This window comes from Salinispora cortesiana (assembly GCF_000484695.1).
GTDB lineage: Bacteria > Actinomycetota > Actinomycetes > Mycobacteriales > Micromonosporaceae > Micromonospora > Micromonospora cortesiana.
Window position 1 is genome coordinate 1 of record NZ_AXVR01000021.1, and the last position, 56,210, is coordinate 56,210.

Here is a 56,210-nt window from a genome sequence, read left to right on the forward strand (position 1 = left end):
CGTGCTACACACCGACCGCGGGTCGCAATTCCGAAGCCGGAAATTCGTCCACGCCCTCCACCAGCACCACATGACCGGATCGATGGGCAGAGTCGGCGCCGCCGGCGACAACGCCGCCATGGAATCCTTCTTCGGCCTGCTACAGAACAACGTCCTCGACCGCCGAACCTGGACCACCCGCCAACAGCTCAGGACCGCGATCGTGACCTGGATCGAACGGACCTACCACCGCCGCCGACGCCAACGAACCCTGTCCCGGTTGACCCCTATCGAGTACGAGACCACCATGACCCCACCGGCCAGTCAGGCCGCGTAACTGGAACTGTCACCCATCGGTGCAGCAGACCCTCGCCTTTGCGGAACAGTGGTGTTAGTTGGTTCTGTTGGTTGGCATTCTTGGGGGAATGCCAACAGTAGTAGCTAAAGCTATGGTTTGTTACTGTAGGCAGCCCTTGAGGGCTGCCACTGTAGTTAGTTGTTACTACTAGGCAGCCCTTGAGGGCTGCCCTGTGACTATTGGTTGTAGTTGCTGTGAGTGGGCAGCCTAGGGGCTGCCCTGTTGCTGTTAGCAGTAGTGACTGTTGGGCAGCCGAGGGGCTGCCCTCACTGGTAGGTCACTGTTGGGTCGGTCGGGTCGGTCGCCTTCGCTCCCTCCCCTCCCTCCCGTAAAACCCCCTCACCCTTAATAACCACGTTCAAACCCGTATGCCTGAACGAGTGACTTGCGTCACTCTACGGGTGAGGGGGAGTCAACCAGCACAGGGAACACGCACTAATTTATAGTGAGAGCGGTTTGTGTTTGCGCAGGTCACACCGTACATCGCTTAGCGCTCACGGCTAAAGGCTTTAGCCGCAGCGGCTAAGCAGCCTCGATCCGGGCCTTGCGAACATTGTGGAAGCTACACGACATGGTGCCCCTCCCGGCCTTCTGGAAAAGGTACGACGACAGCACCAGGCACCGAGCGCACGAATCGACGTGCAGCATCCCTAGCCGCTTCGCCTTCGCGATAGCGTCGCTGACCGTAACAGCAGAGCTGGGCATGACACGCCCGGTCGCCCGGTCTGGTCGGCCGAGGAATTCCCGTAGCGCCCCGGCGCGGAACTCAGCGTGCCCAATCTGGTTAGCCTCAGCCATAGCCAGCATGAACAGCCGTACGTGCGCCGGTCCGACCTCGGGGTTACGGCTGATCCTCCGCAGCTCAGTTTGATGCACGGCCCCGTACGGGCCAGCAAACAAAAAGTCATGCAAACCCTTCCCTTTCCCTATCGCTATATCCACGTTTTAACTCGCTGTGGCTGACGCGGATTGCATCAGATCTTAGCGAGGGGTGTTGCAGTGGCTGCTATGGTTGTCGCTCCAAGGTCGGGCTACACGTGGACCCTTGATCGATCCTGAAGTTGGGCTGGAAGTGTCCATCAGGCTGCCTGAGTAAGTGCCTCACTGGCTTTAAGCCTCAAGCGGAGCCACAAACTTGTCTTCCCAACGGAAGGAGATGTATGTCCAAAGACGGCACCAACGAGCCCTGGACGATTGAGTCTGTTCGTGCACTCGGCGTGACAACGGATGTCGCCACGGCCGGATCAATCCTCGGCATCGGCCGCAGCAAAGCCTACACACTCGCCCAGCAAGGGCAGTTTCCTGTGCAGGTCATCCGGGTTGGGCGTAGCTACGTTGTTCCGATCCCGGCCATCCTTGAACTATTGGGGGTCAGTGTCGTCCGATCGGAGCATCCATGAAGGATTGTGGCGACCCTCTAGGACGTCATCAACCAACAGGGAGACAATGCCCGCAACCGTAAGGTCTGGCCGCCGGTCCTCTAGGGCCTTGGCCTCTCGCTCTGAGAGCCGGATCTTTACTTGTCGATCGCGCTTATCCTCGCTGCCGGGCGGTAGGGGTGGCAACTCCCGCGCGCTGTCTGTGTGTCGCCGCCGCTGTTGCATCCTTGCCCTTTCACGTCTCCATGATGGTTGGTACCGTGCTTGGTACCAACTTTGGTACCGAGCGCACGCTAGGAGGAACCTTGAGAGGATCAACATTCCGTCGCTGTGCCTGCCGTGATCCACAGACAGGCAAACAGTACGGGCAGTCCTGCCCGAAGCTCAACCAACGCCGTCACGGCACCTGGGGCGTCCGTCAGGAGCTACCGCCAACAGCGGACGGCGAACGGCGCACGTTCCGCCGGTCCGGCTACACGATCGGCACGGAAGCACAGGCGGACCTTGACGCCCTACGGGCGTTGCTGGCGCTGCCTGACAGTGACGACGCGGACGGACGGCAGCGCATCGGGGACCTACTGGCGGATGTCGCATCCAGCGGAGGGCCACTGCCCGACCTCGACGAGACAAAGCGCAAGCTCCACAGCGGGCAGTCACTTACCGCGAAGATCACGGTCGGGGAGTGGCTGGACGAGTGGATCTCGGGCCGCAAAATCCGCCCCAGCACGAAGAACAGGTACGTCGGAGACATCCAGAATCACCTAAAGCCTCGCATCGGGGAGATACGGCTAGACCGGCTTAGGGTGTCTCACCTAAAAGAGATGTTCGCTGGGATCACTGAGCAAAACATCGAGATTAAAGAATCGAACGCGCTACGGCACGCCGCTATCGATGAGCTAAAGGCGCTCAAGGGGCGGCAGCATCGCCGTATAGCGCGTGCCGCTATTGCGGAGATGCCCCCATTCCGGCGGGTAGCTGGACCGGCAACGCAGCGACACATCAGGGCAACGCTCCGCGCAGCACTCAACGATGCGATAGCCCAGGAGCTAATCACGTTCAACCCTGCCACACATGTCGAACTGGATTCCGTAAAGCGCCCGAAGGCGCTTGTATGGACTGATGACCGGGTGGCGCAATGGCAAGCTACCGGCGTGAAGCCGTCACCGGTCATGGTGTGGACACCAGAGCAAACCGGCGCGTTCCTGGATTCGATCGGTGATGACGACCTGTACGCGCTTTTTCACCTGATCGTGTTCCGGGGGCTGCGACGGGGCGAAGCGTGCGGCCTGCGGCCAGAAGACCTGAGCCTCAAAGCGCAAACCCTCACCGTCGGCACTCAGCTAGTGGCGTTCGGAGGACAGACGCTGGAAGGCACACCGAAGAGCGACGCGGGGGATCGCGTCGTTGCGCTGGATCGGGAGAGCGTGAGGGCGCTCAAGCGGCACCTCACGCGGCAACGCAAGGCGCGTGAGAGGGCCGGAGCGGCATGGGTGGACAGCGGTCGACTGTTCACCCAGCCAACAGGGGGGTGGATCGAACCAGACCGGCTGACAGCCCGCTTCGAGCGGCTGACCCGGAGGGCTGGCCTTCCGCCGATCCGGCTGCATGACCTCCGTCATGGTGCGGCAACGATCGCGCTCGCGGCCGGGGTCGACCGGAAGGTGGTACAGGAGATGCTGGGCCACTCGTCCATCGGACTCACGTCGGACACGTACACGTCGGTTCTGCCGGAGGTGGCGCACGATGCGGCGGAGGCTGCCGCGCGTCTGGTGCCCAGGCAGAAGCGCTCCCGGGCTCACCCGGGCTCACAGCCCGGTAAGTCGGCGGACATCGATGAACAGGCGCCCTGAGGCGGTGGCGGCTTCCACCGCCTGATGGCATGGCAATACACTCCCGGGCTCACCTCGGGCTCACGGCAGCGCTAGATATCGACAGACACCGACGAAAAAGGCCCCGACTGGCACAGAAGTACCAGGTCAGGGCCTTGCTCGCTGGTGCGCCGCCAGGGACTCGAACCCCGAACCCGCGGATTAAGAGTCCGCTGCTCTGCCAGTTGAGCTAGCGGCGCTCGTTGGCAACGGGGAGAACCCTAGCACGCCAGTTCAGCCGGCTTGTAATCCGATCCCCGCTCCCCTCTTTCGGTCGAGATATCCGTACAGATAGCACCAAAACCACCAGGATGGCTCTGGGCGGGCCGGTGCGGCGGGGCATGGTTGCGGCACGATGTGCGCCAGGTGCGTGCGAACTGTGTTGGAGACAGGGCCAAGAGCCGGTTGATCACCGGCTCGGGTCCAGCTCTTCGACGGCGAGGAGTAAGGAAGAGCACATGCGAGCCGTTAAGGACCCGCCGCTCCAGCGCGGGCAACACCGTCCCGGTCGACGCCGACATGCCTTCACGGCCGGGCTGCTCACTACCGCCCTGGCGCTCACCGCCGCCTGCTCCTCCGGAGACAAACAGCCCGACAAGAAGACTGACGACGCGCCACCTCCCCCACTGGCCTCCGTCAGCATCGTCGAGCCGGCCGCCGACGCCCGGGACGTACCCGCCCTCCACGGGCATCGCCTTCACCGCGGAGCAGTCCCAGGAGACCACTGTCGCCCTGGTTGACTCGGCGGGCGGGGCCGTCGAAGGCGCGCTCGGCGACGACGGCGCGAGCTGGCTGCCCACCGGTGCGCTCGAGTACGGCGAGACGTACACAGCAACCGTCACCGCCACCGGGGACGACGGCCGTCCCGCCACCACGACCAGCACCTTCACCACGATGGCCAAGCCCGATCAGCAGGTTCGGGTGAGCAGCTTCCTCGGTGACGGGCAGGTGGTCGGGGTCGGGATGCCGCTCATCGTCAAGTTCGGACGGGACATCCCGGAGGAGTACCGGGACGACGTGCAGCGGCGAATGACGGTGACAGCTACCCCCGCGCAGGAGGGGGTGTGGCACTGGGTCAGCCCGACCGAGGTGCGGTACCGCCCGCGGGAGTTCTGGCAGGCGAACAGCACCGTTTCCTACCGGGTGCAGGCTGGTGGCCTGCCGCTCGGTGACGGTTGGTACGGCCGGGCCGACCTCACCGTCGACATCAAGATCGGCCCAGCGCTGATCATGACGGTGGAGAACAAGACGAAGCAGATGGTGGTCACGAAGGACGGCGAGAAGGTGCGCACCATCCCGGTGAGCCTCGGCAAGAAGTCCACGCCCTCGTCGAGCGGCACCATGGTGGTGATGGAGAAGCTACGCGAGACGGTCTTCGACACATTTGAGGAGCTGGGGCCGGACGAGGGCTACCGCACGGACATCGAGTACGCGCAGCGGCTTACCTGGGGTGGCGAGTTCATCCACGCGGCGCCCTGGTCGGAGGGGCAGCAGGGCTCGGTGAACGTCTCCCACGGCTGCGTCAACGTATCGATGGCCAACGGCGCCTGGCTCTTCGAGAACACCCGGATCGGTGACCCAATCCAGGTGTTGGGCACCGAACGGAAGCTGCAGAACGGCAACGGCTGGACGGACTGGAACCTGAGCTGGGAGGAGTACGTCAAGGGCAGCGCAGTGCCGGCGGAGTCGGGGACATCTCCCTCCGCTGACTACTAACCGGTCAGCCCGGGCAGCCGGGAACGTTGACGCAGTTGTTGGGCCGGTTCTTGACCACGATGGTGCCGGTGGCGGTGTTCAACTCGACCGTGCCGTCGTTGAGGATGCCCCCACCCTCGGTGCCGGCGATGTTCTTGACGACCTTGGTGGCGTCGAGGGTAAGCGTGCCGGTGCCGGTGTTAAAGATCCCGCCGCCGCCCAGCCCGGCTTGGTTGTCGGTGATCTTTGTGCGCCGCGTTACCATCTGGCCCCCGTTGAAGACGCCACCAGCAATGCTGTCCGTGGAGGCGTTCTTCTCGATGACGCTGTCCACAACGACGGCGCTACTGCCGACAACGGCACCTCCTTGGACGAACAGTCCGCCGACGACGTTGGCCGTGTTATCCGCGAGCTTGACGTGCTGCAACGTCAGCTCACCGTTGACGGTCACAGCGGCGCCGCCCACGATGATGGCGGTGTTCCCGGCGATCCGGGTGCCAATGACTGTGCTGACGCCGCCCTGGACGAACAGCCCGCCGACTGCGGAAGTTGCATGATTTCCAGAGATACTTCCCGCTCGGATCGTGACGTCCGGGGCGAAAACGCCACCGGCGAGGACGGCCAAGTTGTTGTCGACCTGCGACTTGACGATCTCCAACTGGCCGGTGCTCTCGATTCCGCCACCGGTTTGGTTGGCGGTGTTACGGCTGACGTTGGAGCGGGTGACGACAGTGGTTCCCGCGTTCTGGATTCCGCCGCCGTTGCCGCCGGAGAGGTTGCGGGTGACGGTGCTGTCGTTGATGGCCAGGATTCCGCCGGCGTTGACGAGAATTCCCCCTCCCCCCGCACTGTTGGTGTGACCGCCGGTGATGGTCAGGTGGTTGAGGGTGAGGTCGCCACCAACGTTGACGGTGAGGATGCGGAACTGGTCGGCGGCGGCGGAGCGTTCGATGGCGGTGTTCTTGCCGCCGTTGAGCGTGATCGGGGTGGTGATGGCGGGCAGCCCGCTGCCGTCGAGGTCGGCGGTGAGCAGGTAGGTGCAGTCTCTTGCCAGGTCGAGCACGGCACCACCGCGGGCGTTCGCCCGAGTGATCTCGGCGACCAGCCGGTCTGCGTCACAGGGGACCGGCGTACCCACCGGCTTGCCCTTGGCCCGGTCACTCTTGCCGTCCTGGCCAGTAGCGCGTTCATCAGCACGCAGCTCCCAACTCGGAGGCCGGTCGTTGGCGGGTCTGCTGGACCGGTCGCCGCCGGGCACGGCGACCGGCGTGGCAGCAGTGGTGAGGGCCAGGCCGGTCATCCCGGCCACCCCGATGGCCCACCACCGCCGCCGTGGCCTTGCCCGGCTCTCCCCCCGGTCGTCCAGTTCGGGTCCGTGGGCGTGGTCCTTCTGGTTCATCGCGGCGTCGGCGTCCTTCCCCGTGAGCGGCAAGGCGGCACCAGTCCAGGCAACGGCCGGGTTGGTGTTCCTCGGCTACCAAGCCAGGCGGTAGCAGCCACCAGCAACGCTAAGCCGGCATAAGCAACTAAAGGGCATTAATCCGAATAAGTTCCCTAAACCAGACAAACGGCGCTGGTCGGCTACCGGTGCAGAGGCACCTCGGTCAAGGCAGATCACGTCCCCCGCCCGCAACCCGCGCGGCCGGGCACTTCCGGCCGGGCTGCGGCCTGGCCCCTGGCCGGCATCACGGCCGGCTCCCCGTGCGCCCCGGAGGTGCCCACCCGCCCTGGCCGACCGAGGTCAGGTAGTCGTAGGCGGTCTCGGTGGGCGGGCACGGCCACCCGCATCCGCAGATCGGGCACCGGTCCACCCGCGGCCAGTGCTCGGTGATGATCCGCCGGGCGGACAGGATCATCCGGTTCCGTAGCTGGACCGTCGACAGGCCGGGGCGGGGCCGGGCGTGGGTGGCCATCACCGGCCGCAGGCCCGCTGCCGGGCCAACGGGGTCAGCAGCGGCCGGCTGTCGAAGATGACCGTCGGCTGGTTGTGCAGCGGGGAGTAGGCGCCGGCCCGTGCCGCGTACCGGGTGGCGGGGCCGACCGCGTCCAGCCGTGCGGACCGGCGGGAACGCCCTGGCACGCGCGAAACGTAACTTGGACAACCACGTGCGCATGCGCTGTCTCCCAAAGGGATGTCACGGCGCGGCACTGATCCCGCGCTGTTGCCCGGTTACGTTGCCGCCGTTTCCACCCTTTCCGTATTGCGCAGTCGCGGTCGAGAGAAGAGTTGTCCGCTGCTTGTCCGTGCTGTCCGCGGACACTTTGCGGCTAGGGTGTGCCAGGTGAGCGACTACGTGCAGGTATCGACGGCCGCGCCGTCCCGAGATGTCGCGGTGGAACTCGCCCAACAGGCCGTAGGGCGACGCCTCGCGGCTGGTGCCCAGATTGTCGGGCCGGTGACATCGGTGTTCTGGCACCTTGGCGAGCAAGGTGTGGGTGAGGAGTGGCAGGTGCTGCTGTATACCACCCTGGCCCGTTATCCCGATTTGGAGGCGTGTCTACATCAGGCGCACCCGTGGACAGACCCGCAGGTGACAGCGGTGCCATTGGTGGCGGGGGCTACCGGCTATCTGAATTGGGTGTCGAGGACAGTCGATGATGCGTAGGCATCTCGGAAGACATTCAAAACGTCACTGGGACGGCCAAAATCATTCATCGATATCAGTTGTCGACTATGGATACGCTACTAAACTCGTTCCGGCTGATCAGTGATCACGAGCAACGGTGACGGGGCTTCCGTACGGGGGTCGTGGCCCTCGGCCGCGCACCATCGCCGCCCTTAGCCGGGCGGATTCATCGACACACCTACGAGATTCGGCTTTCGCGGCTATGCGGCTGCCTGCGCCCAGGCCAGGCGGACGGCGTGGATTTCCTCCGGGGTCGGCTGGCTGGGCACTTCGGCTTGATATTGGGCGGCGATCAGGACGCGTCGCAGTTTGACGATCATGTCGAGGTACGAGGGGTGGCGCTTGGTGGTGTACCAGGGCGCGCGGTCGCGGCGGTCACGGACGACGTTGGGGTGGTGGCCGGCGAGGTGGTACCAGACGATCACGACGCTCTGGGTGTAGAGCCCGAACGGCACGGTGCGTTCCACCGCTCGTTGGGTGCGGTTGCGGGCTTCGCCGACGCCGGTGATCTGTTTGGCGTCCTCGAACGTGACCTCGATTGACCAGCGTGCGGCGTAGCGTTCCACGATCCCGGAGATCGGGGTGGTCAGGTCGGTGGTGACCAGCGCGATGGTGGGTTGGCCGGGCTCGGTGACGACCAGGACGCGCACCGGGCGGCCGGCGAACACGCCCCGCCACAGGCAGCGTTGATGATGCAGCTGCACGGTGGTGGCGCGGCCGTAGCGGGTCACGGTCACCGGCGTTGCCGGTGTCGCGGCGGCCAGTTCGGCGGGGGTGCCGATACGTGCGCCGTAGACGCGGGGCCGGCCACGTCGCCGCATCCGTGGTGGCTGGTCGAGGTCGGAGTGAACGTGCCAGAGGCTGGCGTGGCTGGGCAGCGGCCCGGTCAGGGTCACGTTGGGCGGCAGGTGGCGTAGCTCGGTGCAGACGTAGCCGCCGTCGCCAACCACGTGCACGATCCGGCCGGCCGCCGCCGCAATCAGCTCGATCAGTTCGCGGGCAAGCATGGTCTTGGTTGGCCCGCCGCGCCGCCACAGCCTGGCCAGCACCGGCAACGCGACCGGCCGGTCCAGGAACGGCAGCTCGACCACGACGGCCGCGACGACAAAGGTGTTGCCGCGGGACAGTTTCTGGTTGCCCTTGGCGACCTTCAGCGACCCGTCGTAGCCCCAGTGTGCGGCAAAGATTTTCCGGCCGCAGCGACGAAACAGGGTGTCGTCAACGGCGATCAGCAGCGGTGCTCCGACCGGCGTCAAATGTCCGACGATCAACCGCAGCACGGTCAGGCCCACCGCGTCGGGCCGCCATCGAGCGGCGGCGAAGAACCGGTGCGCCCGGCTGTGATGCCACACGCCGGCCAGCCCTGCACCGGCCAGCATGCCGCAGACGGTGCGCTGCCCGGGCCGGACGATCATGCCGGCCAGCAGGGTCACGAAAGTGGTGAACGTCGGGGTGGTGAAGCACGGCCGGAACGGTTCCAGCACGCGCCTCAGCGACCCCGGTAGGGTGGACACCCGGATCATCGGCGGTGACTCTCTCGCGAGTTGTGGGCAACCGCGGATGCTCCTTCTTCTACTTCGGAAGGTCACCTCGACACGCCGCAGGCATCGACCAACTCGCGCGCTCGCACACCGTTTCGCGCCGATAGCGGTGCCGATCTCAGGTTGGACGGATCTTGCCGAGTCGCGCTCTACGCTCGGTCGGGCGACCAGTCGGTGTTCGCGCCGCAGATGACCACGCAGGGCAGTTGTCCGGGGACACGGCCGGCGAGCCAGGCCGCGAACGGGACCGCTGCGGCGGGCTCGGCGGCGATGCGAAACTGTTCCCACAGCAGATCACGGGCGGCCAGCAGCTCGGCGTCGCTCACCAGCACCGACTGGACGTGGCTGCGCCGGAGGATCGCGAACGGCAGCTCGCCGATCCGGCTGGCGCCCAGCGCCGAGGCGGCCACGGAGTCGACCGGGCCGTCGACGGGCCGGCCCGCCGCAAGCGCGTTGGCCAGACACTGACAGTCATACGGTTCGACGGCCACCGTGGTACGAGGCCCGATCGCCAGCGCGGTGCCGGCGGCGAGGCCGCCCCCACCAACCGCCACCGCCACCGCGTCGACGTCAGGCGCTTCGGCGATGATCTCGGCAGCGACAGTGCCTTGGCCGGCGATCACGGCTGGGTCATCGAACGCGGGCAGGTAGCGGTGGCCGGGACGGTGGGCCAGTTCCGCCGCAGCGGCAGCCGCCTCGGCATACGTCGCTCCGTGGCGCACCAGCCGCACGCCGGTCGCCTCGATACGTCGCACCTTGCCCGCCGGGGCCGTGGTCGGCACGAAAACGGTGGCCGGCAAGCCAAGCAGCGCGGCGGCGGTGCCCACGCCCAGGCCGTGGTTACCACCGGACGCGGTGACCACATGCTCTGCACGAGGCCCGGTGAGCATCGCGTTGAGCGCGCCGCGCAGCTTGAACGAGCCACTGCGCTGCAAGTGCTCCAGCTTGAGCAACAGCCGCCGCCCGTCGATCTCGGCGTCCAGCAACGGCGTCCGACGATTGTACGGCCCGATCGTCTCGGCGGCAGCGGCCACCTCGGCGGTGCCGACGCCCAGTGCGGCGTGGGTAGTCACGGTCATGCCCTCATCATCGGCAGCACAGGGGTTAAGCACCAGCGAATCCTGCTCACTGCCCGTTAGCATCACTTAATGGCCCTCGACGTCGGTCGGTTACGAGTGCTGGTCGAAGTCGCCCGCGCCGGCTCCATCGCCGCGGCTGCCCGCAGGCTGTCGTACACCCCGTCGGCCGTGTCACAGCAATTGAGCAAGCTGGAATCCGAACTCGGCGCCCGACTGGCCGAACGCAGCGGGGCCGGGATACGCCTCACCGAGGTCGGTGCGGTCCTCGTCCGGCACAGCGAACGTGTCCTTGGAGAGCTACGGGAGGCCGAGACGGCGGCAGCCGCTGCGGTGAGCGCCGAGCAGCGCCGGATCGCCATCGGCACCTTCGCCACCGCCGGCGCGACCCTGGTGCCGGCCGCTCTCGCCGCGCTCCGCGAACGACACCCGCAGGTCCAGCTATCACTGCTGGACCTCGAACCACCCGACGGCTACGGGCTGGTCACCTCCGGCGACCTCGACCTGCTCATCACCCACCGGTACCCCAGCGTCGCGTCCGTACCCGCGCAAGGGCTCGCCCGGCGGCCCCTGCTGGCCGACACGCTGCGAATCGTGCTGCCAGCCGCGCATCCACTGGCCACCACCGCAACCGGCAAACTCAAGCTCGCTGACCTCAACACCGAACACTGGATCTCCGGCAGCCACGGCGCACCCAACCGCGTCTGCCTGGACACCCTCGCCGCACGCGCCGGATTCACACCCCAGATCAGCTACGAAACCGCCGACTACGGCCTCACCCTCGCGCTCGTCCGGGTCGGGCTCGGAATCTCCCTCGTCCCGGCCATGGTCCTCAACGACGAACCCGGAATCCACATACTCGACGTGGCAGACCGCCATCCGGCCCGCCAAATCAGCATCGTTCACCGCAAACAGCCGACCGCACTCGTCGCCGAACTGATCAACCTGCTCCGCCAGACCGCCCATCGATACATCGAAGGATCACCGCCGGCCGATCAAGACCGGCCTCGTACACACGTCCAGCATTAGCGCGAAAGGCGAGTACGAGAAGTCTTCCCATCTGTTCGTACGTGTGTTCGGCTAACTCGCTCCTCATCGGCACTCACCCGGAGGCCATCAACACGCCATGAACTATCCCTCCCACCCCCACCGTCGCCCGCCCGTACCACTGGTCGCCCGCGTGGCCAACGCCGCCACCGCCGCCTACCAGCGCGCAATGACCAATAAGCGCGAACGCCTGTACCAGCAGGAGATCGAGCGGCTCCGAAAGGAGAACGCGTGGCTCCGGAACGAGGTCCGGCATTGTCGGGATGCCATCGACGTGATGGGCCACGACCTGGAGTCGCGGCGCCGGGAATTCGTCCTGGGCGAGCTGCTTGCCCGGGCGGACACCCGCAGGCAGACGGCGGTCGTCGATCAACGGCGCCTGCTGGAGGTTCACCTTCGCGAACAGCTTGCCGCCGAGGCCGAGGAAACCGTCCGGGCCACCTACGCGGAGGGCTACGCCGACGGGATCATGCGCCGCAGGGCCGACGGCCAGGGTTGAGTTCCCCTATATTGCCCCTACAACGACTCAGGCCCCCTCCGTGGAGGGGGCCTGAGCTGCGGTGGGGTAGCTCCACCTGCTGGGTGACTGATGGGAATTGAACCCACGACAACCGGGACCACAACCCGGTGCTCTGCCAACTGAGCTACAGCCACCATCCGCCGCACCAGGGATCACCCTGGCGGCGCGACCAATAATAGCCGCAACCGGCCCCGCCGCGTCCAGCGGGTTCGGCCCTACGGGCTACAGCTTCGCGGCGACCGCCTTGGCGCTCTCCACGTCCGGCCCCGGCAGCGGCACGAAGAGCGTCCGTCGGTAGTACTCCAGCTCCCGGATGCTCTCGCGAACGTCGGCCAACGCCCGGTGCGCCAGGCCCTTCTGCGGCTGGCTGAAGTACACCCGGGGGTACCAGCGCCGGCAGAGCTCCTTGATCGAGGAGACGTCGATCATCCGGTAGTGCAGGTGGTTGTCCAGCCGGGGCATGTCCCGGGCGATGAAGCCACGGTCGGTGGCGATCGAGTTGCCGCAGAGCGGGGCGGTACGCGGGTCCTTCACGTGACTGGTGATGTAGTCGAGGACCATCTCCTCCGCCTCGGCGAGCCCGATCGTGGAGCGGCGGACCTCCTCGGTGAGCCCGGACTTGGCGTGCATCGTCGCCACGATCTCGGGCATCTTCTCCAGCGCCGCCTCGTCGGCGTGCATCACCACGTCGACGCCCTCGCCGAGCACGTTGAGATCGGGGTCGGTAACGAGCGCAGCGACTTCGATCAGCTTGTCGCCGCCGAGGTCCAGGCCGGTCATTTCACAGTCGATCCAGACAAGTAGATCTGCCACCGGCACAGCCTACGCGCAGCCCAGCGGCCCGCGCGCCGCGCATCTGTCGGCACCGCGACCGTTAGGGTTCTCTCGTGCCAGCCGAACCCGTCTCCCCTCCCGTCGTCATCGAGGACGACACCAGCGGGCGGACGGCGCGTCGGATCGTCACTGTTCTGGCTATCGCCGCCGTGCTGCCCGCGCTCTATCAGAAGGGGTGGCACAAATTCTACGACCTGAAGATCTACATGTCGGCGATGAACTGGTGGGCCGCCGGCAATCCGCTCTACGACTACGCCCAGCCGGACCTGTTGCAGGGCGAGCTGTACTTCACCTACCCACCGCTCGGCGCGCTGTTGTTATCACCGTTCGCGCTGCTCCCGTTGGACGCCACCATAACGATCTTCACGGTGCTGACCGTGCTGGCGGTGGTGGTGACCACCCGGTGGCTGGTCGACCCGGTGATCGCCCGGCACCACCTGCCCCGAGTCTTCACCCTCGCCGTGGCGGTGCTGCTCGTACTCGCCGTGGAGAGCACCCGGGAGACCATCACCTTCGGGCAGATCAACATGCTGTTGGTGGTGTTGATCCTGGCGGACCTGCTGCTCGCCGTACCGCGGAACGGACGTTGGGCCGGGGTGGGGGTGGGGCTGGCGACGGCGCTCAAGCTGTATCCGGGCATCTTCATCGTCTATCTGCTGGCCTCCCGGCAGTGGCGGGCGGCGGCGGTGGCGAGCGCGACGGCGGCGGGAGCGACGCTGCTCGCCGCGGCTGTACTGCCGCTCGAATCGTGGCGCTACTGGACGCACGAGCTGTGGGCGACCGACCGGGTCGGCCGCACCGACTACACCGGCAACCAGTCCCTGTTCGGTCTGATCCACCGCCTCACCGTGCCCCAGGAGCCGGACCGACTCCTGTGGCTCGCCCTGGTCGCGGTGGTCGCCGGGTACGGGTTGTGGCGGGCAGCCCGGGCGGCCCGGGCCGGCGACGCGCTGACCGGCCTCACCCTCACCGGCCTGGTCGGGGCGCTGATCAGCCCGATCACCTGGCCCCATCACATCTACTGGTTCGTGCCGGCCGTCGTGGTGCTGGTGGACGCCGCGCTCGGCGCGAGGCCGGGCAGCAGGCGCCGCTGGCTGTGGCTGCTTGCCGCTGGTGTCACGGTGGTCATCGTGTACGGGGTGGTGACGTTCCAGAATTGGGGTACCGCCCTGGTGCGCACCGACACCGTCGCCGGATTCCTAGAACACAATGTGTACGTGCTGCTGGGGCTGGCGCTGCTGGCAGCGCTACCGGTCCGCAGCAGACCTATTCAATCGGACACTCTTCACGAGACGCCCACAACGCGCTAACCTAACTTCAGGGAAAATAAATGACGTTTCGGTAGCACCGATCCCCCGGTGCGGGACGGCCCTCCGTGTCGGCAGCACGGAGGGCCGTCCTCGTGCCCGCTACCGGCAGGCCCCCGCTCCCGGCGCCTCGCCGCGTCGAATCACTACCGCGCCGAGTCGAACGGAGCAGACGGCCGCAACCGCCGCCCCGGCAGCCGGCCGGAATCAGCCGGCACATCGGCCTCCGTCGGCTCGTTGAGCGGCCAGGCCGGGCCAGCCTCCGCGGCTCGCCGGCGCCCCACCAAGCCGATCGTGCGCTCCCCGGCTGGCCGCGGCATCGAGCGGGTTCGCTCACCGGAGGCACCGACCGACACGAGCTGCCGGGCCGACGGGACGAGCCGGCTTCCGTCTCGCGCGGCGACCGGCGGCTCCCCCGCCCGGGTAGCGGGTGCACCGAGCCCGCTGAGCGAGGTCACCCCCAGCCGGCGGGCGAGCAGCGGCACCTGGTCCGGCTCGACCACGAAGACCACCTCCCGGGGGCGAACCGGCCGCAGCAGCAGCGCCAGGGCCCCCGACACCAGCAGCGTCCCGCCAACCAGGAGGGCGGCGGTCACCGGGGCGACCCAGCTCTCCCGTAGCTCGGCGCGGAGGTCCAGGGTCAGGTCAGCACCGAGCGCGGCCCCACCGAGCAGCACCGGTATCCCGGTGACCAACAACCACACCCCGGCGACCACCCGCACGAAACGCACCGACTCCACCCCTCTCCGTAGTCGAGCACCCGGACGACCTTACCGACCTGAAGCGCCCAAACAGGGGATATCCACGGCCATCGCCGCGGAAAGGCACCGGCCCGTCGGAAATCCCGACGGGCCAGGCCGAGGGGCCGACAGGCCAGCGCCAGCCCCGGCGGGAACGGGTCAGGCCTTCGGCGCCGGCTCGCGCCGGGACCGGGTGAAGGCCAGCCCACCCAGCACCAGGCCGCCCAGGCCGGCGACCAGGCCGGCGACGCCGAGACCGACGGCCAGCCCGTCCCCCGCCGCCGCGTCATCCGCCGTCTCATCCGCCGCGGCCGGCGTCCCGTCCTGGGCTGCCGCCGAAACGGCGTCCGAAACGGCGTCCTCGGCGGCGACCAGCTCCAGCACCGGGGCCGGGGCCTCCGGCTCCACGCCGTCGGCGGTCGGCTCGTCGATCCACCGCACGATCGTGCCATCCGAGTACGTCTGCAACGCCTTGAAGACCATCGTGTCAACCGTGGGCAGCGGCCCCACCGAGACCGGGAAGTCCTGGAACGTGCCCGGCCCGATACCGACCTCGGGCTGCGCCGTCCAGGTGATCTTCGCTACCGCCTCGGTGATCTGGCTGCCGTGCACCTCCACCGGCTGGTCGAGCGTGCGCTTCTCCACCTCCGCCGTCCAGCCCGGGACCAGCTTCGTCGAGACCGATCCGAGCGGGGCGTTCTCCGGCAGGAAGATCTCCACCTTGGTGGTGGACTCGGTGTCACTCTCGTTCGGCACCTGGAAGACGAACTTGCCGTACCCGCCCTGGGTCGCCTCCTTCGGGTCGACCGTGATGTGCGCCGCGGCGGGCCCGGCGGAGCCAAACACGGCAGCGGCGACCGCGCCGAGCGCGAGGAGTGCGGTGGCGGAGCTGCGCCGGAGACGGATCATGAAATGGGAACCCTTTCCTACTTGACGGCCACGGTGGTCTCCACCGTGGCCTGGTCGATCTCAGACGTGCGGACGGTCACCCGCAGCTGCCAATCCCCGGACGCGGGCAGGTTGATCTCACCGGTCGCGTGGTTGTCGGTCAGTGGCAGCAACGGCACCTCGATCGGTTCGATTCCCGCCGCCGGCAGCGCGACGGTGGCCCGCCACTCCGCCACCGGCTGGGGTCGGTTGTCCGGGGTGTAGGCGTAGAAGTGGACCGAGTTGTTGCCGCGCTTGGCCGGGTCCACCTCGACCTGCAACGAGTACAACGAGCTGGTCAGGGTCGTCGAGAAGTAGCCGCTGTTGGACTGGGCGATGTCCGCGACCGCGGTCCGCGCCGGAGTGGTCTGGACCAGCGCCGCCGCCAGCCCAAGCAGCACGGCGGTGATCGCCAGCTCGATCATGATCGCCCGCCGCACCGGCGCCGGCCGCTCGGCCGCCGTGCGCCGACGCACCAGTGTCCGGGAGTACGCGGCCACCGCGACCACCAGAACGAAGAGCCCGATCTTGCCAAGCAACAGTCGACCGTACGGGGTGTCGACGAGGGCCGCGAAGGAGGCGACCTCGATCAGCGCCTGTACGACCCCGGCGACGAGCAGCGCGGAGACGGAGAGCGCCGCCCAGCGGGACCAGATCGGCAGAATCGCGGCCAGCTCCCCCTCGTCGGCCCGGCGCAGCAGGAAACCGACGAGCATCACCAGCCCGCCGAGCCAGACCGCCATGCCGCCCAGATGCACCGCGTCCACCACGACCGAGACCACCGGGGCCGGGGAGACCGCCGGATGCCCGGACAGGGGCCAGGTCAGCAGGGCCGCACCGCCGAGGACACCCAGGATCACCAGGTCGGTTCGGCCGACCGGGCCAGCCAACACCGGCCGAAGCACGAACGCCGCCGCCGCGAGGAGGCCCAGCCGGACCAGATGCGCGGTGCCGAAGGCGCTACCCAGCACCGTACTCAGGCCCGCACCGGTGACGTCGAAGACGCCGCCGCCGTTGGTGTAGGGGATCTGGAGCCAGCCCGTCGCCAGGGTGGCGAACGCCAGCAGGCCCAGGCCGGTCCACGCCAGCCGGGCCGGGCCGCGACGGGACAGCCGGCGGGGCCAGAGCAGGGCGAGGACCAGCACCGGGCCGACCAGGAGCAGCAAGCCGACGTAGCCGAGATACTTGCCGACCTTGATTCCGACACTCACCACCGGGTCGGCGCGGCTGTCACTGCCGCTGTCGACCGGGGGTGTTGACGGGGCACCGACGGAGTAGGTGAAGGCACCGGAGACCGGATGGCTGTCGGCCGAGATCACCCGAAAGCTGACCAGGTAGGTGCCGCGGCCGGAGTTCGGGTCGACCGGAATCGCGACGACGGTACCGTCGAAGCTGGGCTCGCCCCGATCAGCTCGCGACCCGTCCGGCGCGATCACCCGGGTCTTGCCGGGCACCTTGCGGACCGACTCGCTGAAGGTGAGGACCACCTCGGTGGGTGCGTCCGGCACCACCGCCGACGAGGCCGGGCTGCTACTCACCAGCACCGCGTGGGCGCTGGCCGGGCCGGCCGGGGCGACCAGTAGGGCAACGAGGGCGATCAGGAGACCACCGACGGCGGTGAGCCGGGCGGTCCAGCGGCGGAGGACGACACTCATGCCGGTCATGCTCACCCAGAACGCTCCCTGATGCCCAACCGGACCTGGATCGGCGGGTGACCCGCGACCGGGCCGCCTCTCCCCGCTCATCAATGGGTAGTCGGATCGCGCCCCGGAAAAGTTCCCGACGTGGCAAACCCCATCTAGGGACAAAGGTCCCTACCGTCCCAGCTCGCTCCGCGTAGCCTGGACTGTCATGATCCCGCCCTCGCGCGACACCGCATCCGCTGGTCCCGCCGTTGGCGTGGCGTGGGTCCGTTGAGCGCGGGAACTTGCCGGGGGCGAGGAGCGACCACATGAGCGTGACCACATCGGGTAGCCGCTTTCTCCGCTGGCCGGTCGTCCGCCCCTGGATCGGCCTCGCCGTCCGACTCGGCCTGGCCGCGGTCTGGCTCCTCGCCGGCGCCGCCAAGGTCGGGGACCTCGCCGCCTCCGGCCGGGCGGTAAACGCGTACCAAATCTTCCCGTACGACGTGTCGGCCGTGCTCGGCGCCGCGCTGCCTTTCCTCGAGCTGGCCCTCGGCGTACTCGTGCTGCTCGGGTTGGCGACCCGGCTGACCGCCGGGGTCTCCGTGGCGCTGCTGCTGGTCTTCATCGCCGGCATCATCTCGGCCTGGGCCCGCGGGTTGAACATCGACTGCGGCTGTTTCGGCATCGGCGGCGAGCTGGCCCCGGGGCAGGCCCCGAGCTACCTCCCGGAGATCCTCCGGGACCTGGGATTCCTGGCGTTGGCCGGGTTCCTGTTGATCTGGCCCCGCACCCCGTTCTCGGTGGACGGCTGGTTGCTGGGCGAACGCGCAGTGGAGGACGAGGATGAGTAGTCGGAAGGGCCGCAAGGATGCCGCCCGGATGGTCCGGGAGCAGCTGGCCCAGGAGCGGCGGCGCAAGCGGACGCTGTGGGTGTCGGTGACCGCCGTCTTCGTGCTGGTGATCGCCGGCTTCGTCGGCTGGGCCGTCTACTCCGAGCAGCGCGCCGGCGAGTTCACCCCGCCACCGGGTGCCAACGAGGCCGGCACGGGCATCGTGTACGGCTCCGGGCCGGTCACCATCGACCTGTACGAGGACTACCTCTGCCCGGCCTGCAAGCAGTTCCAGGAGATCAGCGGCGAGACCGTTGACCAGCTCGCGGACGAGGGCAAGGCGCAGGTGGTCTTCCACCCGGTGGCGATCCTGGACAGTCGCTCCACCACCCAGTACTCGACCCGCTCCTCCGCCGCCGCGGGCTGCGCCTCGGCCGGCGGGAAGTTCCGCGAGTTCAGCGAGGCGCTCTTCGTGCAGCAGCCGGGCGAGGACGGCGCCCAGTTCAACAACGACGAGCTGATCGACATCGGAGTCGGCGTCGGGCTGGACCGGGACAGCTTCGGCTCCTGCGTCAAGGACGGCACCTATCTGTCCTGGACCAAGCACGTGACCGAGGAGTCCAGCCGGGCGAACGTCTCCGGCACGCCGACGGTCCTGGTCAACGGGGAGCCGGTCGCCGACTGGACGTCGCCGGAGAACATCCGGGCCGCGGTGGAGGCCGCCAGCTGATCCGTACCCGGATCAGCGGGGCGTCGGACGGGGTGTGAATCCGTAGGGCAGTTCGAGGCGGTGCCGGGCGAGCAGCGCCTCGTCTGCCAGGATCTCCCCGGTGGGGCCGTCGGCGACGAGCCGGCCGGCGTCCAGGATGACCGAGCGTTCGCACAGCTCCAACGCGTACGGCAGATCATGGGTGACCATCAGCAGGGTCACCGGCAGGGCCCGCAGGATCTCGGCCAGTTCACGCCGGGCAGCCGGGTCGAGGTTGGACGACGGCTCGTCCAGCACCAGGATCTCCGGGTGCATGGCGAGCACCGTCGCCACCGCGACCCGGCGGCGCTGCCCGAACGACAGGTGGTGCGGGGCGCGGTCCCGGTGCTCGCTCATCCCGACCGCGGTGAGCGCCTCGTCCACCCGGGTCGTCAGCTCGGCGCCGCGCAGCCCGAGGTTGGCCGGGCCGAACGCCACGTCCTCGGCGACGGTGGGCAGGAAGAGCTGGTCGTCCGGGTCCTGGAAGACGATGCCCACCCGCCGACGTACCTCGGCCAGGGTTGACCGGTCCGGGCGGACGGTCAACCCGCCGACGGTCACCCTCCCTGCGGTGGGGGTGAGGATGCCGTTGAGGTGCAGCACCAGGGTGGTCTTCCCGGCGCCGTTCGGCCCGAGCAGCGCCACCCGGTCGCCGCGGGGCACGGTCAGCTCCACGCCGCGCAGCGCCGCATGCCCATCCGGGTAGGCGTAGTGCACGTCGTGCACGTCGAGGCTGGGAGGCGTCATCGGCTGCACGCTCCGATCATGTCAGGACCAGGGCGGTGGCGGCGACGCCGGCCGCTACGGCGGGGACGGTCGAGGCGGCCAGCCACTGCCCGACGGTCGCCGCCTCCGCGCCCTGCCACACCTGGGGCATCCGCCCGGTGTAGCCACGGGACAGCATCGCCAGGTACACCCGCTCGCCCCGCTCGTAGGCGCGCAGGAAAAGCGCCCCGACTCCGGTCGCGAAACCCCGCAGCTGCCACACGAAGCGCGGATCGTCTCCCCGGGACAGGCGGGCCACCCGCATTCGCCGGGCCTCGCCGACCAGCACTTCCAGGTAGCGCAGCATGAAGGTGGCGATCTGGGTGAGCAGCTGCGGGCAGCGCAGCCGGTCCAACCCGATGATCAGGTCCCGGGTGGTGGTGGTCGCGGCCAGCAGCAACGACGCCAGGACACCCAGGGTGCCCTTGGCGAGGATGTTCCACGCCCCGTACAGCCCGTCCACGGAGACCGACAGGCCGAGGAGTTCGGTCCGCTCGCCCGCGCCGAGGAACGGCAGGGCGAACGCGAACAGCACGAACGGCAGCTCGATCAGCGACCGGCGCAGCAGCCAGCCGGGCCGGACCCGGGCCACCGCCGCGACCGCCACCACCAGCACGGCGTAGCCGCCGAAGGCCCAGAGCGCCTCCCGGGGGGTGGCGACCACGGCGAGGGTGAAGGCCACCATCGCCGCGATCTTCACCTCGGGGGGCAACCGGTGCACCGGCGAGTCGGAGCAGTGGTAGAGCAGCTGGGTGTGCCCGGCGCCCACGGCCCGCTCCTCAGCCCACTCCGGCGGCGGAGGTCGACTGCGCCGCGTCCCCATCCCCGGTGGGCTGCTGCCCGGCCCGACGACGGACCAGCCAGAAGCCGCCCCCGGCCAGGGCGAAGGTCAGCAGCACGCCGACGACGCCGGAGAGCCCGGTGGCGAGGGCGTCGTCGGCGATGCCGGTGACGCCGTAGTCGGCCAGTGGGCCACCGATCTCGTGCTCCTGTTCCCGCTGCGCCGGACAGTCACCGCCGGTGACCGCGCCCTCCGCGTCAACGGTGCAGCCCTCCCGCAGCGCGGACTCCAACCCGTCCGGGTCGGCCGACGCGAAGCCGCTCACCACCCCGGCCAGCAGCAGGGAGACCAGCAGCCCGCTGGCGATGAAGCCCCAGGTCCGTTTCCTCACCGGGCACCTCCAACAGCCGGAATGGGGGTCGACGCGACCGGTCCACGGGCGCGCAGCGCATACACAAGGTCGGGTCGGGTCTTCGCGACGGTCAGCACCGTCATCGCGGTGATCAGGCCCTCGCCGATGCCGATCAGCAGGTGTGTGCCGGCGATCGTGCCGGCCAGCCCGGCGATGTTGTCACCGAGATCGACGGCGCCACCGAGCTGGTACTGGAGGACGAAGCCCAGCGCCGCCGCCACGACGCTGACCAGCGCCGAGACGAACGCCGTCACGGCGAGCCCGGCCGGCGTACGCGGCAGCACCCGCAGCAGCGCGACGATCAGCAGGTACGCGGCGGCGGTGCCGACGATCGCCAGGTTGGTAATGTTGAGACCGAGCATCGCCACGCCGCCGTCGCCGAAGACCAGCGCCTGCACGGTCAGCACGACGGCCACGCAGAGCGCGCCGACCCACGGCCCCACCAGCAGTGCGGCGAGCGCACCACCGAGCAGGTGGCCGCTGACCCCGGCGGTGAAGATCGGAAAGTTAATCATCTGCACGGCGAAGATGAAGGCGGCGACCAGGCCAGCCATCGGCGCCAGCCGATCGTCCAGGTGTTGCCGGCCGCGCTGGACGCAGAGCGCCATCGCCGCCAGCGCGATCACCGCGAAGATCGCGGCGACGGGACCGTTAATGATCCCGTTAGAGATATGCATCGCCAGGTTCTCCACGCGACCTCCCCACGTGTCCGGCGGGTCTGTCCACGCCACCGCAACAGGCTATTAGGAGACCTAAGTTATTGCCAATCCTTGGCAACAAGAGATGACGTCGATCACGTCGCCGCCGCTGCCAGGGCGAACAGGGTCGCGACCGGACACGCTCCTCGCCCGAGAACCGAGCGCCACGCCACCGAGTCACCAAAGCGAACCGGGGGCTGGCGCGACGGTAGGGTCGCAGCCATGACCGCGCCTGCCCGCCTCTCCCCCGGCGACACCGCCCCCGACTTCACCCTCCCCACCGACAGCGGCGACCAACTCTCGCTGGCCGACCTCCGCGGCCGCAAGGTGCTGCTCTACGCCTACCCGGCCGCGATGACCCCCGGCTGCACCAAGCAGGCCTGCGACTTCCGTGACTCCCTCGCCGCACTCCAGGCCGCCGGCTACGAGGTCGTCGGCATCTCCCCGGACAAACCGGAGAAGCTGGCCAAGTTCCGCGAGCGGGACGCCATCACGTTCCCGCTCGTCTCCGACACCGACCGGGCGGTGCTCGCTGCCTACGGGGCGTACGGCGAGAAGCAGTCATACGGCCGGACGGTCACCGGGGTCATCCGCTCGACCTTCGTCATCGACGCCGACGGGCGCATCGAGCGGGCGTTCTACAACGTCCGGGCGACCGGCCACGTCGCCAAGATCCGTCGCGATCTCGGCCTGGACTGACGACGCCCGCCGGCCGCGCCCCCACGTCCCTGCCTGGCTATCGCCCGGCACGCCGAGCTGACCACCGGGCGGGGCGCGGGCCCGCCACCGGAGGCTCTAGACTCTTCCCGCAAGCGGGAGTGGCGTAATTGGCAGCCGCGCAGGTCTTAGGAGCCTGTGTCCGAGAGGACGTGGGGGTTCGAGTCCCCCCTCCCGCACCACTCAGAGGGTCTCCACCAGCCGGAACCGCTCCAGCACGGCCAGTGTGTCGTCGTCCACGGTGAAATCCGGATCACCGATCCATCCGCGGTAGTCCGCCCCGTGCCAGTACTTCTCGTGCCCCGCTCGCCAGGCGGCGACCGAGTCGTCCCCCTCGCCCTCGTCCCGGGCGTGGTCCAGGTCCACGTCGCCGAGCCGGCTGACCCGCACCTCGGTCAGCTCGATCACGGCCACCGGACGGCCAGCAGAATCGATCACCGCCGCCCGGGTGCCCGCGACCGGCAGCGCCTCCCCTTCGATCTCGTAGTCCTGGCGCAGGCCGGTCGTGGTGGTCTTGGTCCCCGCGAGCACCAGGGCGACCAGCTTGTCCCGCAACGGGCCGGGGAAGGCGAACTCGAACGGTGGCAGCTCTGCGATCATGGCGGGACCCTAACCTGATTCGCCCCGTCGGGCTCATCACTTTCTCCGGCGACGGCCCGACCCGACCGGTCAGGATGAGCAGCGTGGCCCTCCGGTTCGTGCTCGACCCCGACCTGACGCCCGAGCTCCGCGCGGAGATCATCGCGCTCTGGGTTGACGTCACCAACGCCGGTGGTGCGGTGGGCTTCGTCGCGCCGGTCACCGCCGCCGAGGTGCGGACCATCGCCGACCCGACCCTCGCGGCGATCGCCGACGGTCCGGATCGGCTGCTCCTCGGCTACGCCGGCGACCGGCTCGCCGCGATGGCGATCTTCATCGACAACCGGTTTCACCTGAAGACCCACTATCGGGTCCTGACCCGGGTCATGGTCCACCCGGGCTGTCAGGGCGAGGGCTACGGCCTGGAGCTGATGCGCGCGGCGGAACGGATCGGCCGCCGGTGGGGGCTCGCCGCGCTCCAGATCACCGTCCGGGACGGGTTGGGGCTGGACCGCTTCTACCGGCACCTCGGCTACCGCGAGGTGGGGCGGTTGCCGGGCGCGCTGCGGGTGGCGGCGGGAGATGACCGGGACGAGCTCCACATGTGGCTCGATCTGAGCACCGACCGGCCGGGGTGATGAACGAACTCCCGGGGGGTGAGCCGCGGGTCGGATGATCAGCGGCGCCCCGGGACGATCAGCGGCCGGCTCGAATCGGCTGCGGCCAGTCGGCGGGCACGACCTCGTCGCCGACGGCGACCCGGCCGGTCTCGACGGGCACCAGGTGCAGCCCGAAGCGGAGCTTCTGCCGCACGTTGCGGTAGCGGCCGAGGGTCACCAGCGGCTCCTTCCCCCGGGCTCCGGTCTCCTGGTCGGTGGTGGTGACCACGCAGCGACCAGCCGAGCCAGCGGCGCGGAAGGTGACACCACCGATCCGCACCGGGCGGGCGGCCCAACCGTCCTCCGCCCAGGCCGGCGCTCCGGTGACCACGAGGTTCGGGCGGAACCGGGTCATCGACACCGGTGGCTCGCCGGCCTCGGCCAGCCACCCGTTGAGCGCGTCGAGCGAGGCGGTGCTGGTCAGCAGGATCGGGGCCTCGTCGGCGAAGGTGACCTGGTCGCCTGGGTCATGCTCGCGGTCGGCGGCGGGGATGTGGCGGGCTGGCCGGGCCAGCCACACCAGGCGGGCCGGGCGGCCGAGGAACCGGCTGACCCAGGTCTCGGCGGCCGCGCCGGCAGCGTGCGCCCACACGTCCAGCTTGCGGCTGCGGAAGGTGCGCACGGCGATCGGGGCACCGTCCACCGGCTCCGCGACGTCGAGGTCGGGGTGGCCGGCGGCATGCAGGGTGAGCCCGCCGGCTCGGGCCACCGCGCGCAGCGCGACGAGGCTGCTGACCTCGCGTTGGGTGATGCCGACGCCCGCCGCGTCAACGAGCATCCAGCGCCGGTCGCCGGCCAGGCCCCAGGGCAGCACCGGGGCGGCATCGTGGTCCCGCCGCCGACACCCCTTGACGGGGTAGGTGTGAATAGCGCTCAGCCGCATCGATCCAGCCTGCCACTCGCACCCCGCCGACGCCGGCCGCAGCGGCCCCGGTTGCCGATGAAAGTTTCTATGCATAAGGTCGAAACATGAATGAAGCATCCGTCGTCCCCCCGGGTGACCGGGTGCTGGACCTGTTTCGAGGGGTTCGGCTCACCCCGACCCAGCGACGGATCGCACACTGCCTCGTCCAGCAGGGCCCGGCGGTGGCATACCTGTCGGCGGCGGAGGTCGCCGAGTTGGCCGGGGTGAGTCAACCCTCGGTGACCCGCTTCGCGATGGCCCTCGGCCACGACGGCTACCCCGCCCTGCGCCGCCACCTCCGGGAGCTGACCGCGACACGCCGCGGCGAACGACCAAACTCGGACAACGAACTCCAGCAGGCGGTACGCGCCGAAATCGAGAACCTGGACCGGCTCGCCGACCAGTTCGCCGACCGGGACCGCGTAGCCGCCGCCGGCCGGCTCCTGGCCGCCAGCCACCCGCTGCCGGTGCTCGGCCTCCGCGCCGCCGCGCCGCTGGCCGCCTACTTCGCCTACTTCGCCGCCAAGGTGCTCCCGGACGTACGGGTCCTCGACGACGGCGGCAGCCTGCTCACCGACCGGATCGAACAGGCCGCCGAGGCCGGCGCGACCGCCCTGCTCGCCCTCGTGCTGCCCCGTTACCCCCGGGAGGCCCTCGACGCCCTGCGCGAGGCCCGGACGGCGGGCCTGACCGTCGTCGCCATCACCGACTCGCCGGTCAGCCCGGCCGGCGAGCACGCCGACGTGGTGCTACCCGCCGCCGTCGGCGCACAACTCGTGTTCGACCTACACACCGCACCGATGACCCTGGCCATGGTGCTACTCCAGGCGATCTGCGACGCCGCACCCGTACAAACCCAACGGCGGTTGGAGGCGTTCGAAGCCTCCGCCGCCCGTCGTCAGTTGTTCCTCGGTTAGGAGGTTCCTCATGACCCAGCCGATCCGCGCCGCGCGCGGCACCACCCTCACCGCCCGGGGCTGGCCCCAGGAAGCCGCACGGCGGATGCTGATGAACAACCTCGACCCGGAGGTGGCCGAACGCCCCGAGGACCTGGTCGTCTACGGCGGGACCGGGAAGGCCGCGCGGGACTGGCCGTCGTACCGCGCGCTGTTGAACACCCTCACCGAGCTGCGCGACGACGAGACGATGCTGGTGCAGTCCGGCCGGCCGGTCGCGGTGATGCGGACCCACGAGTGGGCGCCGCGGGTGCTGCTGGCCAACTCCAACCTGGTCGGCGACTGGGCCACCTGGCCGGAGTTCCGTCGGCTGGAGCAGCTCGGCCTGACCATGTACGGGCAGATGACCGCCGGGTCGTGGATCTACATCGGCACCCAGGGCATCCTCCAGGGCACCTACGAGACGTTCGCGGCCGTCGCCGCGAAGCGGTTCGGCGGGTCGCTGGCCGGCACGCTGACGCTGACCGCCGGCTGCGGTGGGATGGGTGGGGCACAGCCACTCGCTGTGACCATGAACGGCGGCGCCTGCCTGATCGTGGACGTCGACCGCTCCCGCCTCGAACGCCGGGTACGCGAGCGCTACCTGGACGAGGTAGCCGACTCGCTCGACGATGCGGTGCAGCGGGCAACCGCCGCCCGCAACGAACGGCGGGCGCGCAGCATCGGCGTGGTCGGCAACGCGGCCACCGTCTTCCCCGAACTGCTGCGCCGCGGCGTCCCGGTGGACGTGGTCACCGACCAGACCAGCGCCCACGACCCGCTGTCGTACCTGCCGGAGGGGGTTGAGCTGGCCGACGCCCGCGACTACGCGGCGGCCAAACCGGCCGAGTTCACCGACCGGTCCCGCGCGTCGATGGCCCGACACGTCGAAGCGATGGTCGGCTTCCTCGACGCGGGCGCCGAGGTCTTCGACTACGGCAACTCGATCCGCGGCGAGGCGCAGCTCGGTGGCTACTCGCGCGCCTTCGACTTCCCAGGTTTCGTCCCCGCCTACATCCGGCCGCTGTTCTGCGAGGGCAAGGGCCCGTTCCGGTGGGCGGCGCTCTCCGGCGACCCGGCCGACATCGCCGCCACCGACCGGGCGATCCTCGAACTCTTCCCGGAGAACGAGCAGCTGGCCCGCTGGATCCGGATGGCCGGCGACCGGGTGGCGTTCCAGGGGCTACCGGCCCGGATCTGCTGGCTCGGCTACGGCGAACGAGACCGGGCCGGGGTACGGTTCAACGAGATGGTCGCCGCCGGAGAGCTCTCCGCGCCGGTGGTCATCGGCCGAGATCACCTGGACTGCGGTAGCGTCGCCAGCCCATACCGGGAGACCGAGGCGATGGCCGACGGCTCCGACGCGATCGCCGACTGGCCGCTGCTCAACGCCCTGGTAAACACCGCCAGCGGGGCCTCCTGGGTCTCCCTGCACCACGGTGGCGGGGTCGGGATCGGCCGCTCCATCCACGCCGGCCAGGTCTGCGTCGCCGACGGCAGCGCCCTCGCCGGGCAGAAGATCGAACGAGTCCTCACCAACGACCCGGCGATGGGCGTCGTACGGCACGTTGACGCCGGCTACGACGACGCCCGGCAGGTCGCCGAGCGGACCGGCCTGCAGATCCCGATGGCGAAGGCGTAAGGAGAGCTCCGTGTTGACGCATCCGGTGGTGGAGGGCTCCCTTCCGCGCAGGTTCCGGCGGCTCTGGGACGAGATCGCGCCGATCGGCCGGGACGACCGTAGCGGCGGGTACCTGCGGTACGCGCTGACCGACCCGGAGCTGCGGCTGCGGGAGTGGTTCCGGGCCCAGGCCGACCAGCGCGACATGCCGGTGACCGACGACGGCAACGGCAACCTCTTCGCCTGGTGGGGTGCCCCGGAGGCGGGGAACGCGGTGCTCACCGGCAGCCACTTCGACTCGGTACCGCACGGCGGGGCGTTCGACGGGCCGCTCGGCATCGTCAGCGCCTTCCTCGCCGTGGACGAGCTCCGTGCCGCCGGCACCACCCCCACCCGGCCAATCGCGGTCGCGGCCTTCGTGGAGGAGGAGGGCGCCCGGTTCGGCGTACCGTGTCTGGGGTCCCGGCTGCTCACCGGCGCGCTGCCGGCTGACCGGGCGGCCGAGCTGCGCGACCCGGCCGGGGTGAGCTTCGCCGAGGCGCTGGGCGGCCCGCCGGCCGGTGCCCGGCCGGAGCTGCTCGGGCGCTTCGCCGCCTTCGTCGAGCTCCACGTCGAGCAGGGCCGGGCCCTGGTCGAGCAGGCCGCGCCGGTCGCCGTCGCCAGCGCGATCTGGCCGCACGGCCGGTGGCGTTTCGACTTCACCGGCGAGGGAAACCACGCGGGTACGACCCGGATGATGGACCGCCGCGACCCGATGCTCACGTACGCGTTCACGGTGCTCGCCGCGAACAAGGAGGCCCGGCGGCTCGGCGCCCACGCCACGGTCGGCCGGGTACGGGTGGAGCCGAACGCCACCAACGCCATCCCGTCTGCGGTGACCGGCTGGCTGGACGCTCGCGCGGCCGAGCCGGAGACCCTCTCCGGGCTGGTCGAGGCGGTCCACGACCGGGCCGCCGAGCGGGCCCGACGCGACGGCACCGGGTTGCGGCTGACCGAGGAGTCGGCCACGCCCCTCGTCGCGTTCGACGGCGGGCTGGCCGACCGGCTCGCCCGACTGCTCGACGCGCCGGTGCTGCCGACCGGGGCCGGGCACGACGCCGGCGTGCTGGCCGGACACCTGCCCACCGCGATGCTCTTCGTCCGCAACCCCACCGGGGTGTCGCACTCCCCCGCGGAGTCGGCGAACGACGACGACTGCGCGGCCGGGGTGCAAGCCCTCGCCGCCGCGCTGGAGGAGCTGACATGACCCGCTGGCTGGCCGAGTACGCGTGGCTACCCGAGCAGCCCGAGCCGACCCCGGACGTGCTGATCGAGACCGCTGCCGGCCGGATCACCGGGGTCACCCCGCTGACCACCGGGGGCGAGCCGACCACCGGGGTCGAGGTCCTCGCCGACGCGGTCCGCCTGCCCGGGCTGACCCTGCCGGGGCTGGCCAACGCGCACTCGCACGCCTTCCACCGCGCGTTGCGCGGCCGCACCCACGGCGGTCGCGGCGACTTCTGGACCTGGCGGGACCGGATGTACGAGGTGGCCGCCCGGCTGGATCCGGAGAGCTACCTCGCGCTCGCCCGCGCCGCATATGCGGAGATGGCGCTGGCCGGAGTCACCTGCGTCGGCGAGTTCCACTACCTGCACCACGGCCCGGACGGCACCCCGTACGCCGACCCGAACGCGATGGGGGCCGCCCTGGTCGAGGCGGCGGCGCACGCCGGGATCCGGCTGACCCTGCTGGATGCCTGCTACCTGACCGCCACCGTGACCGGTGAGCCGCTGGCCGGGCCGCAGCGACGCTTCGGCGACGGTGACGCCCTGCGCTGGGCGGAGCGGGCAGCGGCGTTCGCCCCCACCGACGCGCACGTACGGGTGGGCGCGGCGATCCACTCGGTGCGCGCCGTGCCCGCCGACCAACTGGCGACGGTGGCCGGCTCGGCGCGGGAGCGGGGCGTCCCGCTGCACCTGCACCTCTCCGAGCAGCCGTCCGAGAACGATGCCTGCCGGGCCGCGCACGGCTGCACCCCCACCCGGCTGCTGGCCGACCGGGGAGTCCTCGACCCGCACACCACCGCCGTACACGCCACCCACCCCACCAGCTCGGACGTGGTCCTGCTCGGGGAGAGCCGCACCGGGGTCTGCCTCTGCCCCACCACCGAGCGGGACCTCGCCGACGGGATCGGACCGGCCCGCCGGATGGCCAACGCCGGCAGCCCACTGAGTCTCGGCAGCGACAGCCACGCGGTGGTGGACCTCTTCGAGGAGGCGCGCGCGGTGGAGCTGGACGAGCGGCTGCGCACCCGGCAGCGCGGTCACTTCACCGTCGGCGAGCTGGTCACCGCGGCCACCTCCGCCGGGCACGCCGCCCTCGGCTGGGGCGACGCCGGCCGGCTGGCCGTGGGTAGCCGGGCCGACCTGGTCACCCTCCGGCTGGACAGCCCGCGGACCGCGGGGGTACCGGCGGCCGGTGCGGTCTTCGCCGCCACCGCGGGGGATGTCCACCAGGTGGTGGTGGATGGCCAGGTGGTGGTGCAGGACGGACGGCACTGCACCGTTGACGTCCCCACCGAGCTGGCCACGTCGATCGCGGAGGTGACCGGAGCGCCATGAGTAGCCTGCTGTTGGACAACATCGGAGAGCTGGTCACCAACACGGCCGCCGGGGAGGGGCCGCTGGGCATCCGCCGCGACGCCGCCGTGCTCGTCGAGGACGGGGTGGTGGCCTGGGTCGGGTCGAGCCGGGAGGCGCCCGCCGCCGACCAACGCATTGATGCCGAGTCAGCGGCCGTACTGCCCGGCTTCGTGGACAGCCACGCCCACCTGGTCTTCGCCGGGGACCGGGCGGTCGAGTTCGCCGCCCGGATGGCCGGCGAGCCGTACACCGGCGGCGGTATCCGCACCACGGTCGGCGCGACCCGGGCCGCCACCGACGACGAGCTACGCGCCACGGCCCGCCGGCTACACGCGGAGGCGCTGCGGCAGGGCACCACCACCATCGAGATCAAGAGCGGGTACGGCCTCACCGTCGACGACGAGGCCCGCTCGCTGCGGATCGCCGCCGAGGTGAGCTCGGAGACCACCTTCCTCGGGGCGCACCTCGTCCCCGCCGAGTACGCCGACCGGCCGGACGACTACGTCGACCTGGTCTGCGGCCCAATGCTCGCCGCCGCCGCGCCGTACGCCCGCTGGGTGGATGTCTTCTGTGAGCGGGGCGCCTTCGACGCCGACCACACCCGCGCGATCCTGACCCGTGGCCAGGCCGCCGGGCTGGGCACCCGACTGCACGCCAACCAGCTTGGTCCGGGTCCGGGGGTCCAGCTCGGGGTGGAGCTGGGGGTGGCCAGCGTTGATCACTGCACCCACCTCACCGACGCCGACGTTGACGCGCTCGTCGGAGCCGACGGAACGACCGTCGCCACCCTGTTGCCGGGGGCGGAGTTCTCCACCCGCTCGCCCTACCCGGACGCCCGGCGGCTGCTCGACGCGGGCGTGATCGTGGCGCTGGCCACCGACTGCAACCCCGGGTCGTCGTACACCTCGTCGGTGCCGTTCTGCATCGCGCTGGCCGTCCGGGAGATGCGGATGAGCCCCTCGGAGGCGGTCTGGGCGGCCACCGCCGGCGGTGCCGCGGCGCTGCGCCGCACCGACGTGGGTCGGCTGGCGCCCGGCGCCCGGGCCGACCTGATGATCCTCGACGCCCCGTCCCACCTGCACCTGGCCTACCGGCCGGGGGTTCCACTGATCCGCCAGGTCCTGCACAACGGAGTACCGCAATGTCGACCGTAGTCATTCAGCCAACCGGGGTCACCCCCGCCGACGTGCTCACCCCCGCCGACGTGCTCGCCGTCGCCCGCGGCAACGCCAAGGTCGTCCTCGACCCGACGGCGATCGACGCGATGACCGCCAGCCGGTCCGTCGTGGACGGGATCGAGGCCGCCGGCCAGCCGGTATACGGCGTGAGCACCGGCTTCGGGGCCCTCGCCAACACCTTCGTCGCCCCGCAGCGGCGGGCGGAGCTACAGCACGCGCTGATCCGTTCGCACGCCGCCGGGGTGGGGACCGCCATGCCCCGCGAGGTGGTGCGGGCGATGATGCTGCTGCGCGTCCGTTCCCTCGCGTTCGGCCGCTCCGGAGTCCGGCCGCTGGTCGCCACCGCACTGGTGGACCTGCTCAACCACGATGTCACCCCGTGGGTGCCCGAGCACGGGTCGCTGGGGGCCTCCGGGGATCTGGCGCCGCTGGCGCACTGCGCGCTGGCGCTACTCGGCGAGGGCTGGGTGCTGGGCGCGGCCGGTGACCGGATCCCAGCCGGCGAGGCGCTACGCCGGGCCGGTATCACGCCGATCGAGCTGGCCGCCAAGGAAGGGCTGGCACTAATCAACGGCACCGACGGCATGCTCGGCATGCTGCTGATGGCCAACCACGACGCCGCGCACCTGTTCACCCTGGCCGACGTGACGGCCGCCCTGGCCATCGAGGCGATGCTCGGCACGGACCGACCGTTCCAGCCCGAGCTGCACACCATCCGGCCGCACCCCGGTCAGGCCACCTCGGCGGCGAACATCCACCGCCTGCTCCAGGACTCGGCGGTGATGGAGTCACACCGCGACGACGTGGTGCACGCGGTGCAGGACGCGTACTCGATGCGGTGCGCGCCGCAGGTCGCCGGCGCGGCCCGGGACACCCTGGACTTCGCCCGACAGGTGGCGGGCCGGGAATTGGTCTCGGTGGTGGACAACCCGGTGGTCCTGCCGGACGGCCGGGTCGAGTCGACCGGGAACTTCCACGGCGCGCCGCTCGGCTTCGCCGCGGACTTTCTCGCCGTCGCCGCCGCCGAGGTCGGTGCGATCGCCGAGCGGCGGGTGGACCGGCTGCTCGACGTGACCCGCTCGCGGGACCTGCCGGCGTTCCTCTCCCCCGACGCCGGGGTCAACTCCGGGCTGATGATCGCCCAGTACACGGCGGCCGGCATCGTCGCGGAAAACCGCCGACTCGCCGCCCCCGCCTCGGTGGACTCCCTGCCCACCAGCGGTATGCAGGAAGACCACGTGTCGATGGGCTGGGCGGCGACCAAGAAGCTGCGGACCGTCCTGGACAACCTGACCAGTCTGCTCGCGGTCGAGCTCCTCGCCGCGGTCCGCGGGCTCCAGCTCCGGGCGCCGCTACAGCCGTCGCCGGCCGGACGGGCCGCCATTGCCGCGTTGGCCGGTGCCGCCGGGGAGCCCGGCCCGGACATCTTCCTCGCGCCGGTGTTGGAGACCGCCCGTTCGGTGATTGCCGGACCGGAGCTTCGGGCGGCGATCGAACGTGAGGTCGGGAAGCTGGCCTGACCCTCTCACGTGCCGGGCAGCGGTTGCCGACTTCGGTAGCCGCTGCCCGGGTGCGCAGGTCAGTCAGACCGGCGGCAACACCTTGGCGACCAGCTTCGCCAGTTCGCGCAGCGCCTTGCCGCGGTGGCTGATCGCGTCCTTCTCCGCCGGCGTCAGCTCGGCGTTCGTCCGGTCCTGCCCGTCGCCCCGAAAGATCGGGTCGTAGCCGAAGCCACCCTCGCCGTGCGGCTCCCGCAGCAGGCGACCGGCCTGCCGGCCGTCTACCAGGTGCTCCTTGCCACCGGGCAGCGCCAGGGCCACCGTGCAGACGAAGGACGCGCCCCGATGCTCGTCCGGCACGTCGGCGATCTGGTCCAGCACCAGCTGCAGGTTGGCGTGATCATCACCGTGCCGGCCGGACCAGCGGGCACTGAAGACACCGGGCATGCCGTTGAGCGCCTCCACCGCCAGGCCGGAGTCGTCGGCGATCGTGGGCAATCCGGTGCGCCGGCACCCCTCCCGGGCCTTGATCAGCGCGTTCTCACCGAACGTCAGACCGGTCTCCGGCAGCTCCGGGTAGGCCTCGACATCGTCGAGGCCGATCAGGGCGATCCGGTGCGCGCCCAGGGCGCCATCGAGGATGCGTTGCAGTTCGATGAGCTTCTTCCGGTTCCGGGTGGCGAGCAGGACCTTGTTCATGCTGAGTCACCTTCGTTCACGACCACGGGAGCCAGCAGCGGAGCCGCCCTCACGAGAGCGCCTTCCGCTGGGCTTCGGCCAACTCCACACAGCCGGCGACGGCCAGGTCGAGCAGGGCGTCGAGCTGTCCTCGGCTGAAGACGCCCGCCTCACCGGTGCCCTGCACCTCAACGAAGTCACCGGTGCCGGTGCAGACCACGTTCAGGTCGACCTCGGCGGTCGCGTCCTCGGCGTAGTTGAGGTCCAGCCGCGGCTCACCGGCGACAACGCCGACGCTCACCGCCGCCACCGAGCGGTGCATCACCGTCTCCGGCCGGCCGACGAGGGAGCGGCGGGTGGCGAGCCAGGTCACCGCGTCGTGCAGCGCCACGTACGCGCCGGTGATCGCGGCGGTGCGGGTGCCACCGTCGGCCTGGAGCACGTCGCAGTCGAGCACGATGGAGTTCTCGCCCAACGCCTTCAGGTCGATCGACGCGCGTAGGCTACGGCCGATCAGCCGGGAAATCTCGTGGGTACGCCCACCGACCCGCCCCTTGACACTCTCCCGGTCGGAGCGGGTGTTGGTGGCGCGGGGCAGCATGGCGTACTCGGCGGTGACCCAGCCGAGCCCGGAGCCCTTGCGCCAGCGGGGCACCCCCTCGGTGACGCTCGCGGTGCAGAGCACCCGGGTGGCGCCGAACTCCACCAGCACAGAGCCCTCGGGATGGGTGCTCCAGCCGCGGGTCAGGGTCACCGGTCGGAGGTGGTCGGGCAGCCGCCCGTCAGGTCGCGCCATGTCTGCACCCTATGTGGTGGCGAGGGCGGCCCGCCCCGGGGTGTCCCGGGTCGACTCGGTGGTCGGAGCCGGCCCGTGCCGGTCAGACCTCGTAGCGTGCGCCCGGCCGGACCACCTCGAGCGGGCCGGCGTAGGCGCTGGCGGCGGAGGCGACGGTGCGCGCCTCGCTGCCCCAGGCCGCCACGAGGTGGGTCAGCAGCAACCGCCCGACGCCGGCCTTGGTGGCGACTTCGCCGGCCTCCCCACCGGTCAGGTGCAGATCCGGCGGGTTGTCCACCCCGTCGAGGTAGCTCGCCTCGCAGAGAAACACGTCGGCTCCCTGGGCCAGCTGCAGCAGCGCGTCGCAGGGGGCGGTGTCGGAGGAGTAGCAGAGCACCCGACCGTTGTGTTCCAGCCGGACTCCGTACGTCTCGATCGGGTGGTTGACCCGGTCGACGGTGACGGTCAGCGGGCCGATCGGGAAGGTCCCCGGGGTCAGGGCAGAGAACTGGTACACATCCTCGACGGTGCGGTCCGGCACTCCGTCCAGGGCGGCGAGCCGCTCCGGTGTTCCCACCGGGCCGTACACCGGCAGCGGCGGATAGGGGCCGTCCGGGGCGTACCGGCGAACCACCACGTAGAGCGCGGCGTCGAGGAAGTGGTCGCCGTGCAGGTGGGTGAGGAGAACGGCGTCGGGAGCGTGCAGCCCCACGTAACGCTGGAGGGTCGACATCGACCCGGAGCCGAAGTCGACCAGGAGCCGGAAGCCCGCGGCCTCGACCAGATAGGCCGAGCAGGGGGAGTCCGGGCCGGGGAAGCTACCGGCGCAACCCAACACCGTTAGTCGCATTGAGTCGTCTCACTGTCGCATTCTGTAGTATCCGGGCCGGTTGCCTCTCCGCGGAGCATCGTTCCAACCGCCGTGTGCGCCACGCTGCGCAGCCTACGCTCGGCTACCCGAACGCATGAATCATCCCCGGAAAGGTGTCACGAACGTGACACCGTCCCAGTTGGTGGGTCAGGCCCAGAGCTGCCCCTCCAGCGCCTCCTCAGCCTCGGCGAGAGTGCCGTCGTACGCCCCGGTCGAGAGGTACTTCCAGCCGGCGTCGGCGACCACGAAGGCCACGTCGGCGCGGCGCCCCTCCCGGACCGCCTCGTGCGCCACCGCCAGCGCCGCGTGCAGGATCGCACCAGTGGAGAGCCCGGCGAAGAGCCCCTCCACCTCGACCAGCTGACGGGTCCGCAGCACGGCGTCCCGGGTACCGACCGAGAAGCGCCGGGTGAGCACCGAGGCGTCGTACAGCTCCGGCACATACCCCTCGTCGATGTTGCGTAGCCCGTACACCAGCTCGCCGTAGCGCGGCTCGGCCGCCACGACCTGGACCTCCGCCACCTTTTCGCGCAGGTACCGGCCGGTGCCCATCAGCGTGCCCGTGGTGCCGAGCCCGGCCACGAAGTGGGTGATCGTGGGCAGGTCCTGGAGCAGCTCCGGGCCGGTGGTCAGGTAGTGGGCCTGGGCGTTGGCCTCGTTTCCGTACTGGTACAGCAGGACCCAGTCGGGGTGCTCGGCAGCGATCTGATTGGCGGTGGCGACGGCCTGGTTCGAGCCGCCTGCCGCGGGCGAAAAGATGATCTCCGCGCCGTACATCCGCAGCAGCTGCACCCGTTCGGTGGAGACGTTCTCCGGCAGTACACACACCAGCCGGTACCCGCGCAGCTTCGCCACCATCGCCAACGCGATACCGGTGTTTCCGCTGGTGGGCTCTAGGATCGTGGCGCCTGGCCGGAGCCGGCCCGCCTCCTCGGCCGCGCGGACCATAAACAGCGCGGCCCGGTCCTTGACGCTGCCGGTCGGGTTACGGTCCTCCAGCTTCGCCCAGAGCCGCACGGGCGGCGCCCCAGCAGGCACCGCCGGCGCGAGCCGGGGCAGCCCGACCAGGGGCGTTCCGCCGCAGGCGTCCAGCAGACTGTCGTAGCGCGCCACGGGGCCGCGCCCTCAGCGGACGGGAGGCGACCCGGCGCGCAGGCCGCGGGGAGCGGCCATCGCGGCGAAGCCGGGCGCCCCACCCGCGACGGCCGGCAGGATGGTCACGCTGTCGCCGTCGTTGAGTTTGGCCTCCAACGCACCAAGGAAGCGGACATCCTCGTCGTTGACGTAGACGTTCACGAACCGGTGCAGCGCACCGGTGTCGGTGACCAGGCGACCCTTCAGCCCGTCGTGCCGGCTGTCCAGGTCGGTGAAGAGGGCGCCCAGCGTGTCGCCGGCGCCCTCGACGATCTTCGCACCGCCGGTGTGGCTGCGCAGGATGGTGGGAATGCGAACTTCGATGGCCATGATGCGATGCTCCTAGGTCGGGAATGCCGAAATGGTGACGGGACGTGGTGGGGTGTTACCGCGCTGGAATCAGCGGCCAGAACACTCGTAGTCGACCGTCGCCGGGCTCTGCCCGAACATGTAGGACTGCACGGCGTGCGGGTCCACCCCGGCGTCCAGGATGCGGACCGTCTCCTCAGTCACCACGCCAGCCACGATCCGGAAGGAGCGAATCTCTTCGGAGTCGGGCTCACGGGTGGAGACGAGCAGGTAGTGCGCGTCGGGCTCACCGGCGAAGGAGACGTCGGTGCGCGATGGGTACGCCTCGGTCGCGGTGTGCGAGTGGTAGATAACGACGGGCGCCTCGTCCCGGTCGTCCATCTCCCGCCACACCCGCAACTGCTCCATCGAGTCGAACTCGTAGAACGTCATGGAACGGGCGGCGTTCTCCATCGGGATGTGCCGAGTGGCAAGGTCGCTACCGGTGGGACCGGCGACCACGCCGCACGCCTCGTCGGGGTGATCCCGACGGGCATGGGCCACGATCGCGTCCACGATCGCCCGGTCAATGCTCAGCACGCCGACCAGCGTAGCGTCTGCCCGTGCTGGCCGGCGAGGTGGTAGCGGTCACGGATCAGTCGATCAATGCGCTGAGCAGGGACTCCTGCAAGTAGCCCAGGTACGCGTAGACCGACAGTTGGAACATCCGACTGGACCCCGGGTCGGTGGCGACCGCGTCATCGAGCTCCGCGCCGAGGTCGGTGCTGTCCCGGATCTCGAGCCGGACGCCCATCGCCAGCCGGGCGTCGTTGAGCGCCCGCAACCACGCCTCGGCCGCCTCGCCGTCGAGGCGGACCTCGCCACCGGCGTCGTCGGGGAGCGCCGCGAGGATCGCGCCGGCCTGGTCGATCTTCGCCGTCTTCAGGTCGCCCTCGGTGTACCGACGAAACTCGGCGGTGTCCGCCGCGTCGTCCGGGTAGGCCTCCGGGAAGAGCCGCACGACCACCGGGTCGGCGTGGTCGAACGCGTCGGTGAGCAGGCCGACCACCTCAGTGGCGACCTTCCGCAGGACCCGGACCTCGTCTACCGCGAAGGTGGCCACGTAGTGACCACTACAGCGCTGGAACATGCTCACGCCCGATCCACCGTCGCCCACAGCCCGTACGCGTGCAGCTGCGACGCGTCGTGCTCCATCCGTTCCCGGGTACCGCTGGAGACAACCGCCTTGCCCTTGTGGTGAACGTCCAGCATGAGCTGCTCGGCCCGCCCTCGGCTGTAGCCGAACAACTTCTGAAAGACCCAGGTCACGTACGCCATCAGGTTGACCGGGTCGTCCCAAACGATCGTCACCCACGGTCGGTCGGGCGCCGGCACCTCGTCGGTGTCCGGCGTCTCGAGTGGTGCAACCTGTGGAGCCGCCATGCCCCCATCGTGCCACCGGATCCACCGAATCGAGGAACCGGAACCCCGACCGGTCACCAAGCGACGTCGTCGCGGGCGCCAAGGCCCGAAAGAAGGTGACGGCCGGCACCACGAATGTTCCTGGGCCACGACGGCACGGATCGCGCGGGAACTCTAGGCTGAGCCGGGTGAGCACCCTGGGCCCCGCGCTGCTGACCGACCACTACGAGCTGACCATGGTCCGCGCCGCGCTGCGGGACGGCACCGCCGACCGCCGCTGCGTGTTCGAGGTGTTCAGCCGGCGGCTACCGACCGGGCGCCGCTACGGTGTCGTGGCGGGTACCGGCCGATTGGTGGAGCTGATCCGAAATTTCCGCTTCGATGCGGATGAGGTGGATTTCCTCCGGCGAACCGGGGTGGTGGACGACGCCACCGCGCAGTGGCTCACCACCTACCGGTTCACCGGCGACATCGACGGCTACGCCGAGGGGGAACTCTTCTTCCCCGGATCGCCGATCCTCACCGTCTCGGGCACCTTCGCCGAGTGCGTCGTGCTGGAGACGCTGGTGCTGTCGGTGCTCAACCATGACTGCGCCACCGCAGCGGCCGCCACCCGGATGGTCACCGCCGCCCGCGGACGCGCACTGATCGAGATGGGCTCCCGACGCACCCAGGAGGAAGCGGCGGTAGCCGCGGCCCGCACGGCCTACCTGGCCGGCTTCCGGTTCACCTCCAACCTGGCCGCCGGCGAGCGCTACGGCATTCCCACCGCGGGCACCGCCGCGCACGCGTTCACCCTGCTGCACGAGGATGAGCGGACGGCGTTCGCCTCCCAGGTGGCAACGCTGGGCAAGGACACCACCCTGCTGGTCGACACGTACGACATCAGCCAGGGCATCCGCAACGCCATCGCGGTGGCCGGGCCGGACCTGCGGGCGATCCGGATCGACTCCGGCGACCTGGCGGTCATGGCGCAGCAGTCCCGGGACCTGCTCGACTCGCTCGGCGCCACCGAAACGAAGATCATCGTCTCCGGTGACCTCGACGAGTACGCCATCGCCGCACTCGCCGCCGAACCAGTGGACATGTACGGCGCGGGCACCGCCGTCGTCACCGGCTCCGGCGCACCGACCGCCAGCCTGGTCTACAAGCTCGTCGAAGTCGAGGGGCGCCCGGTGGTCAAGCGCTCCGAACAGAAGGCCACCATCGGCGGCCGCAAGGTGGCGGTCCGCCGACACAAGCCGACCGGCACCGCCACCGAGGAGGTAATCGTGCCGCAGGGCGTGCCGGAGCGACAGCCCAACGACCGACTGCTGCAACGCACCTACCTGGCGGGGGGTGCGGTGACGGCGCAGCCGACGCTGGACGAGTCGCGGGAGCACCTGCGGCAGTGCCTGATCTCGATCCCCTGGGAAGGACTAAAGCTCTCCGCCGGCGATCCGGCCATTCCGGTCACGGTCGTACCGGCCGACTGAAGGGGCAGCACATGGGCAACGCCTTGATCATTGTGGATGTACAGAACGACTTCTGCGAGGGCGGCTCACTCGCCGTCGGCGGGGGCGCCAGCGTCGCGGCCGGGGTCAGCCAACTCCTCGCCGCCGAGCCGGACAGTTGGGACCACGTGGTGGCGACGAAGGACTACCACATCGATCCCGGGGCGCACTTCGGCGATCCGCCGGACTTCGTCGACTCGTGGCCCCCACACTGCGTGGTGGGGACGCCCGGCTCGGAATTCCACCCCGACCTGGTCACCGACCAAATCGAGGTGATCTTCCACAAGGGTGAGCACGCCGCCGCTTACTCCGGTTTCGAGGGGCACACGGACCAGGGCGAGTGCCTGGCCGACTGGCTTCGGCGGCACGGGGTTGACCAAGTGGAGATCGTCGGGCTCGCCACCGACTTCTGTGTCCGGGCCACCGCCCTGGACGCGGCCGAGGAGGGGTTTCAGACCACCGTCCGGCTGGACCTGACCGCCGCCATCGGGCCCGAAACGGCCGACGCGGCACTACGGGCCTTCGCCGACGCGGGGATCAGCACCCGGGGAACGCCTGTGATCAGGGCCGCATGAGCCAGTAGCACGTTGGTGGATGCCGGACCCACGGGCAAGGATGTCCCCGGAGGTACGGACCGACGTGAACCTGAAGCCTTACCGGGCGGCACTCGCCCTGCCCGGTCTCCGGGCCCTACTGATCGTGGCGGTGCTCGCGCGGATCCCGCTCACCACGATCGGTCTGACCCTGACGTTCTACGTCGTCCAGGACCTCGACCGAGGCTACGCCGCCGCCGGGCTGGTCGGCGCCGCGATCACCGTCGGCGCAGCCCTCGGCGGCCCACTGCTGGGGCGCCTGATCGACCGGCGCGGCCTGCGGCCGGTGCTGGTGCTGACCGCCGTCGCCGAAGCGGTGTTCTGGTCCACCGCGCCGCTGTTGCCGTACGCGCTGCTGCTGCCGGCCGCCTTCCTCGCCGGCTCGCTGGCGCTGCCGATCTTCGCGGTGGTCCGCCAGTCCATCGCGGCCATCGTGCCGGCGGAGAAGCGCCGGCCCGCGTACGCGCTGGACTCGGTGTCGGTGGAGTTGGCCTTCATGATCGGGCCGGCCCTGGCCACCCTCGCCGTCACCACCATCTCCGCCCGGACCACGCTGTACCTGGTGGGCGCCGCCATCGTCACCGCCGGCATCGGGCTCTTCCTGCTCAACCCGCCGGTCCGGGGCGCCAGCGAAGCGGCCGTTCCGCGACGTAAGGTGCCGCTGCGGGAGTGGCTCACCGCCCGGATGGTCGCCGTGCTGGCGGTCAGCGCCGCCGCCACCGTGGTGCTGGGCGGCACCGACGTGGCCGTGATCGCGGTCCTGCGCGACAACGGCGACGTGGGCTTCACCGGCGTCGTGCTGGGCATCTGGGCGCTCGCCTCGCTGATCGGCGGATTCGCGTACGGGGCGATCACCCGGTCCCCGTCTCCGCTGGTGCTGCTGGCGGCGCTGGGCATCGCCACGATCCCGGTCGGGCTGGCCGGAGCGAACTGGTGGCTACTCAGCCTGGTGCTGATCCCCGCCGGCCTGCTCTGCGCCCCCACCATCGCCGCCACCTCGGACGCGGCCAGCCGACTGGCACCCGCGGACGCCCGCGGTGAGGCGATGGGGCTGCACGGCTCCGCCATCACCGTCGGCGTCGCAGTCGGCGCCCCGCTGGCCGGAGCCGTCATCGACGCGTCCGCGCCGGCCTGGGGCTTCGCCGTGACCGGCGCGGTCGGTGCCCTGGTCGCGCTGGCGGTGCTCCCGGTGCAGCTGCGCCGCCGCCGGGAAGCCGAAGCGTCGACCCCCGCTCCTACGCCCGAGTTGACCCACGCTGTTTGAGCACCTTCATCGCCGACTGCATGGCCTTGCGCATCGCCCGACGCCCGGCGGTCGCCCCGGCGGCGGCGGGCGGTCGCCCCGGCGGCGGGTACCGGGCAGGCTGCCCGGGGGCATCCCGGCGGGCTCCTAGCAGGCCCTCCTAGCAGGCCCTCCTAGCAGGCCCTCCTGGCGGGGAGGGGACGCCGGCGGGGGTTTCTAGCCGGCCGGCGCCCTGATCGGAAACCGACGACGGGCGCCGGCCCGGGTACTCCCCGGAGCGGCGCCCGTCGTCGGTGCGTACGCGCAGCGTCAGTGGCGGTCTCGGTCGCTCGCCACGTCCTCCTGGTGGCTGGCGCCACCGTCGGCTTCCTTGGTCAGTAGCTTGACCCCGCCCTCCGACGGGGCGGCGGCCAGGGTGGTCTGCCCGGTGGCCAGCTCGGGGAACTTGTGGTCGAACGCGGGCCGCTCGGAGCGGATCCGTGGCATCCGGTCGAAGTTCCGCAACGGCGGCGGCGAGCTGGTCGCCCACTCCAGCGAGTTGCCGTGCCCCCACGGGTCCTCGACCTCAACCACCGGACCCGTCCTGTACGACTTCCAGCAGTTGTAGATGAACGGCAACGTCGAGATGCCGGTGATGAACGCACCGACCGTGGAGATCATGTTCAGCGTCGTGAAGCCGTCGATGGCCTGGTAGTCGGCGTACCGCCGGGGCATGCCCTCGTTACCGAGCCAGTGCTGCACCAGGAAGGTGGTGTGGAAGCCGACCATGGTCAGCCAGAAGTGCACCCGGGCCAGCCGCTCGTCGAGCATCCGGCCGAACATCTTCGGGAACCAGAAGTAGATGCCGGCGAAGACGGCGAAGACGATCGTGCCGAAGAGCACGTAGTGGAAGTGGGCCACCACGAAGTACGAGTCGGAGACGTGGAAGTCCAGCGGCGGGCTGGCCAGCAGCACCCCGGTGAGACCACCGAAGAGGAAGGTGACCAGGAAGCCGACCGCGAAGAGCATCGGTGACTCGAAGCTGATCTGCCCCCGCCACATGGTGCCGATCCAGTTGAAGAACTTCATGCCGGTGGGGACGGCGATGAGGAAGCTCAGGAAGCTGAAGAAGGGCAGCAGCACCTGACCGGTGGCGAACATGTGGTGCGCCCAGACGCTCATCGACAGGGCGGCGATGGCGACGGTCGCGGCGACCAGGCCCTTGTAGCCGAAGATCGGCTTGCGGGAGAAGACCGGAATGATCTCGGAGACGATGCCGAAGAACGGCAGCGCGATGATGTACACCTCGGGGTGCCCGAAGAACCAGAAGAGGTGCTGCCAGAGCAGCGGCCCACCGGTCGCCGGGTCGTACACGTGGGCACCGAGGATGCGGTCGGCGGCGAGCGCGAAGAGCGCGGCGGCCAGCAGCGGGAAGATCAGCAGCGCCAGCAGGCTGGTGACCAGCATGTTCCAGGTGAAGATCGGCATCCGGAACATGGTCATGCCGGGGGCGCGGAGGGTCAGGATCGTGGTGATCATGTTGACCGAGCCGAGGATCGTGCCCAGACCGGAGATCGCCAGACCAACGACCCACATGTTGGCGCCCACGCCCGGCGAGTGCTCCACGCTGCTCAGCGGGGTGTAGGCGAACCAGCCGAAGTCAGCAGCGCCACCCGGCGTGATAAAGCCGGCGGTGGTCAGGGTGCCGCCGAAGAGGAAGAGCCAGTAGGCGAAGCTGTTCAGCCGCGGGAAGGAAACATCCGGGGCGCCGATCTGGATCGGCACAAGATAGTTGCCGAAGGCGAAGACGATCGGCGTCGCGAAGAACAACAGCATGATCGTGCCATGCATCGTGAACAGCTGGTTGAACTGCTCGGGCGACAGGAACTGCAGCCCGGGCCGCGCCAGCTCGGCCCGCATGATCAGGGCCATCAGCCCACCGATCATGAAAAACGCGAACGCGGTGACCATATACATGATCCCGATCTGCTTCGCGTCCGTGGTGCGCAGCAGCCGCGCGAAAGCCGACCCCTGAACCGGCTCTCGGACCGGCCAGGGCCGGGTCACGACCGGCTTGGGTGCGACGGTGGTCACGAGTGGCCTCCGGTTCTGGGTTGTCCCGCTCGGCGCGCTGTGCGGTAAGCGGCCGTCATCCGCAAGGATGGTAGTCCCCGACAGGTGGCCCGGCTGCGTGGGGTGGCCGGGTAGTCTGCCCGGACCCGGGTCGCATGTCCGTTACCCCGCCTCGGGGAGAGCACCCGAGTGGGCTCACAGTGGCCCCAGAAGCAGCCGGTAGTGCTCGCCGAAGATGCGCCCACCCCGCCCGCGCAGCAACGGGTCCCGCAACGCCGGTGAGACGTCCCGGGTCCGGTTTCGGTCTCGGGTCCGGTCCCGCACCCAGCGGGTCCGCGGGCGGCGGCGGCTCTCGTACGCCGTCAGGGCCGCGTCGATGTCACCGGTCGACCTCCGCAGCGACTCGGCGAGCACGACGGCGTCCTCGAGCGCCATCGCGGCCCCCTGCGAGAGGGTCGGCGCGGTGGCGTGCGCGGCATCCCCGACCAGCAGCACCCGGCCCCGGTGCCAACGGCCCAGCTCGACCTCCTCGGTCACGGTGGCATGCACCTGCTCCAGACAGTCCAGCACCTCGGGGATCGGTCCACCGTAGTCGCCGAACAACTCACCGAGCCGGGCCATCGGGTCGGCCGGCGCGACGGCACCGCTCTCGTCGGCGTAGCAGTACAGCCGACCGGGGCCGACCGGAACGATCAGGAAGCCGGCCCGGTGGCCGAGCAACGCGGTCCACTCCGCTACCGGTGGGCCGTCGCGGACCACGGCACGGTAGACCACCTGACCGGTGCGGCGGGGCGGACCGCCCAGGGCGGCGAGGGCGCGGACCTCGGATCGCGGACCGTCAGCGCCGATCACCAGGTCGTACTCGGCGGCGTCACCGTCGGCAAAGGTGATGCCGACGGTCGTCGGGAAGAGGTCAACGGCGTCGAGCCCAACTCCGTACCGCACGGCTCCCCCGGCACCGGTGAGCAGGACGCGATGCAGCTCGCTCCAGAGCAACGCCCGACACTCACCAACTCCGGACCAGAGCGCGTCGAGGTCGACCTCACAGAGCGGCGCGCTGGTGGCGTCGCGGAAGTACTGTCGGCGGATCACCTGGCCGAGCGGGCGGACCGGGCCGTCCAGTTCGAGCCGGCGCAGCGCCCGGTCAGCGTTGCCCGGCAGGTAGAGGCCGCTGTCCACCAGGTCACCGGGGGAAAGCTTGTCGATGAGGTCCGGTCGGAAACCCGCCAGCTGCAGCGCCCGGGCCACGGCAAGACCGGCGAGACCCGCACCGACGACGAGGATACGCAGGGGGAAGCCACCCATGGTGGTGTACGCCTCCGGAGGAGTCGGGGGCACGCGTTGGAGGCAAGACATTACTTGGAGCAATCGACCCACACCAGTGTCCGGCTGTCGCCGGACACTCGGCGAAAGCCCGGCAACTCGCCGGGCCCGCCCCTAGTCGGTGGTCGGATCGGTCAGCCGCCAGGCGGCGTTGATCAAACCGATGTGGGACAGGGCCTGCGGGGTGTTGCCGAGCTGCGCGCCGGTGTGCGGGTCGATCTGCTCGCTGAGCAGCCCGACATCGTTGGCGTACCCGGCCGCCCGCTCGAACAGCGCCCCAGCACGCTTCCGCTCCCCGGCCAGCACCAGGCACTCGACCAGTAGGAAGGTGCAGAGCAGGAAGCCGGCCGGGTCGGTCTCCCACCGCCGGATCAGCCCACCCCCGGCACCCAGGACCCGCTCCACCACGTCGATCGTGGCCCGCATCCGCGGATCGGTGGCCGGAAGGAAGCCCACGACCGGCAGGAACAACACGGAGGCGTCCAGCTCGTCGGAGCCGAACGCCCCGGTGTACGCGCCGGCCCGCGCACTCCATCCCGACCGCAGCACGGTGTCCCGGATCTCGTCACGGATCGTCGCCCAACGGTGGGGATCCGCGCGCTCACCGAGCCGGGGCGCCAACGCCACCGCCCGGTCCAGCGCCACCCAGCAGAGCACCTTCGACGACAGGTAGTGCCGATCAACGTCCCGGGTCTCCCACATGCCGCGGTCCGGCAACCGCCAGGTCTCGGCGACCTGCTCGGTCAGCCCGCACACCATCTCGCGCACCTCATAGTCGAGGGGATCGCCAAGCAGGTGGTGCAGGCGCCACACCGCCGCCACCACCTCACCGGGTACGTCGAGCTGCCGCTGCCGCCAGGCGTCGTTGCCGAACCGCACCGGGCGGCTGTCCGCATACCCGCGCAGGTGCTCCGCGACATGCTCGGAGATGTCCCGCTCCCCCGCCAGCCCAAAGAGCACCGGCACCGGCTCAGCGCCGACCCGGCCGATCGAATGCGCCGCCCAGGTAAACAACCGGGACGCCTCCGCCGGGCAGGCCGCCACCCAGAGGGCGCGCAGCGTCATCGAGAAGTCGCGCAGCCAGGCGTACCGGTAGTCGTAGTTGCGGTCTCCGCCGAGCTGCTCCGGCAGGGAGGTGGTGAGCGCCGCGGCGACCGCGCCACTGCGGGCATAGGTGAGCCCGGTGAGCACGACCGCGCTGTGCCGCACCAGCTCCGGGTAGCACCCCTGGTACCGGTGGGTCTCCCGGAATGCCTCCCACGCCTGCACCGTCTCGGCCAGCATGGCCGACGGATCCAGCCGCACCGACGGCGCACCGTACGCTGGCCGGTAGCCGGCGGCGAAGCCGACAGTCTCGCCGGCGGCGACCTCGAACTCGGTATGCACCCGGTCCGTCCCGGCGCACAGGGTCAGCGAGTCCGAACAGAACTCCACCACCGTCGCGCCGGCCACGGCCGACACCGTCCCGCCCGGCTGGTCGTGCAGGTACGGGGTGAGCAGTCCGTGGTCAGGGCGGGGCGCGAAGTCCGACGCCAGCCGGACCCGCCCGGAAAGCCCCTCGACGCACCGGAGCAACACCGCGGGCGAGTTCAGGCCAAGCTGGTGCCCCCGCGCCCCGCGCTCGGCGGCGAGCGCGTCGGTGACCGCGACGCTCCCCTGCGGCGTGTGGTGGACGGTACGCAGCACCAGGGTCTCCGGCCGGTACGCGCGCTCCACCCGCCACCCGGGACGGTCCGCGCCAACCGGCGCCAGCCGCCAGTGGCCCGCCGCTGGGTCGAGGAGCCGCCCGAAGACCGCGGGAGAGTCGAACCGATCCGGGCACCACCAGTCGATGGAGCCGTTCCGGCCGACCAGCGCGCCGGAGCGACAGTCGGACAGGAAGCCGTAGTCGGAAATCGTCGGCTGGTCCACCTACCGCGGATACCCCGAACCCGCCCGGTCAGGCCGGTTCGGCGCGGTCCGCACCTCGGACGGTCAGGCCGGTTCGGCGCGGTCCGCACTTCGCCGCGGTCCCGCCGTTTGCGCCTGCGCTGGGCGGGAAGAGTCTGCCGACCGGCCCTTCGGCCTCCAGCCCGGCCGTACTGATCCGGTCTCGCCAAGTCCCCGCTGGTGTACCGCCGTACGGCTGCGCTGGTGGGAGACGGCCAGAGTGCGGCGACGTACCGATCCGGGTCGGACGGCACCGTGCGCCCGTTGCCCCACCGCCGCCTGCGCAGCGGTGGGGCGCTCGGGTGTAGGGCCCGTCAACGGGCTGCGCCGGCTCCGGTCGGGCGCCCCAACACACCGAGGGAAGCTCGGATCACGGCTGCTCGGTGAAGCCGAACTGCACGATGCCCTCCTCGTCAACGGTCACGTCCACAGCGGCGTCCCCGAGCAGCTCGGCCGCGTCCGAGTCGAGGAAAATCCGGGCGCCCTGGTTGTCCACCACCTGGTCACCGGCGACGGGGCCCTCGACCAGTTGCACCGTGAGCGAGCCCTCCTCCGGGTCGGCGGCGATCCGGACCCCGCCGTCATTCGCGACGTCCTGCTGATTGGCGAGGTCTCGGATCACCAACACGGCGTTGTCGGTCATGGTCAGCATGGCGGAGCTCCTCGTGGTCCTGGGATTCGCCACCGGCCGCAGATGGGGCCGGGGAACCGGCGGCGATCGCCGCCATGGCCCGGGACCGCGATGGGTCCCGCACGCCAACGGTGCCCCCTGGCGGGGCCTGCGTCATCCCGGGCCGCCACCCCGTACCTGATCGGGTGAAAACCAGTGCTTCAGCCCACCGATCGGGGCCACCGTGCTAATGCCGGGGGACGGTCAGCTCCGCTCGAGGACCACCACCGGGATCTCCCGGTCGGTCCGGGCCTGGTAGTTGTCGTAATCCGGCCAGATCGCCGCCATCGTGGCCCACATTCGCGGCTTCTCCGCCGGGCTCGCCACCCGCGCCCGGGCGGTGAACCGCTCCGCACCGACCTGCACCTCGACCCGCGGATCGTCGCGCAGGTTGAGATACCAGGAAGGATTGTTCGGCGCGCCGCCCTGAGAGGCGACCAGCAGGTACGCGTCGCTGTCGCGGCCGTAGATGAGCGCGGTACGCCGCAGCGAACCGCTCCGCCGCCCCCGGGTGGTCAGCAGCAGCGTGAACACCCCGGGCTGCCACTCGTGCCCGTCCGCGCCATCGGTTCGTTCGTACCGCGCGATGTGGTCGGCCACCCAGTCCGTGGAACTGTCCTGCACCTGCTCGGCCATCAACGACTCCCATCCTTCACGATCGATCTGTTGCTCTTACGCTATCCCGTCCCGCGGCCACCGACCGGTTCGCCCGGTCCGCGCGGCGGAAGCCGGGCGGCTCCAGTCAGCGCGGCACTGCGGCCGGGCGGCTCCGGTCAGCCGATCCGAAAGCCGATCGCCTGGGCCAACACCACCGCCTGCTCGGCGCTGACGATCGCCCCGGCCCGCTCAACCTCGATCGGATCAAGGTCGGTGAGGTCGCTGCCGCGCAGGTCGGCGCGGGACAGCTTGGCGTGCTGCAACTGCGCCCCGGACAGGTCGACCCCGGTGACCGTCGCACCGCTCAGATCCGCTCGGGTCAGGTCGGCCTCGCGCATCCGGACGTCAACGATGCGCGCACCACGCAGGTCGGCGCCCGGAAGCGCGACGAATGACCAGTCACCACCGACGATCGTCAACGGCCGCAGGTCACACTGGTCGAAGGTGCTGCCGACCAGCTTGCAGCCGGTGAACTCGGCGGCGAAGAAGTTGCAGCGGCGAAAGACGCAGCGCGTGAAGGCCGTGTTGACGTGTCGGGAGGCGTTGAAGCTGACATTGCCGAACGTGCACCCGGTGAAGAGCGCGCCACGGGTGGTCGCCTCGGTCAGGTCGACCCGCTCAAAACGGCAGCCGACGTAGTGCCGATCGGCGATCTCCTCGCCATACCAATCCTCGTCGCGGAGGGTTTCCCCATCGTGCTGATCCAGCATCGCGCCAGGCTACTAACCGGCACCGACAACAACGACCGGCCGAACCGGCACAGCAGCGACGCTCCGCTGCCGGGCTTCGGCGTGGCCACCCGGGTCGAGATCAGCGTTCCCCGGGCGGTGGCCGGGCGGTATCCCTAGCCTGGGGGCGTGGGCAACATCGTCGTCTTCGGGGCGGGCGGAACCGCGGGCTCCCAGATCGCCCAGGAGGCGTTCCACCGCGGGCACCGGGTCACCGCCGCGGTACGCCGGCCAGAGGCCACCTCGTACCTACCGGCAGGGGTGCAGGTGGTAACCGGGGACGCGACCAGCGAACGGAGCGTACGGGAGTTGGCCCCGGAGGCGGACGCGCTGGTGGTGGCGATCGGTGGCGGGGAACGCAGCCTCTGGCTCGACGCGGCGCGAACGCTGGTCAGCGCGGTACGCGAGACGCCGAACCCGCCCCGGATCATCCACCTGGGTGGCGGGGCCACGCTCTGCACCCCGCGCGGCGGCCGGTTCCTGGATGAGCCCGACTTTCCCCAGGAGTACCGGGACGCGGCGCTGGGCCAGGCCGACGCCCTGGCGTACTACCGGTCCGCGGCCGACGGGGTGCGCTGGACGTACGTCTCGCCACCGCCGCTGGAGTTCCACCCCGGCGCCCGGACCGGGCACTACCGCACCGGCGGGGACCACCCGGTAACCGATCACGAGGGCCGGTCGGTCCTCAGCTACCAGGACATGGCCGTCGCGATCGTTGACGAGATCGAGAACCCACGGCACGAGAACACCCGCTTCACCGCCGCCTACTGACCCGTTACCGCCGGCCTGATGGTCGGCGGGCGCGGCGGACGGGCGGGCTGAACGGGCACCCGGGGGCGGACCGGCGGGCGCCAGGCACGGCCACTGGCGTAGATCACCCGGAAGCCGAGGTACGAGGCGAGTGGCGCCCAGTGCGCCGAGCCCATCCGCAGCTCGGCCGCGTTGTGCCGCTGCCCGTTGGCGAGCACGTCGAGCAGGACGGTCTCGAAGGCGGCGGACTCCACCCAGTCGACCTCCCGGGTGAAGCCGCAGATCAGAGCCGCACCGGTGGACTCCAGGAACGCTCGCAGCACGGCATCGTTGGCCCGCAGCACCGAGCAGCTGCCGAAGTAGAGGCGCCGTCCCTCGCAGCGGCCAGCCATCAGCTCGGCCACGTCGGTGAGGGCCACCGACTCCCAGTCGGTCAGGCGCAGCCGGCTGGGCTCCCCATGGGTGGCGAAGAAGCCCACCCGGTAGTCGGCGTACTGCTTGAGCAGCCAACGGTCAACGAAATAGAACAATTCGTCCCGTGTCGCCGCGTCCTTGTGGATAAACCGGATCCGGCTCAGCCGCTCCAACAGTTCCAGGGTGGGTAGGACGGAACCGCGCTCGTTGAGGTCACGGTGCCACTGGCCCTCGACGCAGAAGACACCACCGCGCGCCACCTGGCACCTCCCCTCGTCGGCGGCGCCGACGTTACCGGCTAAGTGGCGGCGGGCCGGGCTATCACCGCCTGGTGTGGCGCGACGGGGACGTGGCACCCGCGAGGCGAACGTGGTGATCAGTCCCGGTAGACCCGGGCGATGCCCCGGTGTCGGGGTCGCCGCGACGACCCCGACACCGGAGTTCAGTGGACAACCACCGGCGTGCTCGATGCGTCCGGCTGGTCGTCGCGCGACTGCGACCGTTCCCGCCGCCGCGGCAGGAACGCGGCCGGGACGAAGGTGACCAGCACCAGCGCGAAGGCCACCCAGAACGTGGTGGCGAAGGAGTCGGCGGCGAAGGCGAGTCCGCGCTCGATGAGTGTCGGGTCGGGGACCTGCTGGGCCAGTTCCGGCTGCCGCTGGGCGGCGATCGCCAGGCCCGCCTCGGTGACCGGCTCACCGTTCGGACCGGTCAGGCCGGGGATCTGCCGGGATCCGTTCAACTCGTTGGTGAGGATCACCGACATCACCGCCGCGCCGACCGAACCACCGATCTGCTGAATGATGTTCAACAGGGTGGAGCCGCGGGCTACCTCCGGCCCGGTCAGCGTCCGCAGCGCGGAGGTCATGATCGGCATCATCGTGCCGCCCATGCCCAGACCCATGACGAACAACGAGCCACAGATCAACAGGTACGAGGTGTCGGGACCGACCTGCGTGAAGGTGAAGAACCCGGCGGCGATCAGCACCAACGCGAACGGCACCGTTCGCCCCACCGGCACCCGGTCGGCGAGCGTCCCGGCGATCGGCATCGTCACCATCGCACCGATGCCCTGCGGCGCGATGAGGAGGCCGGCGTGCAGGGTCGACTCCCCGCGAACCTGCAGGAAGTAGCTCGGGAAGAGCAGACCGGCGCCCATGAACGCAATAATGAACACGAACATCGTCACCGACGCCACGGCCAGCCGGCGGTTCCGGAACAGCCGCAGGTCGAGGAGCGGGTGCCGGGGCTTGAACGAGTAGCAGACGAAGGAGACCACCAGCGCGGCGCCGATCAGCATCGGCACCCACACCTCGGGGTCGGCGAAGGTGCCCACCTCGGGCAGCGTGGAGACGCCATAGAGGAAGAGCGCCAGCCCCGGGGAGAGCATCAGCATGCCGAGGAAGTCGAACGACTCGGACGGCTCCGGAGCGTCCTTCGGGAGGGCCAGCTGCGCGTAGACCAGGGCAAGCAGCCCGATCGGCAAGTTGATCAGGAAGATCCAGTGCCAGCTGGCCACGTCGATCAGCCAGCCGCCAAGGATCGGCCCACCGATCGGACCGAGCAACATCGGGATGCCCAGGACGGCCATCAACCGGCCGATTCGGTGCGGCCCCGCCGCCCGGGTCATGATCGTCATGCCGATCGGCATCAGCATGCCGCCGCCGAGGCCCTGCAGCACCCGGTACGCGATCAGCTCGCTGATCGTGTCGGCGGTGGCGCAGAGACCGGACCCGATGGTGAACAGGGCCAGGGCGATCATGTAGAGGCGTTTGGTGCCGAACCGGTTGGCCGCCCACCCGCTCAGCGGAATCACCGTGGCCAGGGCGAGGGTGTAGCCGGTCATCGTCCACGCGACCCGGGCGTAGGACGCGTCAAACTCACTCTGGAAGGTCGGTAGCGCGACGCTGACCACCGTCACGTCGAGGATCGCCATGATCGCGCCGAGCACGACCACGCCCGCCACCTTGAGCACCGCGGCGTCAAGCTTGTCCGATGTCGCGCCCGGCTGGGGGGACGCGACCGATTGTTGTGTCACGGATTCTCCTGATGTCGGTTCGACCGAAGGGAGGTTGCTGCAGGCACGCCACGGCGCCCGCCACGGGCAGCGGGTGGCCAGGAACGAGCGGAACCGCAGGAAGACTAGCCCTCTCCACCGACAGCCCGCCGTCGAATTTGACGCTCCCTGAAGCCCGCCGGCAGGTGTTCCTCGTCACGGCGTGGCCGCCCCGGGCGGCGATGTCGAAATCCCCGCCCCCGCTCCGTCCCACCCGCGAAACCAGGACGACCGAGCGGAGGCGCGGGCCCAGGCTACGCCCTCCCCTCCCGGCAGCCGCAAACGAGCACCAAAGGGAGCGACATGCGAAAGCTCATCGTGGTCAGTGCCATGTCGATGGACGGCTTCTACGACGGCCCCGGCAGCGGCGTGACAGTGCCGATGGAGAACTGTTTCGGCACCTACAACCTCGAGCGGATCCAGGCAGCCGACACCGTACTGCTCGGCGCGAACTCCTACGCGATGTTCTCCAACTACTGGCCCGGCGTCGCCGACACCGTCCTACTCCAGTACGGCGTACAGCAACCATCCGCGCAGCGGTGAGCCACCCGGCGTACGACACGGCGACCCGCACCCGCCTTTGTCCGGGACCGCGGACCCGACCGTGAGTTCCGCGGCCCTCCGCCGCCACCCGGTCCGCGAACAGCCAGGCGGCTGAGGCGTATCCGGGTGGCGAGCGGGTACCAAGGGGGCGGGCCGCGGGTGCCCTGAAAGGTGGTGCGGGCGTGGCGAAATATCTCTTCCAAGCGACCTATACCGTCCAGGGGGTGGCGGGGCTGGGTGAGCAGGGTGGAACGGTACGGGCAGAGGTGGTCCGGGCGCTGATCGAGAACGCTGGCGGGCGGGTGGAGTCGTTGTACTTCGCGATCGGCAAACACGACCTCTTCGTCTCCTGCGAGGTGCCGGACAACATGACCACCGCCGCGCTCGGCATCGCCGCCCAGGCGAGCGGGGGAGTGAGAGCCGAGGTCATCCCGCTGATTACGCCAGAGGAGATCGACGAAGCAGCGCAGACGCCGGTCACCTACCAGCCGCCGGGTCAGGCGTGAAGCACCCCGTCCGTCGGTCGGCCGAGCTGCCACGCACCCGGTGCCGGAGTAGCGCGTACTGCTGAACGCAGCGGCGTAGCGGCCCCGGCGGCAGCACGGCCGGCTCCTACACGATCTCGTCCACCGTGAACTGCTCCCGGGTCAGGTCGATCTCCACCCCTCCGGGGAGGCGGTTCCACAGGTGCATGTCCTGTTTGGACCCATCCCGCCGCGGCACCACTGCGCACAGCAGCTCGCCGCCGATCAGCTCACGCAGCACGAGCGCCGTCACGCCGCACTGCCCACGGGCCGGGTTCGTCGCGGCCTGTGGGCAGGTCAACCGGATCGCAGGTCTCGGCCGACCAGGAAGCCCGGAATGCACGGTCGATGTCGGTCAGCGGCGCCGGGTCGAACTCGGCCAGTGCGGCACGGTCAGTCTCGGCCAGAGAAGCTCGATCAGTCTCGGCCAGCGAAGTCAACAGCATGCTCGGACCCTGCCAGCGGGCTACGACAGCCTCGTCGCCCGATCCGGGCGTCCGTCGTCCCGGTCTCCCGTCGCGTCCCATCCGGCGTTGTCGCGATCGGAATGCCACCAGTTGGACCGGCTGTCCTGACCGGCCGAGGGCGACCGGTCCTTCCAGCGTTTCGAACCGCAGTGCCACCTGCATTTGGTGTCCCGCCCGTCCCCGGAGCGCTCCGGCAACTCGGCACGCTCCGGCAACTCGGCACGCTCCGGCAGCTCGGCACGCTCCGGCCGCTCGGCACGCTCCGGCAGCTCGGCACGCTCCGGCCGCTCGGCACGCTCCGGCAGCTCGGCACGCTCCGGCAGCTCGGAGCGGTGCGGCACCGGTGGATCAACGGGGGGTGGCGCGGGGAGCACCGCCACGGCGGACGGCCGCACCACGGTGGATAGATCGGGCTGCGCCGACGCGGGGGGCACCGGCTGGCTGCTCGGTGCGGGGCTGGCGGGGCCGGAGGCGTCGCTGGGTTCGGACCGGTCAAGCCCCGCCATCGGCGCGGCCGGCGGCAGCGCCACCCCGGCGGTGACCACGAATGCAGCCACCACCGAGGCGGCGACCGCCGCGACGGCGCTGACGCACCGGCGGTTACTCAGCCGAGCCCGCATCGGGGCCTGCTCCGGCCGGGCGACTGGGGGCGCTGTCGGCCGGGTGCGCTGGTGCTTGGCGACCAGCTCATCCAGGCAGGCGGCGACCGCGTCTCGGTTGCCGAGGCCATCGGCGAAGGCGAGCGTGAGGTGGAACCGGAAGGTCAGGGTCACCGGACGCGACACCAGCAGCCCGGCCACCGAGGATCCGTTGACGGTGGGCAGCAGGGTCAACGGCGAACTGCGGTGGTGCGCCGGCGCGACCAACTCCTCGAACCACCAGTCCCGTTGTCGGTCCCGGCCGAGAAAGATCACGCGCCGGTCGGTCACCACGCCGCTGCCGGCCTCCACCGCCCGAATCTCCGGCGGCAGTGGACGCGGCGGCTTGTCGGCGCCGGCCAGGTCCACCGCCAGTCCGGGCACGGGTAGTCGGCCGACGTTCCCGGTAACGGCTTCGACCAGCTCCACGGCCGGGAAGACGCGGTGGACCACCTCACCGGGGCAGAGTCGCACCGGCACGCTCCTCGGTGGGCCAGATCCAAGCAGCCCGACCTCGACCCGCAGCCGGGTCAGCTCATCGGCACGGCAGCGCCACGCATCTTCCTCGGCCACGTACACACGCCGTCGCCGGTCGTTCTCCCGGTCGGCCCACCGGGACCGCCAGGGCGGTCGGGGACCTTGCACGAGGCGGGGTGAGGTCGCCGTCACGTACAGAACAACGTTTCACATCCGGGATTGGATACGGCCCTTCCCTACTGGCGAGTACAGCCTCGGCGGGTAGGCGGAACAGGCCCCCGATGGGGGCTCATCCTGGCTGCGGGCTCAGCGCCCGGATGGTGCGCCAGACACCGCCGTGCTGGCCGCAGGCCCGCGGGCTGCCGCCAGCGAGGCTGACCGAACTGTTCCCACACTGCACCAGATACCCACGGCCGGCCCAGAATCCGGGCACGCAGTCGAACCAGTCACACACCCCGGCGGCCGGCTTCCGGATCGGATCACCAGCGCAGAAGCCGTACCCCAGCGGATTGGTCGGGGCGCCACACAGGTCTGGTGCCGCAATCGGCGTCGGTGCTGGCGACCCGGCCGCGGCGGCAGCCGCACCGGCGGGCGTGGCGGCGGCAGCGGAGGCGGTAGCCGAGGCGGCAGCGGCTGGTGGTTCGGTCGCGTTCCCGGCCGTCGCCGCCGCCACCTCCGTCCGGATCGCATCGGACGGGGCGGACGGGGCAGAGACGATCAACGCCGCCGGGACCAGCAGGGCGACCCCGGCAGCGACCGCCACCGTCCGCGCACCACCGAGGACGAGCCCGGTCAGCCGCGCCTGCGCGGGCGTGAGGACGGCGGGGCGAAGCGGCTTGCCCTGAGCGTGCTCGGCGAGGGCCTCGTCGAGTTGGGCGAGCACCGCCTCCCGCTGCTCGATCGCGTCCGCGAAGGCCACACTCAGTTTGAACCGGAAGTCGGCCGCCGCGTCCGGCGGCAGCAGCAGGCCGGAGGCGCGCCGCCGGTCAAGCAGCTGGATCATCGTCACCGGTGCGCGGGGGTCATGGGCCAGACCGGTCATTTTCCCGTACGCCCAGTCTCGCCGGCCGCGCCCACCGAGCAGGACCAGCCGACGGTTGGTAATCACCGCGATGCCGGTGTCGGCGATCCGCACGCCGTCCGGGCGCCGCTTGCGCAGCGGGCCGGGTTGCAGGGTCACCCTCAGCTCGGGCGCGGGGAGCACCACCGCACGCCGCACCTCGACCAACTGGGCGGCGGGCAGCACCCAGCAGACCGTCTCTCCGGGGTCGAGTTCGATCGGAAGACCGGTGCCCGCGTCGGCCAAGCCACCGAACTCCGCGGCGAGGGTCCGCAGGCGTCGCAGTTCCTCGTCCCGCCGCCGCCACGCCCCGTCGGCCGCGCGGAACACCCGCCGCCGCCGTTCGTTCTGCCGGTACGCCCACCGGTACCGCCACGTCGAACCCGTCGAGTCAGTCATCGCCACGCCGACCCCTCCGCCGCGTAGGCCACCATTCGGGGTGTCACCAGGAATAACTCTGGTGTAACCCGGCGAGGGACGGCTTACGGCGAACAATATGCCCGATCGACGGAGTGATTCGGACGATAGGCGGACCCGCCGCGTCAGGGTGTCTCTACGGCAGAGATCTCGTATCGAAAGATCTTCGCGTCCCGAATCGCCACCTGTTGCTCCTCGGTCGGGCCGGCACCGCGAAAGGTCAGCAGCTGCTCCTCGGTCTCCCAACGCTCGTAGACGTTGATCCGGCCGGGCTCGACCAGGTCCTCGCTGATCGTGAAGTCGAGACAGCCGGACGCGCCCCGCGCAGCCGTCACGACCTCAAGGCACCCGGCGAGGTAACTTTCTCGATCCTCCGGGTCGACATACATGCTTCCGGCGACGATGAGCACCTGCCGGACCTCCCACACTCGTTGTCCACTGGCGAGATCCCACCCGCGAGTCTTCGACGGTCGTAGGCGGACGAAAATCTCACCAGCCAGCCTACGACCGTCCGAGCCCGCGCCCCGCCCCCTCGCT

58 protein-coding genes, 3 tRNA genes and 3 pseudogenes (1 of these 64 running past the window's edge) are annotated in these 56,210 nt (G+C 70.2%); 26 read left to right on the forward strand and 38 right to left on the reverse strand.

Translation table 11 applies throughout. The features are described 5' to 3' along the window. The 3 genes from K228_RS0111690 to K228_RS27000 all read left to right on the forward strand — a co-directional run. Positions 1-316, forward strand: a 316-nt coding sequence (locus K228_RS0111690; protein WP_025618602.1) for an integrase core domain-containing protein, incomplete at its 5' end; no start/stop codon positions are given. Positions 317-1,497: 1,181 nt separating this feature from the next. Next, entirely contained in the window at positions 1,498-1,737 is a 240-nt protein-coding gene (locus tag K228_RS26995; protein ID WP_080671579.1) for a DNA-binding protein, read from the forward strand. Between the two features lie 239 nt (positions 1,738-1,976). Beyond that, a complete protein-coding gene (locus tag K228_RS27000; protein ID WP_245603454.1) occupies positions 1,977-3,566 on the forward strand; it encodes a site-specific integrase in 1,590 nt (529 codons plus the stop codon). A gap of 142 nt (positions 3,567-3,708) precedes the next feature. On the opposite strand, the gene K228_RS0111705 is transcribed toward K228_RS27000, so the two are convergent. Then, positions 3,709-3,784: transfer RNA gene (locus K228_RS0111705), tRNA-Lys, on the reverse strand. A gap of 258 nt (positions 3,785-4,042) precedes the next feature. On the opposite strand from K228_RS0111705, the pseudogene K228_RS25540 reads away from it, so the two are divergent. Then, positions 4,043-5,300 (forward strand): annotated as a pseudogene (locus tag K228_RS25540) (L,D-transpeptidase). A gap of 4 nt (positions 5,301-5,304) precedes the next feature. On the opposite strand, the gene K228_RS0111715 reads toward K228_RS25540, so the two are convergent. The 3 genes from K228_RS0111715 to K228_RS28820 form a co-directional block, all read right to left on the reverse strand. Further along, positions 5,305-6,678 carry a hypothetical protein gene (locus K228_RS0111715; RefSeq protein ID WP_025618605.1) on the reverse strand — a complete coding sequence of 458 codons (1,374 nt, stop codon included), beginning with the start codon at positions 6,676-6,678 and terminating at the stop codon, positions 5,305-5,307. Between the two features lie 286 nt (positions 6,679-6,964). Continuing rightward, the gene (locus K228_RS29485) at positions 6,965-7,192 is read right to left on the reverse strand and encodes a hypothetical protein (protein WP_025618606.1); all 228 of its coding nucleotides are present in this window, start codon (positions 7,190-7,192) and stop codon (positions 6,965-6,967) included. Then, on the reverse strand, positions 7,192-7,359 hold the full coding sequence (locus K228_RS28820; protein WP_188116192.1) for a hypothetical protein: 168 nt from the start codon (positions 7,357-7,359) through the stop codon (positions 7,192-7,194). The genes K228_RS29485 and K228_RS28820 overlap by 1 nt, the downstream gene beginning before the upstream one ends. Before the next feature lie 193 nt (positions 7,360-7,552). Here K228_RS28820 and cutA point away from each other — a divergent pair, with 193 nt between their 5' ends. Beyond that, positions 7,553-7,885 carry a divalent-cation tolerance protein CutA gene (cutA, locus tag K228_RS27005; protein WP_025618607.1) on the forward strand — a complete coding sequence of 111 codons (333 nt, stop codon included), beginning with the start codon at positions 7,553-7,555 and terminating at the stop codon, positions 7,883-7,885. A gap of 221 nt (positions 7,886-8,106) precedes the next feature. Here cutA and K228_RS0111735 read toward each other — a convergent pair whose 3' ends face one another. After that, a complete protein-coding gene (locus K228_RS0111735) occupies positions 8,107-9,429 on the reverse strand; it encodes an IS701 family transposase (RefSeq protein ID WP_080671581.1) in 1,323 nt (440 codons plus the stop codon). A 167-nt stretch (positions 9,430-9,596) separates the two neighbouring features. Then, a complete protein-coding gene (locus tag K228_RS0111740; RefSeq protein WP_025618609.1) occupies positions 9,597-10,526 on the reverse strand; it encodes a serine/threonine dehydratase in 930 nt (309 codons plus the stop codon). A gap of 69 nt (positions 10,527-10,595) precedes the next feature. Between K228_RS0111740 and K228_RS0111745 the strand changes: the two genes are divergently transcribed. Then, positions 10,596-11,552, forward strand: coding sequence for a LysR family transcriptional regulator (locus K228_RS0111745; protein ID WP_025618610.1), 957 nt, complete (start codon positions 10,596-10,598; stop codon positions 11,550-11,552). A gap of 97 nt (positions 11,553-11,649) precedes the next feature. Next, complete coding sequence (locus tag K228_RS0111750; protein WP_245603455.1) at positions 11,650-12,069, forward strand: hypothetical protein; 420 nt, start codon at positions 11,650-11,652, stop codon at positions 12,067-12,069. A gap of 82 nt (positions 12,070-12,151) precedes the next feature. Here the strand turns inward: K228_RS0111750 and K228_RS0111755 are convergent. Continuing rightward, positions 12,152-12,224 (reverse strand) — tRNA-His (locus K228_RS0111755). Positions 12,225-12,312: 88 nt separating this feature from the next. Continuing rightward, positions 12,313-12,909: an oligoribonuclease gene (orn, locus tag K228_RS0111760; protein ID WP_025618611.1), complete on the reverse strand. Its 597-nt coding sequence runs from the start codon at positions 12,907-12,909 to the stop codon at positions 12,313-12,315. A 68-nt stretch (positions 12,910-12,977) separates the two neighbouring features. Between orn and K228_RS0111765 the strand changes: the two genes are divergently transcribed. Further along, a complete protein-coding gene (locus tag K228_RS0111765) occupies positions 12,978-14,234 on the forward strand; it encodes a glycosyltransferase family 87 protein (protein WP_025618612.1) in 1,257 nt (418 codons plus the stop codon). 143 nt (positions 14,235-14,377) lie between these two features. On the opposite strand, the gene K228_RS0111770 is transcribed toward K228_RS0111765, so the two are convergent. From K228_RS0111770 to K228_RS0111780, 3 genes are all read right to left on the reverse strand, one after another. Beyond that, entirely contained in the window at positions 14,378-14,962 is a 585-nt protein-coding gene (locus K228_RS0111770) for a hypothetical protein (RefSeq protein WP_025618613.1), read from the reverse strand. A 168-nt stretch (positions 14,963-15,130) separates the two neighbouring features. Next, positions 15,131-15,880 (reverse strand): YcnI family copper-binding membrane protein, encoded by a 750-nt coding sequence (locus K228_RS0111775; protein ID WP_025618614.1) that lies wholly within the window; start codon positions 15,878-15,880, stop codon positions 15,131-15,133. A 17-nt stretch (positions 15,881-15,897) separates the two neighbouring features. After that, a complete protein-coding gene (locus K228_RS0111780) occupies positions 15,898-17,562 on the reverse strand; it encodes a copper resistance CopC/CopD family protein (RefSeq protein WP_025618615.1) in 1,665 nt (554 codons plus the stop codon). A gap of 287 nt (positions 17,563-17,849) precedes the next feature. Between K228_RS0111780 and K228_RS0111785 the strand changes: the two genes are divergently transcribed. Both K228_RS0111785 and K228_RS0111790 read left to right on the forward strand, forming a co-directional pair. Further along, a complete protein-coding gene (locus K228_RS0111785) occupies positions 17,850-18,374 on the forward strand; it encodes a MauE/DoxX family redox-associated membrane protein (protein WP_025618616.1) in 525 nt (174 codons plus the stop codon). After that, complete coding sequence (locus tag K228_RS0111790; RefSeq protein WP_025618617.1) at positions 18,367-19,083, forward strand: DsbA family protein; 717 nt, start codon at positions 18,367-18,369, stop codon at positions 19,081-19,083. The genes K228_RS0111785 and K228_RS0111790 overlap by 8 nt, the downstream gene beginning before the upstream one ends. Positions 19,084-19,095: 12 nt before the next feature. On the opposite strand, the gene K228_RS0111795 is transcribed toward K228_RS0111790, so the two are convergent. From K228_RS0111795 to K228_RS0111810, 4 genes are read right to left on the reverse strand one after another with little or no spacing between them, the layout of a single operon-like run. Further along, entirely contained in the window at positions 19,096-19,848 is a 753-nt protein-coding gene (locus tag K228_RS0111795; protein ID WP_025618618.1) for an energy-coupling factor ABC transporter ATP-binding protein, read from the reverse strand. 16 nt (positions 19,849-19,864) lie between these two features. Then, the gene (gene cbiQ / locus K228_RS0111800) at positions 19,865-20,635 is read right to left on the reverse strand and encodes a cobalt ECF transporter T component CbiQ (RefSeq protein WP_025618619.1); all 771 of its coding nucleotides are present in this window, start codon (positions 20,633-20,635) and stop codon (positions 19,865-19,867) included. Positions 20,636-20,645: 10 nt separating this feature from the next. Then, positions 20,646-21,038, reverse strand: coding sequence for a PDGLE domain-containing protein (locus K228_RS0111805; RefSeq protein ID WP_025618620.1), 393 nt, complete (start codon positions 21,036-21,038; stop codon positions 20,646-20,648). Further along, on the reverse strand, positions 21,035-21,751 hold the full coding sequence (locus K228_RS0111810; protein WP_025618621.1) for an energy-coupling factor ABC transporter permease: 717 nt from the start codon (positions 21,749-21,751) through the stop codon (positions 21,035-21,037). The genes K228_RS0111805 and K228_RS0111810 overlap by 4 nt, the downstream gene beginning before the upstream one ends. Positions 21,752-21,979: 228 nt before the next feature. Between K228_RS0111810 and bcp the strand changes: the two genes are divergently transcribed. Continuing rightward, entirely contained in the window at positions 21,980-22,456 is a 477-nt protein-coding gene (gene bcp / locus K228_RS0111815) for a thioredoxin-dependent thiol peroxidase (RefSeq protein ID WP_025618622.1), read from the forward strand. Positions 22,457-22,569: 113 nt separating this feature from the next. Continuing rightward, positions 22,570-22,656: transfer RNA gene (locus tag K228_RS0111820), tRNA-Leu, on the forward strand. A 1-nt stretch (position 22,657) separates the two neighbouring features. Here K228_RS0111820 and K228_RS0111825 read toward each other — a convergent pair. Continuing rightward, entirely contained in the window at positions 22,658-23,074 is a 417-nt protein-coding gene (locus K228_RS0111825; protein ID WP_025618623.1) for an ASCH domain-containing protein, read from the reverse strand. A gap of 74 nt (positions 23,075-23,148) precedes the next feature. On the opposite strand from K228_RS0111825, the gene K228_RS0111830 reads away from it, so the two are divergent. Further along, positions 23,149-23,691: a GNAT family N-acetyltransferase gene (locus tag K228_RS0111830; protein ID WP_033776813.1), complete on the forward strand. Its 543-nt coding sequence runs from the start codon at positions 23,149-23,151 to the stop codon at positions 23,689-23,691. Between the two features lie 58 nt (positions 23,692-23,749). Here K228_RS0111830 and K228_RS0111835 read toward each other — a convergent pair whose 3' ends face one another. Beyond that, on the reverse strand, positions 23,750-24,595 hold the full coding sequence (locus K228_RS0111835; protein ID WP_025618625.1) for an MOSC domain-containing protein: 846 nt from the start codon (positions 24,593-24,595) through the stop codon (positions 23,750-23,752). Positions 24,596-24,681: 86 nt separating this feature from the next. Here K228_RS0111835 and K228_RS0111840 point away from each other — a divergent pair, with 86 nt between their 5' ends. The 6 genes from K228_RS0111840 to hutH are packed head-to-tail and all read left to right on the forward strand — an operon-like array spanning position 24,682 to position 32,492. After that, positions 24,682-25,533, forward strand: a complete 852-nt coding sequence (locus K228_RS0111840) for a MurR/RpiR family transcriptional regulator (RefSeq protein WP_025618626.1) — start codon at positions 24,682-24,684, stop codon at positions 25,531-25,533. Between the two features lie 10 nt (positions 25,534-25,543). Further along, positions 25,544-27,193: a urocanate hydratase gene (gene hutU, locus K228_RS0111845; protein WP_025618627.1), complete on the forward strand. Its 1,650-nt coding sequence runs from the start codon at positions 25,544-25,546 to the stop codon at positions 27,191-27,193. 10 nt (positions 27,194-27,203) lie between these two features. Continuing rightward, positions 27,204-28,418 (forward strand): allantoate amidohydrolase, encoded by a 1,215-nt coding sequence (locus K228_RS0111850; RefSeq protein WP_025618628.1) that lies wholly within the window; start codon positions 27,204-27,206, stop codon positions 28,416-28,418. Next, positions 28,415-29,773, forward strand: coding sequence for a formimidoylglutamate deiminase (locus K228_RS0111855; protein WP_025618629.1), 1,359 nt, complete (start codon positions 28,415-28,417; stop codon positions 29,771-29,773). Before K228_RS0111850 ends, K228_RS0111855 begins: the two co-directional genes overlap by 4 nt. After that, the gene (gene hutI / locus K228_RS0111860) at positions 29,770-30,948 is read left to right on the forward strand and encodes an imidazolonepropionase (RefSeq protein WP_025618630.1); all 1,179 of its coding nucleotides are present in this window, start codon (positions 29,770-29,772) and stop codon (positions 30,946-30,948) included. The genes K228_RS0111855 and hutI overlap by 4 nt, the downstream gene beginning before the upstream one ends. After that, positions 30,936-32,492 carry a histidine ammonia-lyase gene (gene hutH, locus K228_RS0111865; protein WP_025618631.1) on the forward strand — a complete coding sequence of 519 codons (1,557 nt, stop codon included), beginning with the start codon at positions 30,936-30,938 and terminating at the stop codon, positions 32,490-32,492. The genes hutI and hutH overlap by 13 nt, the downstream gene beginning before the upstream one ends. A 63-nt stretch (positions 32,493-32,555) precedes the next feature. Here hutH and rdgB read toward each other — a convergent pair whose 3' ends face one another. From rdgB to clpS, 8 genes are all read right to left on the reverse strand, one after another. Next, the gene (gene rdgB, locus K228_RS0111870) at positions 32,556-33,170 is read right to left on the reverse strand and encodes an RdgB/HAM1 family non-canonical purine NTP pyrophosphatase (protein WP_025618632.1); all 615 of its coding nucleotides are present in this window, start codon (positions 33,168-33,170) and stop codon (positions 32,556-32,558) included. Between the two features lie 49 nt (positions 33,171-33,219). Then, positions 33,220-33,945, reverse strand: coding sequence for a ribonuclease PH (gene rph, locus K228_RS0111875; protein WP_025618633.1), 726 nt, complete (start codon positions 33,943-33,945; stop codon positions 33,220-33,222). A gap of 82 nt (positions 33,946-34,027) precedes the next feature. Beyond that, a complete protein-coding gene (locus tag K228_RS0111880; RefSeq protein ID WP_025618634.1) occupies positions 34,028-34,774 on the reverse strand; it encodes an MBL fold metallo-hydrolase in 747 nt (248 codons plus the stop codon). A gap of 168 nt (positions 34,775-34,942) precedes the next feature. Next, positions 34,943-35,908: a PLP-dependent cysteine synthase family protein gene (locus K228_RS0111885; protein ID WP_025618635.1), complete on the reverse strand. Its 966-nt coding sequence runs from the start codon at positions 35,906-35,908 to the stop codon at positions 34,943-34,945. 12 nt (positions 35,909-35,920) lie between these two features. Beyond that, positions 35,921-36,259: a MoaD/ThiS family protein gene (locus K228_RS0111890; RefSeq protein ID WP_025618636.1), complete on the reverse strand. Its 339-nt coding sequence runs from the start codon at positions 36,257-36,259 to the stop codon at positions 35,921-35,923. A gap of 69 nt (positions 36,260-36,328) precedes the next feature. Continuing rightward, on the reverse strand, positions 36,329-36,817 hold the full coding sequence (locus K228_RS0111895) for a M67 family metallopeptidase (RefSeq protein WP_025618637.1): 489 nt from the start codon (positions 36,815-36,817) through the stop codon (positions 36,329-36,331). 55 nt (positions 36,818-36,872) lie between these two features. Continuing rightward, positions 36,873-37,367, reverse strand: coding sequence for a DUF2017 domain-containing protein (locus K228_RS0111900; RefSeq protein ID WP_188116193.1), 495 nt, complete (start codon positions 37,365-37,367; stop codon positions 36,873-36,875). Between the two features lie 2 nt (positions 37,368-37,369). Beyond that, on the reverse strand, positions 37,370-37,660 hold the full coding sequence (gene clpS / locus K228_RS0111905) for an ATP-dependent Clp protease adapter ClpS (protein ID WP_018253938.1): 291 nt from the start codon (positions 37,658-37,660) through the stop codon (positions 37,370-37,372). Between the two features lie 167 nt (positions 37,661-37,827). Between clpS and K228_RS0111910 the strand changes: the two genes are divergently transcribed. From K228_RS0111910 to K228_RS29175, 3 genes are read left to right on the forward strand one after another with little or no spacing between them, the layout of a single operon-like run. After that, on the forward strand, positions 37,828-39,114 hold the full coding sequence (locus tag K228_RS0111910) for a nicotinate phosphoribosyltransferase (RefSeq protein WP_025618639.1): 1,287 nt from the start codon (positions 37,828-37,830) through the stop codon (positions 39,112-39,114). Between the two features lie 11 nt (positions 39,115-39,125). After that, entirely contained in the window at positions 39,126-39,707 is a 582-nt protein-coding gene (locus K228_RS0111915) for a nicotinamidase (protein ID WP_025618640.1), read from the forward strand. Between the two features lie 40 nt (positions 39,708-39,747). After that, the gene (locus tag K228_RS29175) at positions 39,748-40,989 is read left to right on the forward strand and encodes an MFS transporter (protein WP_025618641.1); all 1,242 of its coding nucleotides are present in this window, start codon (positions 39,748-39,750) and stop codon (positions 40,987-40,989) included. A gap of 288 nt (positions 40,990-41,277) precedes the next feature. Here the strand turns inward: K228_RS29175 and ctaD are convergent, their stop codons facing one another. The 6 genes from ctaD to K228_RS0111950 all read right to left on the reverse strand — a co-directional run bounded on the left by ctaD (position 41,278) and on the right by K228_RS0111950 (position 48,309). Beyond that, on the reverse strand, positions 41,278-43,041 hold the full coding sequence (ctaD, locus tag K228_RS0111925) for an aa3-type cytochrome oxidase subunit I (RefSeq protein WP_025618642.1): 1,764 nt from the start codon (positions 43,039-43,041) through the stop codon (positions 41,278-41,280). Between the two features lie 174 nt (positions 43,042-43,215). Continuing rightward, a complete protein-coding gene (locus tag K228_RS0111930; protein ID WP_025618643.1) occupies positions 43,216-44,325 on the reverse strand; it encodes an FAD-dependent monooxygenase in 1,110 nt (369 codons plus the stop codon). Positions 44,326-44,457: 132 nt separating this feature from the next. Then, complete coding sequence (locus tag K228_RS0111935) at positions 44,458-46,254, reverse strand: glycoside hydrolase family 15 protein (protein WP_025618644.1); 1,797 nt, start codon at positions 46,252-46,254, stop codon at positions 44,458-44,460. A 388-nt stretch (positions 46,255-46,642) separates the two neighbouring features. Beyond that, positions 46,643-46,924, reverse strand: coding sequence for an adhesin (locus K228_RS0111940; protein WP_025618645.1), 282 nt, complete (start codon positions 46,922-46,924; stop codon positions 46,643-46,645). A gap of 222 nt (positions 46,925-47,146) precedes the next feature. Beyond that, on the reverse strand, positions 47,147-47,578 hold the full coding sequence (locus K228_RS0111945) for a nitroreductase family deazaflavin-dependent oxidoreductase (RefSeq protein WP_025618646.1): 432 nt from the start codon (positions 47,576-47,578) through the stop codon (positions 47,147-47,149). A gap of 137 nt (positions 47,579-47,715) precedes the next feature. After that, entirely contained in the window at positions 47,716-48,309 is a 594-nt protein-coding gene (locus tag K228_RS0111950) for a pentapeptide repeat-containing protein (RefSeq protein ID WP_025618647.1), read from the reverse strand. Here K228_RS0111950 and K228_RS28275 point away from each other — a divergent pair. Next, complete coding sequence (locus tag K228_RS28275; RefSeq protein WP_155251572.1) at positions 48,295-48,447, forward strand: hypothetical protein; 153 nt, start codon at positions 48,295-48,297, stop codon at positions 48,445-48,447. The genes K228_RS0111950 and K228_RS28275 overlap by 15 nt on opposite strands. A gap of 9 nt (positions 48,448-48,456) precedes the next feature. Next, the gene (locus K228_RS0111960) at positions 48,457-49,098 is read left to right on the forward strand and encodes an NAD(P)-dependent oxidoreductase (RefSeq protein ID WP_025618648.1); all 642 of its coding nucleotides are present in this window, start codon (positions 48,457-48,459) and stop codon (positions 49,096-49,098) included. Here the strand turns inward: K228_RS0111960 and K228_RS0111965 are convergent. After that, positions 49,092-49,751, reverse strand: coding sequence for a DUF6642 family protein (locus K228_RS0111965; RefSeq protein ID WP_025618649.1), 660 nt, complete (start codon positions 49,749-49,751; stop codon positions 49,092-49,094). The genes K228_RS0111960 and K228_RS0111965 overlap by 7 nt on opposite strands. A 182-nt stretch (positions 49,752-49,933) precedes the next feature. Next, positions 49,934-51,529 (reverse strand): DHA2 family efflux MFS transporter permease subunit, encoded by a 1,596-nt coding sequence (locus K228_RS0111970; protein ID WP_025618650.1) that lies wholly within the window; start codon positions 51,527-51,529, stop codon positions 49,934-49,936. A 321-nt stretch (positions 51,530-51,850) separates the two neighbouring features. On the opposite strand from K228_RS0111970, the pseudogene K228_RS0111975 reads away from it, so the two are divergent. Then, positions 51,851-52,042 (forward strand): annotated as a pseudogene (locus K228_RS0111975) (dihydrofolate reductase family protein); the annotation flags it as partial. Between the two features lie 230 nt (positions 52,043-52,272). After that, positions 52,273-52,596, forward strand: coding sequence for a GYD domain-containing protein (locus K228_RS0111980; protein WP_025618652.1), 324 nt, complete (start codon positions 52,273-52,275; stop codon positions 52,594-52,596). On the opposite strand, the pseudogene K228_RS30165 reads toward K228_RS0111980, so the two are convergent. The 5 genes and pseudogenes from K228_RS30165 to K228_RS0112005 all read right to left on the reverse strand — a co-directional run. After that, positions 52,587-53,060, reverse strand: a pseudogene (locus tag K228_RS30165) (YunG family protein). The gene K228_RS0111980 and the pseudogene K228_RS30165 sit on opposite strands and share 10 nt — an antisense overlap. Before the next feature lie 20 nt (positions 53,061-53,080). Then, entirely contained in the window at positions 53,081-54,292 is a 1,212-nt protein-coding gene (locus K228_RS0111990) for a hypothetical protein (protein ID WP_033776816.1), read from the reverse strand. A gap of 193 nt (positions 54,293-54,485) precedes the next feature. Next, positions 54,486-55,661 (reverse strand): hypothetical protein, encoded by a 1,176-nt coding sequence (locus K228_RS0111995; RefSeq protein ID WP_025618654.1) that lies wholly within the window; start codon positions 55,659-55,661, stop codon positions 54,486-54,488. Between the two features lie 137 nt (positions 55,662-55,798). Further along, entirely contained in the window at positions 55,799-56,101 is a 303-nt protein-coding gene (locus K228_RS0112000; protein ID WP_025618655.1) for a putative quinol monooxygenase, read from the reverse strand. Positions 56,102-56,174: 73 nt separating this feature from the next. Then, positions 56,175-56,210, reverse strand: the 3' end of a protein-coding gene (locus K228_RS0112005) for an MFS transporter (protein ID WP_025618656.1). Its footprint extends 1,383 nt past the window's final position; the window shows 36 of its 1,419 coding nt (coding positions 1,384-1,419); its start codon lies beyond the right edge, outside the window; the stop codon is at positions 56,175-56,177.

Coding starts and splice junctions, on each gene's coding strand:
- K228_RS26995 (WP_080671579.1), top strand. CDS start 1,498: ATGTCCAAAGACGGCACCAACGAGCCCTGGACGATTGAGTCTGTTCGT.
- K228_RS0111715 (WP_025618605.1), bottom strand. CDS start 6,678: ATGAACCAGAAGGACCACGCCCACGGACCCGAACTGGACGACCGGGGG.
- K228_RS29485 (WP_025618606.1), bottom strand. CDS start 7,192: ATGGCCACCCACGCCCGGCCCCGCCCCGGCCTGTCGACGGTCCAGCTA.
- K228_RS0111735 (WP_080671581.1), bottom strand. CDS start 9,429: ATGATCCGGGTGTCCACCCTACCGGGGTCGCTGAGGCGCGTGCTGGAA.
- K228_RS0111740 (WP_025618609.1), bottom strand. CDS start 10,526: ATGACCGTGACTACCCACGCCGCACTGGGCGTCGGCACCGCCGAGGTG.
- K228_RS0111745 (WP_025618610.1), top strand. CDS start 10,596: ATGGCCCTCGACGTCGGTCGGTTACGAGTGCTGGTCGAAGTCGCCCGC.
- K228_RS0111750 (WP_245603455.1), top strand. CDS start 11,650: ATGAACTATCCCTCCCACCCCCACCGTCGCCCGCCCGTACCACTGGTC.
- K228_RS0111775 (WP_025618614.1), bottom strand. CDS start 15,880: ATGATCCGTCTCCGGCGCAGCTCCGCCACCGCACTCCTCGCGCTCGGC.
- K228_RS0111780 (WP_025618615.1), bottom strand. CDS start 17,562: ATGACCGGCATGAGTGTCGTCCTCCGCCGCTGGACCGCCCGGCTCACC.
- K228_RS0111785 (WP_025618616.1), top strand. CDS start 17,850: ATGAGCGTGACCACATCGGGTAGCCGCTTTCTCCGCTGGCCGGTCGTC.
- K228_RS0111790 (WP_025618617.1), top strand. CDS start 18,367: ATGAGTAGTCGGAAGGGCCGCAAGGATGCCGCCCGGATGGTCCGGGAG.
- K228_RS0111795 (WP_025618618.1), bottom strand. CDS start 19,848: ATGACGCCTCCCAGCCTCGACGTGCACGACGTGCACTACGCCTACCCG.
- bcp (WP_025618622.1), top strand. CDS start 21,980: ATGACCGCGCCTGCCCGCCTCTCCCCCGGCGACACCGCCCCCGACTTC.
- K228_RS0111825 (WP_025618623.1), bottom strand. CDS start 23,074: ATGATCGCAGAGCTGCCACCGTTCGAGTTCGCCTTCCCCGGCCCGTTG.
- K228_RS0111830 (WP_033776813.1), top strand. CDS start 23,149: ATGAGCAGCGTGGCCCTCCGGTTCGTGCTCGACCCCGACCTGACGCCC.
- K228_RS0111835 (WP_025618625.1), bottom strand. CDS start 24,595: ATGCGGCTGAGCGCTATTCACACCTACCCCGTCAAGGGGTGTCGGCGG.
- K228_RS0111840 (WP_025618626.1), top strand. CDS start 24,682: ATGAATGAAGCATCCGTCGTCCCCCCGGGTGACCGGGTGCTGGACCTG.
- hutU (WP_025618627.1), top strand. CDS start 25,544: ATGACCCAGCCGATCCGCGCCGCGCGCGGCACCACCCTCACCGCCCGG.
- K228_RS0111855 (WP_025618629.1), top strand. CDS start 28,415: ATGACCCGCTGGCTGGCCGAGTACGCGTGGCTACCCGAGCAGCCCGAG.
- hutI (WP_025618630.1), top strand. CDS start 29,770: ATGAGTAGCCTGCTGTTGGACAACATCGGAGAGCTGGTCACCAACACG.
- hutH (WP_025618631.1), top strand. CDS start 30,936: ATGTCGACCGTAGTCATTCAGCCAACCGGGGTCACCCCCGCCGACGTG.
- rdgB (WP_025618632.1), bottom strand. CDS start 33,170: ATGAACAAGGTCCTGCTCGCCACCCGGAACCGGAAGAAGCTCATCGAA.
- rph (WP_025618633.1), bottom strand. CDS start 33,945: ATGGCGCGACCTGACGGGCGGCTGCCCGACCACCTCCGACCGGTGACC.
- K228_RS0111880 (WP_025618634.1), bottom strand. CDS start 34,774: ATGCGACTAACGGTGTTGGGTTGCGCCGGTAGCTTCCCCGGCCCGGAC.
- K228_RS0111890 (WP_025618636.1), bottom strand. CDS start 36,259: ATGGCCATCGAAGTTCGCATTCCCACCATCCTGCGCAGCCACACCGGC.
- K228_RS0111900 (WP_188116193.1), bottom strand. CDS start 37,367: ATGTTCCAGCGCTGTAGTGGTCACTACGTGGCCACCTTCGCGGTAGAC.
- clpS (WP_018253938.1), bottom strand. CDS start 37,660: ATGGCGGCTCCACAGGTTGCACCACTCGAGACGCCGGACACCGACGAG.
- K228_RS0111915 (WP_025618640.1), top strand. CDS start 39,126: ATGGGCAACGCCTTGATCATTGTGGATGTACAGAACGACTTCTGCGAG.
- K228_RS29175 (WP_025618641.1), top strand. CDS start 39,748: ATGTCCCCGGAGGTACGGACCGACGTGAACCTGAAGCCTTACCGGGCG.
- K228_RS0111930 (WP_025618643.1), bottom strand. CDS start 44,325: ATGGGTGGCTTCCCCCTGCGTATCCTCGTCGTCGGTGCGGGTCTCGCC.
- K228_RS0111940 (WP_025618645.1), bottom strand. CDS start 46,924: ATGCTGACCATGACCGACAACGCCGTGTTGGTGATCCGAGACCTCGCC.
- K228_RS0111945 (WP_025618646.1), bottom strand. CDS start 47,578: ATGGCCGAGCAGGTGCAGGACAGTTCCACGGACTGGGTGGCCGACCAC.
- K228_RS0111950 (WP_025618647.1), bottom strand. CDS start 48,309: ATGCTGGATCAGCACGATGGGGAAACCCTCCGCGACGAGGATTGGTAT.